Source organism: Marinomonas sp., assembly GCF_965225885.1.
In the GTDB taxonomy this organism is placed as follows: domain Bacteria; phylum Pseudomonadota; class Gammaproteobacteria; order Pseudomonadales; family Marinomonadaceae; genus Marinomonas.
Genome location: NZ_OZ245329.1, coordinates 1 through 57,671 on the forward strand (window position 1 = coordinate 1; position 57,671 = coordinate 57,671).

Below are 57,671 nucleotides of genomic sequence, written 5' to 3' on the forward strand. Positions count from 1 at the left end.
TACTAGGAGCAGCTCCTCTCAAATCTCAAACGTCCACGGCAGATAGGGACCGAACTGTCTCACGACGTTCTAAACCCAGCTCGCGTACCACTTTAAATGGCGAACAGCCATACCCTTGGGACCGGCTTCAGCCCCAGGATGTGATGAGCCGACATCGAGGTGCCAAACACCGCCGTCGATGTGAACTCTTGGGCGGTATCAGCCTGTTATCCCCGGAGTACCTTTTATCCGTTGAGCGATGGCCCTTCCATACAGAACCACCGGATCACTAAGACCTACTTTCGTACCTGCTCGACGTGTCTGTCTCGCAGTTAAGCGTGCTTTTGCCTTTACACTCTATGCATGATTTCCGACCATGCTGAGCACACCTTCGTGCTCCTCCGTTACTCTTTGGGAGGAGACCGCCCCAGTCAAACTACCCACCACACAGTGTCCTCGATCCCGATTAGGGACCTGAGTTAGAACCTCAAACATACCAGGGTGGTATTTCAAGAGTGGCTCCACGCAAACTAGCGTCTGCGCTTCAAAGCCTCCCACCTATCCTACACAAGTAGGTTCAAAGTTCACTGTGAAGCTATAGTAAAGGTTCACGGGGTCTTTCCGTCTAGCCGCGGATACACAGCATCTTCACTGCGATTTCAATTTCACTGAGTCTCGGGTGGAGACAGTGTGGCCATCGTTACGCCATTCGTGCAGGTCGGAACTTACCCGACAAGGAATTTCGCTACCTTAGGACCGTTATAGTTACGGCCGCCGTTTACTTGGGCTTCGATCAAGAGCTTCGCTTGCGCTAACCCCATCAATTAACCTTCAAGCACCGGGCAGGCGTCACACCCTATACGTCCACTTTCGTGTTTGCAGAGTGCTGTGTTTTTAATAAACAGTCGCAGCCACCTGGTATCTTCGACCGACTAGTGCTTACGGAGCAAGTCCTTCACACCGGCCGGCGTACCTTCTCCCGAAGTTACGGTACCATTTTGCCTAGTTCCTTCACCCGAGTTCTCTCAAGCGCCTTGGTATTCTCTACCTGACCACCTGTGTCGGTTTGGGGTACGGTCAATGTATATCTGAAGCTTAGAAGTTTTTCCTGGAAGCATGGCATCAACCACTTCACCCAAAAGAGGGTTCGTCATCAGTTCTCGGCATTCTCTCTTAAAGAGTGACCCGGATTTGCCTAAGTCACTTGCCTACCGCCTTAAACACAGACAACCATCGCTGTGCTGGCCTAGCCTTCTCCGTCTCTCCATCGCAATATACATCGGTACAGGAATATTAACCTGTTTCCCATCGACTACGCATTTCTGCCTCGCCTTAGGGGCCGACTCACCCTGCCCTGATTAACATGGGACAGGAAACCTTGGTCTTCCGGCGGGGGAGTTTTTCACTCCCCTTATCGTTACTCATGTCAACATTCGCACTTCTGATACCTCCAGCCTGCCTTACAGCTTGACCTTCAACGGCTTACAGAACGCTCCTCTACCATGCCTAATAAATTAAGCATCCGTAGCTTCGGTGTACAGTTTGAGCCCCGTTATATCTTCCGCGCAGGCCGACTCGACTAGTGAGCTATTACGCTTTCTTTAAAGGATGGCTGCTTCTAAGCCAACCTCCTAGCTGTCTAAGCCTTCCCACATCGTTTCCCACTTAACTGTAACTTTGGGACCTTAGCTGACGGTCTGGGTTGTTTCCCTTTCCACGACGGACGTTAGCACCCGCCGTGTGTCTCCCGTAATTGCACTCATTGGTATTCGGAGTTTGCATGGGGTTGGTAAGTCGGGATGACCCCCTAGCCCAAACAGTGCTCTACCCCCAATGGTGAGATACGAGGCGCTACCTAAATAGCTTTCGAGGAGAACCAGCTATCTCCGAGCTTGATTAGCCTTTCACTCCTATCCACAAGTCATCCCCAGCCTTTTCAACGGATGTGGGTTCGGTCCTCCAGTTGATGTTACTCAACCTTCAACCTGCTCATGGATAGATCGCCCGGTTTCGGGTCTATTCCCAGCAACTAAACGCCCTATTAAGACTCGGTTTCCCTACGGCTCCACTACATGCTTAACCTTGCTACTGAAAATAAGTCGTTGACCCATTATACAAAAGGTACGCAGTCACGGAACAAGTCCGCTCCCACTGCTTGTACGTACACGGTTTCAGGATCTATTTCACTCCCCTCACAGGGGTTCTTTTCGCCTTTCCCTCACGGTACTGGTTCACTATCGGTCAGTCAGGAGTATTTAGCCTTGGAGGATGGTCCCCCCATATTCAGACAGGATAACACGTGTCCCGTCCTACTCGTTTTCATGATTAGGGTGTTTTCGTATACGGGGCTATCACCCTCTATCGCGGCACTTTCCAGAGCCTTCTACTAACACCAAAACCACTTAAGGGCTAATCCCCTTTCGCTCGCCGCTACTTAGGGAATCTCGGTTGATTTCTTTTCCTCCGGGTACTTAGATGTTTCAGTTCCCCGGGTTCGCCTCCACACAGCTATGTATTCACTGTGGGATACTCTACAAGTAGAGTGGGTTTCCCCATTCGGACATGTTCGGATCAAAGCCTGTTTATCGACTCCCCGAACCTTTTCGCAGATTACCACGTCCTTCATCGCCTCTGACTGCCAAGGCATCCACCGTGCACGCTTGGTCACTTGACCATATAACCCAAAATAGTTTTTTACGATTCCAAAAGGAAAAGTAGAAACATAAATCAGATCACATACCAAAGGGCTTTTGTACCCCTCTGGATTTACGATAATAGAAGTCACTAAGTCGTTATCCTTAAAGAATAAGAGCAAGTGAACTTCCACCGGTTTAACGCTTGATTCATCGTTATTTCAAAATTCGAATTGTTAAAGAGCAAGTTTAGTGCAAAGCACTAAGTCAGAGACTAAACGCATCATCTAAGTGAGTGTTTAGTGTCTTGCTTAGAACTCTCTCTAAATCTTTCGCACAGAATGATCAGTAAATGGTGGAGCTATGCGGGATCGAACCGCAGACCTCCTGCGTGCAAAGCAGGCGCTCTCCCAGCTGAGCTATAGCCCCATTACTAACTAGATCGTATTTGGTGGGTCTGGGCCGATTTGAACGGAAAGACATCGACCTCACCACTCTTATTAAGAGAATGGAGTGACGCTCTAACCAACTTCGTTTCGACTTCAACCAAAGCCAATTCTTAAGAATTGGTGGGTCTGGGCCGATTTGAACGGCCGACCTCACCCTTATCAGGGGTGCGCTCTAACCAACTGAGCTACAGACCCAAATACTTTCTGTGCTTCTTATAAATTAGACATCAGATAATTTGTGTGAACGCTCACCAGAGGTTTCTATCGTTTAAGGAGGTGATCCAGCCCCAGGTTCCCCTAGGGCTACCTTGTTACGACTTCACCCCAGTCATTGACCACTCCGTGGTAACCGCCATCCCCGAAGGGTTAAGCTAGCTACTTCTGGAGCAATCAACTCCCATGGTGTGACGGGCGGTGTGTACAAGGCCCGGGAACGTATTCACCGTGGCATTCTGATCCACGATTACTAGCGATTCCGACTTCATGGAGTCGAGTTGCAGACTCCAATCCGGACTACGACGTACTTTCTGGGATTCGCTCACTATCGCTAGCTCGCAGCCCTCTGTATACGCCATTGTAGCACGTGTGTAGCCCTACTCGTAAGGGCCATGATGACTTGACGTCGTCCCCACCTTCCTCCGGTTTGTCACCGGCAGTCTCCTTAAAGTTCCCACCCGAAGTGCTGGCAAATAAGGATAAGGGTTGCGCTCGTTACGGGACTTAACCCAACATTTCACAACACGAGCTGACGACAGCCATGCAGCACCTGTCTCAGTGTTCCCGAAGGCACTCCAAAATCTCTTCTGGATTCACTGGATGTCAAGAGTAGGTAAGGTTCTTCGCGTTGCGTCGAATTAAACCACATGCTCCACCGCTTGTGCGGGCCCCCGTCAATTCATTTGAGTTTTAACCTTGCGGCCGTACTCCCCAGGCGGTCTACTTATTGCGTTAGCTGCGCCACTAAGTCATTACAACCCAACGGCTAGTAGACATCGTTTACGGCGTGGACTACCAGGGTATCTAATCCTGTTTGCTCCCCACGCTTTCGCACCTCAGTGTCAGTATTAGTCCAGGGTGTCGCCTTCGCCACTGATGTTCCTTCCTATATCTACGCATTTCACCGCTACACAGGAAATTCCACACCCCTCTACCATACTCTAGCCTGCCAGTATCGGGTGCCATTCCAAGGTTGAGCCCTGGGATTTCACATCCGACTTAACAAACCACCTACGCGCGCTTTACGCCCAGTAATTCCGATTAACGCTTGCACCCTCTGTATTACCGCGGCTGCTGGCACAGAGTTAGCCGGTGCTTCTTCTGGGGCTAACGTCAAGATAACTAGGTATTAACTAGCTACCCTTCCTCACCCCTGAAAGTGCTTTACAACCCTAAGGCCTTCTTCACACACGCGGCATGGCTGGATCAGGCTTGCGCCCATTGTCCAATATTCCCCACTGCTGCCTCCCGTAGGAGTCTGGGCCGTGTCTCAGTCCCAGTGTGACTGGCCATCCTCTCAGACCAGTTAAAGATCGTCGCCTTGGTAGGCCTTTACCCTACCAACTAGCTAATCTTACGCAGGCTCATCTAATAGCGGAAGGCTCCGAAGAGTCCCCTCCTTTCCCCCTTAGGGCGTATGCGGTATTAGCATGCGTTTCCACATGTTGTCCCCCTCTACTAGGCAGATTCCTACGCGTTACTCACCCGTCCGCCGCTCGTCAGCAGGAGCAAGCTCCCCTGTTACCGCTCGACTTGCATGTGTTAAGCCTGCCGCCAGCGTTCAATCTGAGCCATGATCAAACTCTTCAGTTTAATTTTTAAACTCATACTTAAAAGTAAAAGTTTGCCTGCTCAAAATCTATTACACTAACAATAACTTAATCATTTCATCACCCCGAAAGATAACAAAACAACATAAAGCGAATTGACGTGTTAGACGTTTCACAAGACTTCAATTTTTTTGATCAACTACATCTCGGTAAAACCGGTATGCGATGGTCTTCTGAAGCCTCCAGCGAGCGCCCACACAAATTATCTGATTATCTATTTTAAAGAGCGTCTGATACTTCGTTTAACTTACTTACCTCAGTAAGTGCAAACTCTTGTTTGCGTCGTTGTCCGTGTCAGTGGGTGCGTATAATACATCCCCAAAAATTCTGTGCAACCTCTTTTTTGAAATTCTTTTAATTAATTAAATTTTTCACTATTAACGTTCAAACATTAATCAAAAACAGCTTAACCTGCTTACTTATTAAACAGAAAACAAAGTACCTCACATTAAAAAGGCCTCTAATCTTACGATTAGAGGCCTTTTTAGATAGCAATTTAGACTAATAGATTAACCTAACCACTTTCTCGCATTTTGGAACAAACGCAACCATGGAGCTTGCTCTTGCCATTCGCTTGGGTGCCAGCTGTGCTGAACCGTACGATAAACACGTTCTGGATGAGGCATCATAATAGTCACACGACCATCTTCAGACGTTAACCCAGTGATACCTTGTGCAGAGCCATTCGGGTTGAATGGGTAACGCTCGGTTGCTTGTCCGTAGTTATCCACATAGCGCAATGCAATTTGGTTTGCTGTAGCAAGTGCAGCCATGTCTTGGTCATCACGGTATTCAGTAAGACCTTCACCATGCGCAACGACGATAGGCATACGAGAACCTTCCATACCAGCAAGCAAGATTGAGTTCGACTTCTGAACTTCCACTTGTACAAGGCGAGCCTCAAACTGAGAAGATTGGTTACGAACAAATTTCGGCCAATGTCCCGCACCAGGAATCAATTCGTGTAAATTCGACAACATCTGACAACCATTACACACACCTAGTGTGAACGTATCAGGACGGCTGAAGAAGGCTGCAAACTGTTCACGAGCCACTGGGTTGAAAAGGATAGATTTCGCCCAACCTTCACCAGCACCCAATACGTCACCGTATGAGAAACCACCACAAGCGACCAAACCACTAAATTGATCTAGCGTCGTACGACCAGACAAGATATCACTCATGTGAACATCTACTGGAATGAATCCCGCTTTATGGAAAGCAGCAGCCATTTCCACTTGACCGTTTACACCTTGTTCACGCAAGACGGCAATTTTAGGCTTAACACCAGAAGCGATAAATGCCGCTACGATGTCTTCATTTTGATCGAATTGAACATCAGCGGTTAAGCCTGGATCTTTCGCATCCAACAAACTGTCAAATTCTTGCTGCGCTGACTCTGGGTTATCGCGTAAAGCTTGAATGCGGTAACTTGTCTCAGACCAAACACGCTGCCAATTAATACGCGTCTCTTCTAGCAACGTTTCACCAGCAAAACAAACACGGATCGAATCATCACCGGACAATGTTGCAATCGGAGTCGTCGTCACACCAGCGCTTGCATAAGCAGAAATAACTTCCGTTACATCAGACTCATTAACCTGTATGACGGCACCCAACTCTTCACTGAATAATACAGGCGCCACTTGCATACGGTTAGTAATGGTTTCATCAAGATCAATATTCAGACCCAAATGACTCGCGAATGACATTTCGACCAAGGCTGCAAACGCACCACCATCAGAACGGTCATGGTAGGCTAACAATTTACCTTCAGCATTAAGCGCTTGCGTGGTATCAAAGAAGCCAGCCAAGGTCGCTGCATCATCAACATCTGGCGCTTGCTGACCCAGTTTATTGTAAACCTGAGCAATAACAGAACCGCCAAGACGATTTTTACCCGCACCCAAATCAACCAACAACAAACGCGTATCAGCTTTGTTTTGCAGCTCTGGCGTTAATGTTTTACGAACATCGGTTACCGGCGCAAACGCCGAGATCACCAAAGAAAGCGGAGAGGTAACGGCTTTCTCTTTGCCCTCTTCTTTCCATACGGTTTTCATCGACATAGAGTCTTTACCGACGGGAATAGCAATATCCAATGCTGGACACAATTCCATACCAACCGCTTTTACAGTTTGGTAAAGCTTTTCATCTTCGCCTTCGTGACCAGCCGCCGCCATCCAGTTCGCAGATAACTTAATGCTACTACGTTTGGTAATGTGTGCTGCTGCCAAGTTAGTCAGTGCTTCACCCACTGCCATACGACCAGACGCTGGCGCATCCAACAAGGCAACCGGTGTACGTTCCCCCATTGTCATGGCTTCACCGGTGTAGCTTTCTAAAGAGGACGTTGTTACCGCCACATCAGCTACTGGCACTTGCCATGGACCCACCATTTGATCACGAGCAACCATACCCGTAATCGAACGGTCACCAATGGTAATCAAGAAGTTTTTGCTCGCTACCGTTGGCAAACTCAAGACGCGATTTGCTGCATCAGCTAGATCCACATCAATCGCGGTAAAATCATCACCAGCAATAACCGCTTTGGTTGCTTCACGGTGCATCTTAGGTGGCTTGCCAAATAAAACAGACATAGGCAAATCAACAGGATTATTATCGAAATGCTCATCAGCAACTTGCAAATGCATTTCTTCTTTCGCTTCACCAACGATGGCAAAAGGACAACGCTCACGCTCACAAATCGCCGTAAATTCTGCAACACGATCTGGAGAAACAGCCATAACATAACGCTCTTGCGATTCGTTACACCAGATTTCTAGTGGAGACATACCAGGTTCGTCGTTTAGGACTTTACGCAAATCAAAGTTACCACCACGCTCGCCGTCTTTGACCAATTCAGGCAAGGCGTTAGACAAACCACCAGCGCCCACATCATGGATAAAACTGATTGGATTTTTATCACCCATTTGCCAGCAACGGTCGATCACTTCCTGACAACGACGTTCCATTTCTGGGTTACCACGTTGTACAGAAGCAAAATCAAGATCTTCGTTACCATCGGCAGATGCCATAGAAGACGCTGCGCCGCCGCCAAGACCGATCAACATAGCTGGTCCGCCAAGTACGATTAACTTAGCGCCAACTTTAATCTCTTGTTTTTCAACGTGCTCACGACGAATATTACCGATACCACCCGCCAACATGATTGGCTTGTGATAACCACGCACTTCTTCTTGAGACGCGCCTTGGATGGTTTGTTCGTAAGTACGGAAGTAACCCAATAGGTTTGGACGACCGAACTCATTGTTAAATGCAGCACCGCCGATAGGCCCTTCGATCATAATGTCCAAAGGCGTCACGATACGAGACGGTTTACCGTAATAGCTTTCCCATGGTTGTTCAAAACCTGGAATTTTAAGGTCGGATACAGTGTAACCGCTCAAACCTGCTTTTGGTTTAGAGCCAATACCTGTAGCGCCTTCATCACGAATCTCACCACCAGACCCCGTCGCTGCGCCAGGAAATGGTGAAATGGCCGTTGGATGGTTGTGGGTTTCTACCTTCATCAAAATATCGATGTGTTCATGACTGAAATCGTATTCACGAGTCTCAGCCGACGGGAAGAAACGACCACCAAAGTGGCCTTCCATCACAGCAGCGTTGTCTTTATAAGCAGACAAGGTGCCATGTGGGTTATGTTCGTGGGTGTTCTTGATCATTTTAAACAAAGAGCGTTCTTGCTCTTTGCCATCAATGGTCCAAGACGCATTAAAAATTTTGTGACGACAATGCTCTGAGTTTGCCTGAGCAAACATCATTAACTCTACATCAATTGGATTACGACCCAACTCAATGAAAGACTCAACAAGGTAATCAATTTCGTCATCCGCAAGGGCCAGACCGAGCGTTTGGTTTGCCTCAACCAACGCAGCTCGACCACCACCTAACACATCAACACTTGTCATTGGTGCCGGTTCTGCATGAGAGAACATGTCAGTCGCGTCGCTCAATGCCGGAAGCACGCTTTCTGTCATGCGGTCATGCAACATAGCAGACAACAAATCTAACTCTTCAAGCGCTAATGGCGTTGAGCTATGAATAAAGTATTCCACGCCACGTTCGACGCGAGATACGACCGCTAGGCCACAGTTATGAAGGATATCGGTTGCTTTCGATGACCAAGGTGAAATAGTGCCTAAACGAGGCACCACTAAAACACTTTGATCAGATGAACTGACTTGGGAGGATTTAGGACCGTAGGCCAAAGCGCGTTGTAGAACAGTTTCCTGTTCAGCGGTAAGCGTTTGATTATCAACCAGCTCCACAAAATGGAGAAATTGAGCATCAACATCTGTGACAGATGGGATAGATGCTTGCATATTGGCTAATAACTTTGCCTTGCGAAACGCCGATAGCGCTGCGGAACCATGCAGAGTTAGCATGTTGAGTATTGCCTCACTTGGTAGTTTTGGGGAAATGGTGCGGGTATTTTAAATCAATGAAGCAAATAGAGGCTAGCAGAGTATGAAATTTCTACACAAAATGACGGAATTAATCGCCTAAATTGACTTTTTTGCCTGTTCTTTGAGCTTCTTTTTTTGTTCACGGCGATATTGAAAAAACTGCGTGAGTTGAAGAGAAGCCGTTTCAGCCAATACACCAGACTCAACTTTCACCTTATGATTGAGAAACGGTGCCTCAAAAAACTGCCCCTGACTTTCAACAACGCCACTTTTAGGTTCTGTCGCCGCATAAACCACTCGATCAATACGTGAGTGAACCATAGCGCCCGCGCACATAGAGCAAGGTTCCAAGGTCACATACAAAGTCGCACCGGGCAGTCGATAGTTATTCATGGTTTTGCAGGCCATACGAATCGCCTGAATCTCAGCATGTGCTGTTGGATCACAAAGCGAGATCGGTGCATTGTAGCCTTCACCGATAATCTCATCATTGAGTACGACAATAGCGCCCACTGGGATTTCATTTTCAAATGCAGCCTTCGCAGCCAGCGCGATCGCGCGTTGCATCCACTCTTGATCTGTCATTATTGATCTACCTCAAGGCAGCTGTACTTTTTCTAAGACATAATCGCCTTTCATACTTAATACGCTCTACACTGAACCTTACTGTCAAAATAAACACGCTGAAATAGATATATGGAGACTGATTCATGCGCACCGTAGCCGACCTGATGATTACTAACTTAATAACATTAAAAGAAAATGATTCTTTAGCGAAAGCCAAAGCATTGATGCAAGAAAAAAACATTAGAAACATTCCCATCGTAAACGACGCAGGGGAATGCGTTGGCATGCTAACGCAACGAGAATATCTTCGTCATGCCTTCCACCTAGTTAGCCAGTTCGGCACCCAGCAAATATCTAAGAAAGAACAACAAACACCCATTGCTAACGCCATGAACAAGGACATACTAACCGTAAGCCCTGAGACAGATTTAGACATGGCTGCTGAGTTCTTTATCGAGAATAAATATGGCTGCCTACCAGTAGTAACGAAAGACAATAAGCTCGTCGGCATAATTACACCAGTCGATTTCGTCAAACTTGCGCACAAGATGCTAACTGAATCTAAATAAACTAAGCACTTTCAAGCCGTTGATTAGAACCAGAGGATGCACCTTGCGCCTCTTTTTCTAAACGAACTTCCATCGCTTGCAAGCCAAAATCAGTCTCAGATAAAAGAAAACTAACCGACTGCCCTTTTCTCAGGCTTTTGTGCCCATCACAAACAATCGACTTGTAATGCACGAACACATCAGTGTCTTCTTCTCTTTTGATAAAACCCACACCTTTGGCGTCGTTAAACCACTTCACTTTTCCAGTTAATCTTTCCATTACTATCTCGCCTCTTTTTTATTTTTATTAAGTAAGCGTAAGGTCAGAAGCCAATACAGACTTCCGACCTTATGTTTTTAAAACGCGTATTTACAAAGATTCAATACTGATCTTTTGCTCTTCCAACTTAGTCACTGCAAGCTGCAAGTCATCACACTTAGCGCGCTCTTTCTCAACCACTTCAACAGGCGCTTTCGCCACAAAACTGTCGTTGGAAAGCTTGCCTTGAATGCGTTGTAACTCTTTTGACGCTTTATCGATTTCTTTTTGCAGACGGGCTAGCTCAGCTTCTTTATCAATCAAGCCAGCCATTGGTACAAGTACTTCCATGTCACCAACTAACGCAGTTGCTGACATTGGCGCTTCATCGCCCGCATTCAACCAAGTGACAGACTCTAATTTAGCCAAAGTTTGCAAGAAAGTTAAGTTTGCATCTAAACGAGCCTGATCTTGCTCAGAACCATTACGGAACAAGATAGTAATCGGCTTAGAAGGAGAAATATTCATTTCACCACGAATATTACGAACCCCTTCAATAACGCCTTTTAACCATTCCACATCCGCTTCGGCTTGTGCGTCTTTTTTCGCATCATTAGCCATTGGGTATTCACCCATCATGACTGTTTCACCTTCGATCCCAGCAAGTGGAGCAACACGCTGCCAAATCTCTTCAGTCAAGAAAGGCATCATCGGATGGGCAAGGCGAAGAAAGGCTTCCAACACACGAACCAAGGTGCGACGAGTACCCGTCAATTGTGCAGCCGTCGCATTTTCATCCCAAAGCACAGGCTTAGACAATTCCAAATACCAATCACAGTATTCGTGCCACATAAATTCGTACAATGCTTGAGAAGCCAAGTCGAAACGATGCGTATCGAAAGCGCGGTTTACAGCGTCTTCCGCATGCTGCAAGCGAGAAATAATCCACTTGTCGGCAAGAGACAGTTCAACCTCAGCGCCATTCTGTCCACAGTCTTGATCTTCTGTGTTCATCAAGACATAACGCGTCGCGTTCCAAATCTTGTTACAGAAATTACGGTAACCTTCAAGACGATTAAGATCGAACTTGATGTCTCGGCCGCCAGACGCCAATGAACAAAGCGTAAAGCGCAGTGCATCAGTACCGTAGGCTTGAATGCCTTCTGGGTAGGTTTCACGAGTATTCTTTTCAACCTTTTCAGCCAAGCGTGGCTGCATCATGCCGTAAGTACGTTTTGCTACCAAAGACTCGATATCAATCCCATTGATCAAATCCAATGGATCGATAACATTGCCTTTGGATTTCGACATTTTATCGCCTCGCTCATCACGAATAAGCCCTGTGATATAAACGGTTTTGAAAGGTACTTTGTCGGTAAACTTCAATGTCATCATGATCATTCTGGCCACCCAGAAGAAAATGATATCAAAGCCGGTTACCAACACATCCGATTCACTAAACTCAGCAAAATCCTGTGTTTCTTCTGGCCAACCTTGTGTTGCAAAGGTCCAAAGCGCTGAAGAAAACCAAGTATCTAACACGTCTTCGTCTTGAGTCAGTTCAACATCAGCTGCTAGGCTGTATTTAGTGCGAACCTCTTCTTCATTTTTACCAACATAATGTTTGCCATCCGCATCGTACCAAGCAGGGATCTGATGCCCCCACCAAAGCTGACGAGAGATACACCAATCCTGAAGATCGCGCATCCACGCAAAGTAAGTATTTTCCCACTGCTTAGGCACAAATTGAATATCGCCATTTTCAACGGCTTCAATTGCAGGCTTGGCCAATGACTCAACCGCCACATACCACTGCTGGGTTAGGTAAGGCTCAATAACCGTATTACCACGTTCACCACGAGGCACCTTTAGCTTGTGATCGACGATTTTCTCAAGCAAGCCAAGCGCATCAAAATCCGCAACAACGGCTTTACGTGCATCAAAACGATCCATACCGTGATATTTTTCGGGCGCTACATCATTAATGGCCGCATCGTCGGTCAAAATATTGATCAATGGCATGTCGTGGCGTTTGCCTACTTCATAGTCATTGAAGTCATGGGCTGGCGTAATTTTCACACAACCCGTACCAAATTCTTTGTCTACATATTCGTCAGCAACGATTGGTATACGACGACCAACCAATGGCAATTCAACAAACTTGCCAACAAGATCGGTAAAACGCTCATCATCTGGCGCTACAGCAACAGCAGCGTCACCGAACATAGTTTCTGGGCGCGTCGTTGCTACAACAATGTGATCTTTGCCATCAGCTGTTTTCACGCCATCAGCAAGTGGGTAACGGAAGTACCACATGAAGCCATTTTCTTCTTCAGAAACCACTTCAAGATCAGAAATAGCAGTGTGTAAAACCGGATCCCAGTTTACGAGGCGCTGACCACGGTAAATAATACCTTCGTCAAACAAGCGAACAAACACTTCTTGAACCGCAGCAGACATGCCAGGATCCATAGTGAAGCGCTCTTTATCCCAAGCAACAGAGTCACCTAGAACACGCATTTGGTCAGAAATAGTGCCGCCAGACTGGCCTTTCCATTCCCAAACTTTTTCAAGAAACTTTTCACGGCCTAGCTCATGACGAGTCACATTCTGCGCGGCTAATTGGCGCTCAACCACCATTTGAGTTGCAATACCTGCATGGTCACAACCTGGCTGCCATAACGTACGGCTGCCTTTCATTCGCTCACGGCGAATCATCGCATCCATTAAGGTATGCTGAAACGCATGCCCCATGTGCAAACTACCGGTGACGTTTGGTGGTGGAATCATGATAGAGAATGGAGAACCGTTGCCTTGAGGGGAAAAATATCCGCCCTCTTCCCAACGTTTATAAATAGGCTGTTCAATACTCTGAGGTTGGTAGGTCTTTTCCATTATGATGTCTTAAGGCTCTTATGTAGCGATCAATTGTAAGTTGAGGAATTATAACGTGTCATAACAATATAAAGAATAACACGTGGGTAATTAAGCCATCTGCTAGCAGATTAGACAGCTATTAATTTGTATTACTCTTTTTGAGTTGCATTAGTATTTTGGAACGTCTCTGCCGCCCGCAATGCTTGCATCACTTCCGATACCAACTCTGGCAAACGTCTTTCGAGAACATCTGCAATGGTTTTAGCAATCAACTCTTGTGATAAAGCGGATTCAGTAACGACATCTTCCAGTGTAACCACCTCATCTAAAGACTGATCTGGCGATTCATCTGTAAAGTCGCTCTGAGAGGATTCCTGCGGAATACCGTCCTGAAGAATATCCTGCCCTTTAGGTTCGTCAAAAGACTGCGCCAGATGCGCTTCCTGACTAGCAGAAAGAGGCGTTTTCTCGGTGACAATATCCATCAAAATAGGAATGTCATCTTGATTCCGCAAGGCGGACATCAAAGTTTCTTCATCTGGCTCAAAAACACCATCATCATACTGAGTGGCTAAATCTGACATAGGAAAAACCAACATTAAGAAAGCAAAATACAAAAGTTAAGCAAAATTTCTCGATTAACTCGTCATTAGAAGCCCTCAACTTTCGCACTGAAAAACACAAAAGTCCACCCTATCCAAATGAAGATAATAGACTCAGCATAGACCAAACAAAAATAACACCTTGATCGGACTAATCTTTCCTCTTAAAAAAACGCACAAAAAAAAGCAGCAACCATTAATGATTACTGCTTTTAATCAACGCTGTACTTAAAAAAAACTCTGCACTAAAAAAACGAGCTACTTACGCTTTACCAAGCAAATAACGCGTCAACAAAGCAACTGGACGACCACTTGCTCCTTTACTTGCGCCACCAGCCCACGCGGTACCGGCAATATCCAAATGAGCCCAAGGATAAGAACCCGTAAAGCGAGATAAGAAACACGCTGCCGTGACAGAGCCCGCTTCTGGACCACCAATATTACCAATATCTGCAAAATTACTATCAAGCTGCTGTTGGTATTCTTCGTCTAGCGGCATTTGCCAAATTTTATCGGCGGAAACCTGACTAGCCGTTTTCAATTCTGATGCTAGATCATCACTGTTTGCGTACATACCAGAGTTAACACTGCCCAAAGCAACCACACAAGCGCCCGTTAGAGTAGCAATATCAACAACGGATTTCGGTTTGAAGCGCTCAATGTAAGTCAAAGCATCACAAAGCACTAAACGGCCTTCCGCGTCGGTATTCAAAATCTCTACCGTTTGACCTGACATGGTTTTCACAATATCACCAGGCTTAGTCGCACGACCACTTGGCATATTCTCAGCCGCAGCAATCACTGCAGTGAAGTTCAGTTTTGGTTTTAGCTCACAAATTGCTTTCATTGTGCCAAAAACGCTAGCAGCACCACACATGTCGTATTTCATCTCGTCCATTTTTGGACCAGGTTTCAAAGAAATACCACCAGTATCAAAGGTAATACCTTTACCTAGAAGAACATGAGGTGCTTCGCCCTCTTCTCCACCACGGTAGTTCATTACAATTAAATAACTTGGCTGATCACTACCATGACCTACGGACAACAAACAGTGCATGCCTAGTTCATCCATTTTACTTTCGTCTAGCAACTCAACGCCGATACTGTATTCTTCGCCTAGCTGCTGCGCTTTAGATGCTAAGTAACTTGGCGTGCAAACGTTGCCAGGAAGGTTTCCTAGTTGACGAGCAAAGGCAGAACCTTTCGCCGTAGCCGTACCAATTGCTAAAGCAGCCTCATCTGTACCCTCTAACAACAAAGACTCAACTTTTGTCGCTTTTTCGGCATCATCTTTTTTGAAGCCAAGGAAGTTGTAAAAGCCTTCATTCAACCACTGAGCAACCAAAGCCAGCACATCAGCCTGAGAACGGTTTTTCAACACTAAACCAGCACTTGCAACCGCAACCGATGCGAATGGCAAACCTTTAATTTGAGCTGCGACTGCTGCAATTACCTTGCGAGCTTGCATATCACTCAACTGCGCGTCTTTACCAATACCGACTAACAAAACCGCTTGAGCGAAGTCTTGCGATACTGCTGGCAACAATAATGTTTGTGCAACACCACCTTTGAACACACCCGTTTCACGCAACTGAGAAACTTGCCCATTGGCATTTTCATCAATCCAAGAAGTGGATTCAGGGAAGTCACCTTCACTAGGAACAAAAGCAACCAGCAAATCTGCTTGCACTGTAGATAAGCGATCAAATAACGCCATATTCATGAAAAAACCCTCAATAAAAATAACTTAGAGATATTTACACAAAACTGCGAGCGATAGAAAAACACACCAAAAGCCCCAAAAACATGCCACTTTATTGATAAAAAAGCGCACCTAGGGTCAATTTTTAACACTGCATTCACAAGCTCAATCGTTGTGTAAAATCCTCACTTTTAAAAAAAACTGGATAATATACTTCTTACCACGAGATAATGGGGGCTTTAGATGTGTAATCAACTCTACGCTTAAAAAGCAGAATCCATCCAGAGGTGACTTTGAGACTATTTAGATATTTAGCGAAAGAAGTGCTGGTGTCAACAGCTGGCGTCACGCTAATTTTGCTGCTCGTAATTTTAAGCGGCCGATTCTCTTTTTATTTGGGCCAAATTGCCGACGGCAATATGACCTTCAAATTCTTGTTTATTATTCTCGGCTACCACATTCCAAGTTTTGTTCAAATGATTTTGCCCTTAGCTTTTTTCCTATCACTCCTACTTGCGTTTGGGCGCCTCTACATAGAAAACGAAATGTCAGTGCTGTTTTCAAGCGGCATCAGTAAAATCAAACTTGCAGGCTACACATTAGGAATAGCTCTTATTGTTAGCGTCATCAGCGCTACACTTAATTTATGGTTAGCACCATTTAGTGAACATCGAGCAGCAGAAGCGTCACTAGCACAAGATCAACTTTCTGCCTTTGTTTTTTTGAAGCCAGGACGTTTTGAAGGTAACGGCCAACGCACAACCTATATCGATAGCTTTACACCAAAAGAAGGCTGGATGAATCAAGTCTTTCTTTCTGATGTGATTCGCAACAAAAACACCAGCATTCCAGTTCAAACTTTCGCTGCTTACGCGGAACAAATACGAGTTAGCGAGCAAGCAGGCAAAAACTATCTTGTCTTCAAAAATGGCACCCGCTACGAAGGCAAACCGGGCACAGCAAATTACCGAGTTACCCAATTCGATACCTATGCAGTTCGAATGGCCAATCAAGAGAAAGAGCTCACCAATGAATCTTATATACAACCCACGCTTTATCTAATTAAAAGCTCCGATCTATTAGATAAAGCTGAGCTACAATGGCGTATTTCACTGGTAATCATCATCCCTATTCTTGCCATTATCGGCCTATCGTTAAGTCAAGTGAATCCGCGACAAGGACGTTTCTTCAAAATGCTCCCAGCCATTCTTCTAATGATTTCCTATATCGCCATGCTTATTTGGGGCAGAACAGGTCTCGAAAAAGGAAATCTTCCTATTTCACTAGGTTTATGGTGGATACATGGTGTTTTTATACTGATAGCCGCCGCTTTATTCATTCAATTCAACCAAGTCTTTGAACGTCACAAAGCCCGACCGCCAATTGATACAGGCTCAGACGAGAATTCCCTATGAGTAAAATAGATAAATACATAGCCAGCAGTGTTCTATGGGCTTTTTTAATTGTCGCCGTTGTCTTGCTTGGGCTGGATTTTGCCTTGACCTTTATAGATCAGATCAAAAATGTCAACGACAACTATACCGTGCAACCTCTTCTGCAAGTGATCCTCTATCGTATGCCAGGAAAACTCGCTGAATACATTCCTGTTGCCTCACTAATAGGCACATTAATGGGACTAGGCACACTTGCGGCCACATCAGAATTAACTGTAATGCGAGCAGCAGGCATGCCCATTTGGCGCATCGGTGTTGCTGCAGGACAGCCAATATTGCTGGTTTCGCTAATAGGCATGGGGATTTCAGAATTCGTCGCACCCGTTGCACAACAGAAAGCCAACCTAATAGAAAAATTTCAAGACCAAGAAAGCAGCACCTTTTCTCTTACTGGAGGCGTGTGGTTAAAAGCAGAAAATAACTTTGTTTACATCGATGCCGCCGACGACACAGGAAAGCTGTATAACATACAAATTTTCTCACCTGATGGGCAAAAATTGAAATACATCAAAACAGCAACCAGCGCAGAACACATCAAAGATTCGCAATGGCAACTTAATAACGTAACAGAAACCAAATTTGCTGCCGATCATATTGAGAAAAAAACATTCGAGCATGCCGAGTGGAATGTCAGCATTAAACCTGAGCATTTATTTTTAGCATCACAAGAGCCAAACGCACTCTCGTTAAGTCAATTACACAGCTATCAATCCTACTTAAAACAGGAAAAACTTGACGGCTCTCAATACGAATTAGAGTTTTGGATTACCATATTACGTCCTGTCGCATCTTTAGCATTAATGCTGGTCGCACTATCGAGCGTTTTTGGGCCACTTAGGTCCTCCACCATGGGCGGTCGAATTTTTTCTGGCGTTATTATTGGCTTAGCATTTCAAAATGCACTTAACCTATTTGGTAGAATGAGCGTTGCAATAAACTTTCCACCCATTGTTGGAGTTAGCATTCCCATCGCTATTTGCTTAATTGCCGGAATCATATTAATAAGACGCAGGGGCTAGGCTCTGCGTCTACCTTAAAATAAAGAAATAACTTTTAAATCAACACCTCGTAACCACACCCTCAACTAATAAGAAGCCATGAAGCGAGCTATTCTTGCGAGCGCCTCTCGCAGCCTAGATTCATCACAAGTGTAGGCAAAACGCACATATTTATGCGAATCTTTGACACCAAAATCTGCCCCTGGCGTGAGTGCTACTTTTTCTTGCTCAAGCAATGCTAAACACCAAGCCATGGCATCCTGAGTTACACTCGATACATCAACGTAAATATAAAAAGCACCATGCGCTTGCGCAACCACAGGCAAACCAATCGCCTTCAAGCCTTCAAGCAAAACTAAGCGGCGAGCATCTAGTGTTTGGCGACGCACTTCACATTCCGCCAATACATCCGGTGAAAAAGCTCGTACGGCAGCATACTGAGAAACGCTCGACGCTGCGATAAACAAGTTTTGCGCCAGCTTTGTCGCACCTTCGATTGCCCATTCAGGCACAACTAACCAACCTAGTCGCCAACCTGTCATGGCGAAATATTTCGAGAAGCTATTCACCACGAAAATATCGTCTGCAATAGATAAGGCAGAAAAATCGTCACCTTCATAAACCAAACCTTGATAGATTTCATCCACTAATAAATGACCACCAAGTTTACTCACCTTTTTCCAAGCGTCTGATATATAAGACTTACTAAGTACCGCACCAGTAGGATTAGAAGGCGAGGCTAGCCAAAGCCCAGCCGTATTCCCCCCCCAATGAGCAGATAATGTATTCAAGTCCAGCTCAAAACCCTCTTCCGGTTTTGTTTCTACCAATTTTGCTTTCGCGCCAGCCTGAATCAAAAAATGACGATTGCATGGATAACATGGATCCGGCATCACCACTTCTTCGCCAGCATTCACCATCAGAGACGCCATTAACAGCAACGCCCCAGAGGCTCCAGGTGTAACAATAATCCGTTCTGGCGAAACAGTAACCTGATAGCGACTCAGATAATAATCACTAATCGCACGCTTAAGTTCAGGTAAGCCAGTGGCAGAGGTATAGCCAGTTTTACCTTCTTGAATAGCCGCCACACCCGCATTAGCAATCGCCTCTACTGCGACAAAATCCGGTTCACCAACTTCAAGATGAATAACATCTTCACCTTGAGATTGCAGTTGCTTGGCCCGAGCCAATATTTCCATCACTTGAAACGGTGCAATCTGACCAACTCTTGCCGCTAACTTGTGTTTTTCCATCCCGTTTTCTCTACCTTTATCGACCTGTTTCAAAAATATCGCGACAATTTGCGCAAAAAATGTGGTTAACCGTCACATTATCTGGTAAGTTTCCGCCCGAAAATAAATCACCTAATTTTATTGGTTACAGGCTACCACAATGGAAACCTGCGAAGTGAGGCAATGCGTATGCCAAATATGAACCCTGAATCATTAATGAAAGACTTCACTCCTTATGTTGCTAAGGATGGCGAAGAATACATGAACGAAAACCAGTTGGCGCACTTTAAAAGCATTCTACTCAACTGGAAGCAAAACCTTATGGAAGAGGTCGATCGTACCGTTCACCACCTTAAAGAAGAGGCCGTGAACTATGCAGATCCAAATGACCGAGCTAGCCAAGAAGAAGAGTTTAGCCTAGAACTTCGTGCGCGAGATCGCGAACGTAAACTGGTTAAAAAGATCTCTCAGACGATTGAATTGATCGAAGCTGATGATTACGGCTATTGCGAAGAGTGTGGCATCGAAATCGGCATTCGCCGCTTAGAAGCCCGCCCAACAGCCACTATGTGTATTGACTGCAAAACACTGGCTGAAATCAAAGAGAGACAAATCGGCGGCTAGCACTGCACATTAAAAAGCAGTGCTTAACAATAATGTCTAACCACGACTGTGCCGTTTCGCATCACTATCGTGGCCGTTTTGCGCCTTCGCCAACCGGCCCACTCCATTTTGGCTCGCTAGTTAGTGCATTAGCGAGCTATCTGGATGCAAAAAAACAGCAAGGCAGCTGGATCATTCGCATTGAAGATGTGGATGGAACACGCTGCAAGCCTAGCTTCTCAGAACAAATCACTCAAACCCTCAACAGCTATCAGCTTTTTTCCGACGAACCGATTCGAGTTCAAAGTCAACACATTGAAATTTACGAACAACAGTTGTCTGAACTAAAAAAACAGCAGGTCGTCTTTCCATGCAACTGCACTCGTCAGTCTCTCGCTCAATATAATGGTAGTCACCCACATGAATGCCAAAGCACGCGAAACAAGCCTCACTCGTGGCGATTAAAAACCAGCTCAGCGGTTTATCAATACCAAGATGAAATTCAAGGTACTCTGCTGTTCACAGAGGATCTAAAAAACAACTGCCCCGTTTTAAAAAGAAAAGACGGTTTCTTTTCTTACCAACTTGCAGTCGTGGTCGACGATCATTTACAAAACATTAGCCATTTGGTGAGAGGTGCCGATCTAATGGACACCACAGCACAACAACTTCATCTCTATGACCTATTTGGCTGGACTCCACCGAACATTTGCCACATTCCGCTTATCACCAATCATTCTGGCGATAAAATCAGCAAACAAAACCATGCCAAGCCTATTGAAAATGGCCACCTTCCAACACTATTGCGTGCACTTCACTATCTAAAAATTGATCTAGAGGCAACCTCTTCCATTGCTGAAGCGTTATCCCTAGCAATAGAAGCCTGGGATCCAAGCAAACTAAAAGGCATCAAAGACCTTCCCTTGGAAGAACAAGACCTGCATTTTATCTAAAGACTCTCGCAGTTTTTCATTTCAGTTAATGCCAATTAAATTCCCCTTGATTCTGAGATAAGCACTCTCGACCAACAAGCTCGCATGTGTATAATCGTTACACTAGTTACAAGAGGTGACACTTCATGCACAGCATTATGATCATTTGCCCAGACAACTCGCCACTCAAAGAATCAGAAAAGTGGTTATCTAGATATGGCTTTCAAGTAAACACCAGCAGCACATTCGAACAAGCCAACCGATACTATGAGCTGTCTGAATTTCACCTATTGCTTATCGATCAAGAAATCATCAACCACCTTAACGAGAGCAACACAGAACTACCTAACACACCACATCGAATAGTACTTGATGCAAAAGCCAGTTTAAGCACTGGAGTCAGCAGCATGGCGCAAGGGGCACTGTATTACCTGCCTCTACCAACCGACTCAGAAAGCCTACTGAAACATGTTGTGAATGCACTGGAACAAAAAGAACGACCAGCACCAAGCCCAGAGCCAACAGCCCAAGCGCACGTCACGAATACAGTAGAGGAATCCATCACTCTAGGCTCTGCTGGAAGCGGCATTATTGGCAAGTACCCACCAATGCAAGAACTCTTCAGCGATATGCGTAAAATTGCCGGAACCCATGCCACCGTTCTTATACGAGGCGAATCTGGGACAGGTAAAGAACTGGTTGCCAAAGCACTTCACAACCTAAGCCAGCGCCACAACCACCCAATCATCAGCGTAAACTGCGCAGCCATTCCAGAAAACCTAATAGAATCAGAGCTATTCGGGCATGAAAAAGGCGCATTTACTGGCGCCAACTCGTCCCATGACGGTCTGATTTATGCAGCCGACAAAGGCACATTATTTTTGGATGAAATTGGTGAACTGCCATTAGAAGCTCAAGCAAGACTATTGCGAGTATTACAAGAAGGTGAAATCCGCAAGGTAGGCGCAACTCAATCGACCAAAGTCAATATTCGATTAATTACTGCCACCCACAGAAATCTAATAGAGATGGTCAAGAACGGACTTTTTCGGGAGGATTTATACTATCGCCTATATGTGATGGAACTACTCCTACCACCGCTGAGAGACAGAGGTGACGACATATCGATGCTTGCACAGATTCTTCTTGAGAACGCCTGCAAAAAGCACAACAAGCCAGTCTACAACTACAACAGAACGTTCGACAAAGCCATTCGAGCGCATAACTGGCCAGGAAACGTACGAGAGCTAGAAAACGCCATCGAAAGAGCAGTCATTCTTAGCCCTCCAGGGAGAGTTGAAGCTGCCAATCTAAAACTTGCCAGCCAACAAACACAATCGAATGCTACGAATCTTTCTCGATCCACTGAATACGACTCAATGGCCGGCACGACACTAGACGACTACTTCAAACACTTCGTTCTTACGCACCAACACAAGATGACTGAGACGCATCTTGCACATTCTTTGGGCATATCAAGGAAAAGCTTGTGGGAAAGACGACAGAAATTAGCAATACCCAAAAAAGTAACATCTTAAAAGTAACACTTGCTACCAAAATACCCAAAAAATAAACACAATATTGTAAAGAAAGTGTACAAAAATACGCTAAAACTCAACAAAATCAGCACTTTATTATTTTTGGCACAACTAATGCCTTATATATGACACAACGATAAGAAGATTGACCAAGAATAAAAATAAGTTAATCGTCGTATGTAGGTTCTTAAAAATAAAAATAACAACTAGGAACACCGTGACCTCTTCAAATAAAAATAAAAATTTGAGGTCATGGATGGAAAATCGCTTTGGATAATTGATTTTTTTAGATATACAAGCCTTAGGGCAATGAAAACAATGCAATAATAAAAATAAAACCTGAGTAGAACTGCAGAAGCAGCACCCACTTTGTTTTCGGAACTAGTATCTTCATGTATCCAAAGCGATTATTTTATTTACTGATTAGTAAATATTCAATCGCTTCATTTATCTCTTCTATATCGACATACCCTTTTTGTTCAAACAATACCATTATCCGTGTAACTTTAACTCATCACGTGTAGAATGCCCTTTTCGTTAACTTTAAAATTTGTTGTCTAATGCTTACAGGATTAAAATCTCTGGTACGTAAAGCTACCTCACTGTTTGCCTCTCCAAAGGCACAGACTTACCCTATTATTATCCCTCGCAGCGATCACAGCTTATCTCGACAAGACTTAAGCCCAAATGCCGTCAAAGTATTATATCGCCTAAATAAAGCAGGCTATGACGCCTTTCTTGTTGGTGGCTGCGTTCGAGATCATCTTATTGGCATAGAACCAAAAGACTTTGACGTTGTTACTAACGCCACGCCCGAAGAAGTTCATAGCATATTCTCCAACTCCAGACTCATTGGTCGCCGATTCAAATTGGTCCATGTAACGTTTGGACGCGAAATCATCGAAGTCTCAACATTCAGAGCCAACTCAGCTCAAGAGGACAATGACGATGACGACACACAGAACACCTCGCTAAAAGGCAAAGACTCCGCACGATCCGCTCATGGCATCGTATTGCGCGATAACGTCTACGGCAACATCGAAGAAGACGCAGAACGTCGAGACTTCACTTTTAACGCCTTGTATTACAATGTTAAGGACTTCAGTATTCACGATTACTGTGGTGGCCTAAAAGACATTGAAAGCAAACAGATTCGCATGATTGGTGACGCTCGTCAGCGTTATCAAGAAGATCCAGTTCGCATGCTGCGCGCGATTCGCTTTGCCGGAAAATTAGGATTTGAACTAGAAGCCGAAACCGCTGCACCAATCAAAGAGATGGCGCACCTTTTGGATCACATTCCACCAGCACGTCTCTTTGAAGAAGTATTAAAACTGCTTGGCAGTGGCAATGGCATTGAGACATTCCACTTACTGCGCCAATACGGCTTGTTCCGTTATTTATTTCCAGACACCGATGCTTTACTGCAAAGCGGCTGGAAACGTAATGACATCGATCCAGAAGCCTTCATACTTCAAGGTCTAAAAAACACCGACGACCGCATTCAAAGCGGAAAAACCACCGCGCCATATTTCCTATACGCTGTACTGCTTTGGCCAAGCGTGGCACTGCGTCATGAAGAATTCCAAAACCAAGGCATGCCAGCAACACCCGCATTACATCAAGCGGCCAACATGGTATTAGACAACCAAGTCGCATCGACCGCTATTCCACGCCGATTCTCTACGCCAATGCGTGAAATCTGGGACATGCAGTACCGACTACCAAAACGCTACGGTAAACGCGCGTTTCTATTGCTTGAACATCCTCGCTTCCGTGCTGGTTTTGATTTCCTACTGATTCGTGAACTTAGCGGAACCAACTTAGATGGATTGGGCGATTGGTGGGAAAAATTCCAGCATGGCACAGAAAGCCAGCAGAGAGACCTCATTAAAAGCATCGACTCGTTCACTAAAGACAATGAAGGCCCTAAAAAACGCCGCCCACGTCGTCGTAGAAAGAGCAATGGCAATACCACTAACACAGCTCCACAAAGTGCAACATTTGACGAGTAAGAGGATGCGTCTTGATACACGCTTATATTGGCCTCGGCAGTAATCTCGAAAATCCAGTGGCGCAACTTGATCGCGCCATTGACGCCCTAAAGAAACACGACGATCTAAAAAATCTTCGTGTTTCTTCTATTTATGGCAGCAAACCCGTTGGCCCACAGGATCAACCGGACTACATTAACGCTGTTGCCAGTTTCGACACCGCTCTCCTCCCTATCGAATTACTCGATTTATTACAAAGCATCGAACAATCACAACGTCGAGTAAGAGAACGCCACTGGGGGCCGCGCACCCTAGACTTAGATCTGTTATTGTACGGACAGCAAACAATACAGTTACCAAGGCTAACCGTGCCACACCCCTTCATGCTAGAACGAGGGTTTGTTATAAAGCCGCTTAGCGACCTAGCGCCTAATATGCTCTTAGCAAATGGAAAAACCGTTACTGAGCAATTACAGCAACTTGATACCAGCGATTTGGTCTTTATCAAAGAAGAATAAATTATGTATTCAGATAACTCACAAAGAAAACTTACCAAACCAGTTACTTTATCCACGCTCAAAAAAATGAAAGCGGACAAAGAAAAAATCACCTGCCTAACAAGCTATGACGCATCGTTTACTAACGTCATGAATGTCGCGGGCGTTGAAACCATCTTGGTTGGGGATTCTCTAGGCATGGTCATACAAGGTCAAGACAGTACATTACCCGTTACCATCGAAGACATGTGCTACCACACCGCGGCAGTAAAACGAGGCAACACCAACGCCTTCATCCTCGCGGATATGTCTTTTATGAGTTACAGCAAGCCAGAACAAGCGCTCGATAACGCGGCAAAGCTAATGCAAGCAGGCGCCAACATGGTCAAACTAGAAGGTGGCAGCTGGTTAGCAGATACCGTGAAACTACTCAGCCAACGCGGCATTCCGGTTTGTGCACACTTAGGTCTGACACCACAGTCCGTGCATAAATTTGGTGGTTACAAAGTACAAGGCAAAAGCCAAGACGCTGCGGACTTATTACTGCAAGAGTCTCTTGATCTTGTCGCTGCCGGAGCCGACATTCTTCTGTACGAATGCATCCCAACAGAGCTCGGCAAAACACTGACAGAAGCCGTTTCTGTACCGACTATAGGCATTGGCGCTGGACAGCATACCGATGGCCAAGTTCTGGTCATGCACGACATGCTAGGCATCAACCTAGGCCATACACCTAAATTCGTTAAAAACTTTTTAACTGACGGTCGCAATGTAACGCAAGCCTTTGAAGCCTACGTACAAGAAGTTAAAGACGTCACATTTCCAGGACCTGAGCACGGATTCAAATCATGAAAACATTCCACACCGTGGCAGAGCTTCGTACCGCACTTAAAATAGAACGTTTGAAAGACAAAAGCATTGTGTTTGTCCCCACCATGGGCAACCTGCATGACGGCCACATGTCACTGATTCGCAAAGCAAAAGAAGAGGGTGAAATCATTGTCTCTTCTATCTTTGTTAACCCAATGCAATTTTCGGATCAGAGCGACTTAGAACGCTACCCAAAAACCTTAGAAGAAGACAAACGCGTTCTTGAAGCCAACGGCTGCAATTATCTGTTTGCACCAGATGCACTAGAAATGTACCCAGACGGCAAACGTAGCCAAACACAAATCGAAGTGGTCGGCATTTCTGACATTCTTTGTGGCGCTTCTCGCCCAGGTCATTTTGTTGGCGTTTCCACAGTCGTGACAAAATTATTTAATATTGTTCAACCAGACTGTGCCATATTTGGTAACAAAGATTTTCAACAACTTAAAGTCATTCAAGACATGGTACGTGACCTAAGCTCTAACGTACGTATTATAGGTGTTGATACCGCACGCAACGAAGATGGCCTTGCCATGAGTTCGCGCAATGGTTACTTAACAGAAGAAGAAAGACGCATCGCTCCAACAATTTATCAAACCTTGTTATGGGCAAAAGAAGCGCTAATTGAAAACCGTGCGAGTCACGAGGACATTTGCGAACAAGCTCAGCAGAAGCTTGAAGCGACTGGTTTCCGTCGTGATTATTTCGAAATCCGCGCACAAGAAAATTTACAAACACCATCAGAAGAAGAGAAGCGCCTCGTCATATTGACGGCGGCATATCTAGGTAAAGCACGCTTAATTGATAACCTGCGTGTAGAACTAGATTCACTTTCAACAAACTAGGAGAGACCTTTAGCACGATGTCACGAGCAAAACCAAGACGAGGCAAAAACAGACGAGAAAGTGGAGTTTATGGGTTATAAATGAGCATTTCGAGTCTGTTTTTAACAAAGTATTGGTGAGCGCAGTAGTCGTGAAAGGTCTCTAGGGAGATTATAATGAGCTCACCCACCGAATTAACTACTTGGCAGAAACTAACAGAGCACAAACAAGAAATGGCATCTGTTAGCATGAAAAGCCTGTTTGAAGCAGACCCCAAACGTGCCGAGAAATACACCACTCAAGCGGCAGGTTGGACATTGGATTACGCAAAAAACCGCGCCAATGAAAAAACTCTTGGACTACTAACAGACTTAGTAAAAGAAGCGGGCTTAGAAAAAGCAATTAAAGGCATGTTCAGCGGTGCGCACATCAACAACACCGAAGATCGCTCTGTATTGCACATCGCCCTACGTGCTAGCCAAGCACAAGATTCCCTTATGGTTGATGGTGTTAACGTACTAGAAGAAGTTCGCAGCACTCTTAAGCAAATGGAAAAATTTGTTGCACAACTACACAGCGGTGAATGGAAAGGCTACACAGGCAAACGTATTACCGACGTTATTTCTATCGGTATCGGTGGTTCTTACCTTGGGCCAAAAGTTGTCGCTGAAGCCTTAACGCCGTACGAAAAAGACGGCATTAAAGTCCATTTTGTGGCGAACATCGATGGTTCAGACATCACTGGCAAACTGAATCTAGTGAACCCTGAAACCACCGTTTTTGTGATCTCATCTAAAACCTTCGGTACTTTAGAAACCTTGTCTAACGCTAACGCAGCGCGTGATTGGTTCCTAAGCAACGGTGGCTCACAAAGCGACGTCAGCAAACACTTTGCCGCTGTTAGCTCGAACGTGAAAAAAGCCGTCGACTTCGGCATGGCGGAAGAAAACATCTTCCCGATGTGGGATTGGGTTGGCGGACGTTATTCACTTTGGTCTGCGATTGGCTTACCTGTAGCGATTGCTGTTGGTATGGACAACTTCTACGCATTGCTAGACGGCGCTCATCAAATGGACGAGCACTTTCGCACCGCCCCATTTGAAGAAAACCTACCGGTTATAATGGGCGCGCTTGGCGTGTGGTACATCAACTTCCACAACGCACAAACTCACGCCTTGATTCCTTACGATCATTACCTACGCGCCATGCCTGCTCACATCCAGCAGCTCGACATGGAAAGTAACGGCAAATCGACGCTATTGAATGGTGACGGTGTAGAAACTGACACAGGGCCAATCATCTGGGGCGGCGCTGGCACCAACGGCCAACACGCTTACCATCAGTTGTTGCATCAAGGTACACGCCTTGTGCCTGTGGACTTTATCGCACCATTGGCGTCTCACAACCCTATTGGCGAACACCACGCACAATTGTTTGCTAACTGCTTAAGTCAGTCTCAAGCCTTGATGGTCGGTAAGACCCTTGAGCAAGCGCAACAAGAACTTCGTGATGCGGGTGCAACTGCAGAACAAGTCGCCAAGATTGCACCGCACAAAGTGATCAAAGGCAACCGTCCAAGCAACACCCTACTGACCGATAAAATGACACCAGCCACCGTTGGTGCATTGATTGCCCTTTACGAGCACCGTACTTTTGTACAAGGCACCATCTGGGGCATCAACTCATTCGACCAATGGGGCGTGGAACTAGGCAAAGTATTGGGCACCGACATCTACAACCGCCTTGTTAGCGACAGCGACAACAGCACACTGGATGCTTCAACCCAAGCTTTGATTAAAGCGTTCAAGAAAGCTCAATCTTAACCGTTTAGCTTTTTATACAGCGTTACTAAAAACACCAGCTGAGGCTGGTGTTTTTGTTTACCTTAAAAACAGAACAAATCGTAGGGCACCATAAGCGACAGCGTAATGTGCCGCTGAAAGCGAAGCTTTCATGTAAGTCGCGGCTTCAGCCCAGCACAGACTTTTGTACATGACACCAAGCCAAGCGGCGTTTCTCTCTCGCTTTTAAATTCTAGGTAAGACCGCCTACCTCATCGAAATGCCGCTTGCTTTTTCAAGAACTCCGGTTTCAAACAGCATATATTCAAACTAGCTTTGCAATTTTTCAATCAAATACCTTAAATACTTAATCCAATTGTGACACCAATCCCATATCATCATTAACATCTTCAGCTGACACTCCAAAACCTTTCATTTGCTGAATAGCTTCGTAAGCAGCTAAATCAAAATTTTGATAGGATGTAATTTCAGAAGTAGGAATAAGTATAATAAATTCACCAATATCAAGATTCACATTAGGATCAAGAAAATAACTCTCATAATCATTTGTTATAAGAAGCTCTAAACTATCTTTATCACGAAAGCCACTCCTGATCGGAATTATACCAACATGCTCAAGATTTCCATGTAGTACGTTATTACCCCCAACACAAAATCCAATGTACACTTTTCTGGAGGATAAAGTGATGCATACAACCTGCGAGTCTTCATCGTTATTGACAAATGATAACGTTGCTTTGGTTACAAATAACTCAAGTGGGTTTTCCCGCACAACATGTAGCAACATGTTTAATTTGCGCACTTGGTTTACATCATATTTTCTCGACTTAACCCAAGCAATTACATAAGAAAAAAATATAGTAAACGCAGCCCAAACTAAAAGCTTAAGGTCGCTGTGAGAAAAAGGTATTTGCCTAAAGTCAGGTTGATACGTTAATCCTGTTGTTCTTTTTAGCACGTAACCCAAGACACCAGTAAAGTCTATTACGATACAGATGATTGCTGAAACAATAGCTAACTCAAACCCCCGCCTAGCAACCTGAAAGTAAAGATCCCAACCTTCAGACTTAGCCATTTTGTATCTAGAAGGCAAATGCTTACTTGAATAGATATAACCAGATGTAAGAATAACAATCAATAAAACGGCAAACATTAAGCCTCTTCATGCTTTTTAGCAGACTGCCGTTGCTTTTCTAACAGGCTTCTCTGACGCTCTCTTTTTGAGCGAATTCTACGTAGTTGATTCAAAAACTCATCTTTAAAATTTTCATCATCAACATTAACTGTCAAAACCCCATTTTTAGAAACATGATACGCTTCGCCAACTTCACTATTGTAGTTCACTAGATCTGAACTTTTCTTGATATCTGTCATACGATTTCCCCCCCAACTCATACCAAACAGTACCATGCAAGTTTAGCTCAATATACATCTTAAATGTAAAATTGCTTAATCCTTAGGCAATAAGCTACTTTACAATTTATAAACTAAAAATATTGATGACTCAGTCCATCCGAAATATATTTATTAAAATTTTCACCCCATACCTCGCGTTCCTGCCACCACCTCCCAAGCGGTACAAACATTCTTTCTCAACCAAGTCACTAAGGTCACGAGTGGCGGTGGCTTTGGAGCTGCTGGTTATGCTCATGTATTTTTTAGCGCTTAGTCCACCTTCGAAGCCATCTGATCCTGCATTAAAGAGTTTGTTAAGCACTTTCTTTTGGCGTTCGTTCAGTTCGGTGTGTTGATGTTTTTCCCAGAATTTGGCTTTCTTCAATACAAAATCGACTTTCTGAGCCGCTTCTTGCTGCGCTAATAGAACGGAGTCGACAAACCATTTTACCCAATCGGTAATATCCAAACTGAGTTGGCTGGCTTTGTTCAGTCCATTGTAATAGGCGTTTTTGTCTTTCTCTATAATGGTCGACAAGCTGAGTAATGGCGGTCGGTTAAGGTCTTGGGCTAATGCCATTTCGGCAATTGCTCGCCCTACTCGGCCATTACCATCGTCAAATGGGTGGATGGTTTCAAACCATAAGTGTGCAATAGCTGAGCGAATTGGGCCAGAAAGAACAATATCTCGCTCTGTTTTTAATGGGTTAGAGCGATTAAACCAATCTAGAAATCGGTTTATTTCTGCGTCGATTTGATGCGCTGGCGGCGCTTCGTAATGGACTTTTTCATAGCCAATTGGGCCTGAGACGATTTGCATAGGTTCTGTGGAATCTCGCCATTGGCCAACGTTGAGGTTACGAGACAGCAGACTATTTTCTTGCTGCGGAAGGACTAATTGATGCCAATGAAACAAAGTGGCTTTTGTAAGTTCGCCAGCGAAGCTATTACGTACGTCGACCATCAAGGCGGCCATACCTTCTGCACGTGGATCGGCGACTCGCGTTGGTGGATTACTCAAGCCAAAAAAATTTTTTATGGAGGAGCGCACGTCTTCTCGATCCAAACGCTCGCCTTCTATCTGGCTGGTGTTGATGGCTTCGCTAACCATGAGGTCGATATAGGCATCGTACTGCAAAGTATTTTCAAGCTGACTCATTCCGCCAGACAAACGACCAGCCTCTAAAGCATACTGATACAAAGCGTCTCGGCATTGAGTTTCGTCAAAGGTAAAGTTTGGCCAATCAGGATGTTGCCAGCTATATTTCATAGTATGAGCCGATTAAGTGAATTATTCGGCTCAGGATAACATTATATTGTGAGCCGAATAAATCGTTTATTCGGCTCACGGTTTTTTATTTAGTCGCCAACGGAAATTATCAAGATACAAATACCATCCTTTCAGTGCTATTCTTTCGCTTAATCGAGGAGGACATAAAATGACTCAAGTAAACAGAAACATCGTTGAAGATGCGTTATCACTCTCAACGAGCGAGCGGGTAGAGCTTGTCGAAAAGCTACTTGAAAGCTTAGATACACCGAATGCTGAGCTAAACGCTATTTGGGCACGAGAGGCAGATGCTCGCATTGAAGCGTATGAAAAAAAACAGCTAACCTCTAAGCCCTTGTCTGAAGTGCTAAGTAAATATAAATGAACGTAGAATTTTTAGACATCGCCGAAAGGGAACTCGATGATGCCTTCAAATACTATGATGGTATTTATAAAGGCCTAGGATTGAGATTCATTGCTGAACTAGAGTCGTCGATAGAACGAATTAAATTACACCCAGCTGCTTAGCAAAAAGCTAGCGCATTCACGCATAAGTGCTTACTTAACCGATTCCTTTATTCAATTATTTATCAAATTAAAGGCGACTTGTTACTGGTCGTTGCTATTACCTCTAGCCACCAAAGACCTAACTACTGGGCTAATCGAACGAGTAGCTAGAACGAAAACAAAAACTCAATAGTGATATCTTAACTGAGCGATCAAAATTGCATCATCTTGATATTTATAAACAATTCGGTGTTCATCATTGATGCGGCGAGACCAATAACCAGCAAGGCCATGTTTTAAAGGTTCTGGTTTACCAATTCCTTCATAAGGCTCTCGCTGAATATCTTTAATCAGTAAGTTTATCCGCTTTAATACTTTCTTATCTGTGCTCTGCCAGTAAAGATACTGATCCCACGCAGCGGTTGAAAAAGTGAGTCTCACTCGATTAACTCTCTTTCAACACCCTTACCCGCTTCCAGTTCAGCAATAGACTCCAACAAGACTCTGGCATTCGCTGGCGAACGCAGCAAGTAGGTAGTTTCTTGCATGGACTCGTAATCTTCCAAAGACATCATCACAACTGGGCTTTCGCTTTTGCGCGTGATGATCACTGGAGAATGATCATCACAGACCTTAGCCATTGTCTTAGCAAGATTAGCTCGAGCGGCGGTATAACTGATAGCATCCATCATTTATTTCCTGTACTTAATTCTGTACCAATGAGTATAAAGTAAACACCTAAAATAAATCAACAACTCACCCGTAGACCATGATCAGTGGAAGCATCCTAATCATCTATACCTCACACTCCCGCCGCCTTCCAAGCTGTACAAACACTCTTTTTCAACCAAGTTGTGACAGTGGCTTTGGTAACTGTTTATTACTTCCCCTATTCAGCTCAAACAATGAATCAATCGTTATTGAACTGAATATATTGCCCCGGTGTCACGCCCATTACACGACGAAACATGGCAATAAAGGCGCTGACATTTTCATAGCCCAAGGTGAACGAAATATTGGTTACAGGTACGTTGTCGGCCAACATTTCGATGGCGCTCAATACCCTTGCTCGTTGCCGCCATTCAGAAAAACCCAGCCCTGTTTGCTCGTTAAAACGTCGTGCTAGGGTTCTCGAAGACAAACCTATCGTTCTCGCCCATTCCTCTAAACTTCGATTATCAGCAAGGTTCGATAGTAACCCATCGGTCATCTTTTTAAGCGATGGCAAGTTAGGCTGCATCAAGCCTAGCAAAGTTTCTTGCAAGCTCAAGATTTCATCAAACAGCACTTCGGATAAACGGTTTTTCACGGCTTGAGATGTATCGTCTGGCCAACAGGCTGCTCGATGAACCAGTTCTTTTAGTAGCTGTGTTGTTTGAAAGGTTTTTGGTGAGCTATCAAGCAACTGACTTCTCTTTGGATCAAGGTACACACTCCAGCCTCTAAAAGGACCATGGGATTTCGCGCCATGAAATGTATTCGGTGGAATCCACACGGCATGGGTTGCAGGAACAATCCACCAACCAGATTCTGTTTGTACCGACAAAAGCCCTTCTAAACTACCAACCAACTGACCAAATGCGTGTCGATGCGGTTCCGTTTCTCTTATTTGGTTTTCGACTAGTTCCACTGACAAGATTAAGTCAGCATCAGATTGGTGAATAATATCCGCAAACGACAGGGAGCTTTTCATTTTGGCAATTTCTCGGTATTAATTGTCTTAATCAATGGAGTATAGCCAAAATTCCAGCACTATACTGAACCCTCATTCATCAATATAAGAGGTTTCATCATGACATCCATTATCAAACCAGAAGACATTTTGCCCGAAGATGTTAACCAAGCTAATCTTGAAGGCATTCACATTCGCAAAGGGACAGTAGCCGCATTTTTGCTAAATGCTAAACTCTGGCAAGACCCAACCACCACCGAGGAAGAAAAAGCGAAACTCTTCGAGGCCATTAAAGAGACGCTTCCCTCTCTGCGAGTATTAGGCATGTTTGAGGTGTTCCAGTTTCAAAATAAGACGCTTCAAACTTTAAGTGAAGAACTATAGTTTATCGGTTTAGCTTAAACTTTAGTTTTTTTATCAAATTAGAGGCGACTTGTTACTAGTCGTTGCTATCGCCTCTAATCATCAAAGACCTAACTACTGGCCAATCGAAAAATTAGCTAAGAAACCGCCTTCACCAACCATGCTTTCATCTCTTCTAAGTCGTTTTTATGGTCTGGAAAATTCTCAATAACCGAGTCGATACATGCCGCAATGGCGTCTGGTCGGTAGGTCACGCCAATAAGTTTTTCTGCAAGCTGTTCGATTGGGTCGGGGAATAAGCTATCTGTGAAGGTTCTCGCAGCAGCAATTTCTGCATTTTTCAAATCAAGATGCAGCTCTACTCCACCCCACTTGAAGAGCTCGTCTAGCGTGTGGGTAAATTGCGGTGATTTACCAAAGTTCCAATCCCAGCTTTGTTGCTGAGCAAATTTTTCCACAAAGCCAGGTAAGTCAGGCAAGGCTTCTGGAGAAATTTCCTCTATGACTGGCGCAGTCTCGCCAAAGTATTCGCAAAACGCTTCGACAATGGCGTCACACACTAGCCGATGGTCAATAGCCGGATACAAGCTGTTTAGGTTGGTGACTCGTGAACGCACTGAGGTGATGCCTTTCGACTGGAGCTTTTTCACATCTGGGTTTAGGTAATTCGCTAGACGACTTAAATCTGCATGTAACAATAAAGTACCATGGTGAAAACCGCGGTCTTTGGTTTCTTTGTAGGCGGAGCCAGAGAATTTACGCATCTCTTCACCTTCGCCCACCACTAAGTCATTTCGGCCATTGGCGTAACCTTCAATACCTAGCTTCTTCAAGCCTTGCAAAACAATCTCGGTGGAGACTTCTTTGTTGTACTCAGGCTTGCCCGCCATGAAGGTAAAGTTGCTATTGCCCAAATCATGGAAGACCGCACCGCCCCCGCTTTGGCGACGAGCAAGGTGAATCTTATCTTGCTCCATCTTGTTGATATTGCATTCTTTCCACGGGTTCTGAGAGCGGCCAATCACCACTGTTTCAGCATTTCGCCATAAAAACAGTACGCGCTGATCCGCTGACATAGAGCGAAAAATACAATCTTCCACTGCGAGGTTAAAATGAGGGTTATTAGAATGGGAGATTAGAATTCGGCTAGCCATGGCATTTTCTCGTATTACAAAAGGAATAAGCTTAAAAATCAGCTACCTTTATAACGTTTTCGCAGACATAAAAAAACCACGATGCTTTCACATCATGGTTTTTAGAGAGAAGTATCTAACACCTATTTATAGGTATTCAACTTTCTCGATTTCATAAACCACTTCACCACTAGGAACTTGAATGGCAACTTCGTCGCCTTCTTCTTTCCCAATAATGGCTTTCGCGATTGGTGAAGCGTAAGAGATTTTCTTCACTTTCACATCAGCTTCATCATCACCAACAATTTTGTAAGTAACTGTCTCTTCGGTATCAACATTAAACAGTGTTACTGTTGTACCAAAAATCACTTTGCCAGTTACTGGCAACGCTTTAACGTCAATCACTTGTGAATCTGCAAGTTTGCCTTCGATCTCTTTAATTCGACCTTCGGCAAAACCCTGCTCTTCACGAGCGGCGTGATACTCTGCGTTTTCTTTTAAGTCGCCATGCTCACGCGCGGTTGCGATATCCGCAATCACGCGAGGACGGACGACAGTTTTCAAGTGATTAAGCTCTTCTCTAAGACGAGCTTCACCTTCTACTGTCATTGGTACTTTTTTCATTATTTCCCCAAGTGCAAATCTTGCAGTCTTCTAACTTTCGTTTCACCTGTTAGGCTAATCGCCATACTCGTTGCTTCAGCACCAGCCAATGTCGTAGTGTAACAAACCTTACGCTGTAAAGCTGTACGACGAATAACAGAAGAATCGGCAATCGCTTGCGTACCAGACGTAGTGTTGATGATGTAATCAATTTCGCCATTTTTCATCATATCAACGATATGTGGACGACCTTCATTCACCTTATTCACTTTACGAACTTCAACGCCGCGCTCAGTTAGGTATTTCGCTGTCCCTTCGGTACCAACAAGATCAAAGCCTAGTTCAGCCAAGCGACGAGCGACGTCTACCGCACCTTCTTTGTCCATATCGCGAACACTGATGAAAGCACGACCTGAAGTAGGTAATACCGTACCACCGCCCAGCGCTGCTTTACCAAAGGCTTCTGCGAAAGTATCGCCTACGCCCATGACTTCGCCCGTAGACTTCATTTCAGGCCCAAGAATCGGATCGACACCTTGGAACTTGTTGAATGGGAAAACGGCTTCTTTCACACTGTAGTAAGAAGGAATGATTTCTTTGGTGAAACCAAGCTCTTCCAGTGTTTTACCCGCCATAACCAAGGCAGCAACTTGCGCCAAAGAACGACCGATACACTTAGAAACGAAAGGCACAGTACGTGATGCACGAGGATTCACCTCGATCACATAAATTTCACCATCCTGAACCGCAAGCTGAGTATTCATCAAACCAACAACGCCAAGCTCTAGCGCCATGTTGGTGATCATCTCACGAATGTCATCTTGCACTTCTTTTGACAAAGAGTATGGAGGCAAAGAACACGCAGAGTCACCAGAGTGAACGCCCGCTTGTTCGATATGCTGCATGATGCCGCCGATAACCACTTGATTGCCATCGCTAATACAGTCGATATCGATCTCAATCGCCGCATTCAAGAAGTGATCTAGCAAGACCGGGCTGTCGTTAGACACTTTCACAGCGCTGGTCATGTAACGCATCAATTCTTTTTCGTTATAAACAATTTCCATCGCACGGCCACCCAATACATAGGATGGACGAACTACAAGCGGGTAGCCGATGTCTGCGGCTTTCGCTGCGGCTTGTTCAACACTGCGCACTGTCGCGTTATGAGGCTGCTTGTAACCCAAACGCTGAATCATGCTTTGGAAACGTTCACGATCTTCTGCACGGTCAATAGACTCAGGCGTTGTACCAATGATTGGCACACCTTCGTTTTGCAAAGCACGAGCGATTTTCAGCGGCGTTTGTCCACCGAATTGAACGATCACGCCTTTTGGTTTTTCTTTGCGCACGATTTCTAACACGTCTTCAAGCGTGACTGGCTCGAAGTACAAACGGTCAGACGTATCGTAATCAGTCGATACAGTTTCAGGGTTACAGTTCACCATAATGGTTTCGTAACCGTCTTCACGTAGACCTAGTGCGGCATGTACACAGCAGTAGTCAAACTCGATACCTTGACCGATACGGTTTGGACCACCACCAAGGATGATGATTTTATCGCGATCCGTTGGCGCGGCTTCACATTCATCTTCGTACGTTGAGTACATGTAAGCTGTATCAGTCGCAAACTCAGCAGAACAAGTATCAACACGCTTGTAAACTGGATGAACATTCATCAAGTAACGACGCTCACGCATAGACTTCTCAGTCACGCTTAACAAGCTCGCAAGGCGCGCATCAGAGAAACCTTTACGCTTCAGACGACGAATCACGTCGTACGTCATGTCGATCAGACCTTTGTCTGCTAATGCGGCTTCTTCTTTAATCAAGTCTTCGATTTGCACCAAGAACCAATGATCAACACCCGTTGCTTCGTACACTTCATCAACCGTCATACCAGAACGGAAGGCATCGCCGATATACCAAATACGGTCAGAACCAGGAGACTGAAGCTCGTAAGCCAATTTCTCTTTGCTGTTTTCTTCAGCAAAATCCAACTGAGGATTGAAACCGTCAGAACCCACTTCCAAACCGCGCAATGCTTTTTGCAAAGACTCTTGGAAAGTACGGCCAATCGCCATAACTTCACCAACTGACTTCATTTGCGTGGTTAGATGATCATTCGCTGTCGGGAATTTTTCGAACGTAAAACGAGGAATCTTAGTAACAACGTAGTCAATTGCAGGCTCGAAGCTCGCTGGCGTTTGACCACCAGTAATATCGTTTTGCAACTCATCAAGCGTGTAACCAATCGCCAATTTTGCAGCGATTTTCGCAATTGGGAAACCTGTCGCTTTCGATGCCAAAGCAGACGAACGAGATACACGAGGATTCATCTCGATAACAACAAGACGACCTGTTTTTGGATCCATACCGAACTGTACGTTGGAACCACCGGTTTCTACGCCGATCTCACGCAATACCGCCAAAGAAGCGTTACGCATGATTTGATATTCTTTATCCGTCAAAGTTTGTGCTGGCGCAACAGTGATAGAGTCACCAGTGTGAACACCCATAGCGTCGAAGTTTTCAATCGCACAAACAATGATGCAGTTGTCTTTTTTGTCGCGAACAACTTCCATTTCGTACTCTTTCCAACCGATCAAAGATTCATCGATTAGCAATTCGTTGGTTGGAGACAAGTCCAAACCGCGAGTACAGATTTCGTCGAACTCTTCCATGTTGTAGGCGATACCGCCGCCGGTACCACCCATAGTGAAAGAAGGACGAATGATACAAGGGAAGCCTACTTCAGCTTGAACTTTAAGCGCTTCTTCCATGTTGTGGGCAATACCCGCACGTGGACATTCAAGACCAATTGCGCGCATCGCTTTATCAAAACGACTACGATCTTCTGCTTTGTCGATAGCATCTGCTGTCGCACCAATCATCTCAACATTGTATTTTTCTAGCACACCGTGACGCTCAAGATCCAACGCACAGTTCAATGCTGTTTGGCCACCCATAGTCGGTAAAACTGCATCTGGGCGCTCTTTTTCAATGATTTTTTCTACTGTTTTCCATTCAACTGGTTCGATGTAAGTCGCATCAGCCATCACTGGGTCAGTCATGATAGTCGCTGGATTTGAGTTCACCAGAATAACGCGAATGCCTTCTTCACGAAGCGCTTTACACGCTTGCGCACCAGAATAGTCAAACTCACAAGCCTGACCGATAACAATAGGGCCTGCACCTAAAATTAAGACGCTTTTTATGTCAGTACGTTTTGGCATAATATTTCGCTCCGCTCCTACTTTTAGGCTTTAGTGGCTTTGATGTTTTCAATGAACTGATCGAACAACGGCGCAACATCGTGTGGCCCCGGGCTCGCTTCAGGGTGACCTTGGAAGCTGAATGCACTCTTATCTGTACGTGCGATGCCTTGCAAAGAGCCATCGAACAAAGATTTGTGAGTCATCACAAGGTTAGCTGGCAAGGTGTCTTCGTCTACCGCAAAACCGTGGTTTTGGCTGGTGATCATCACAGTGCCTTTTTCAATAGCTTGTACCGGATGGTTTGCACCGTGGTGACCAAACTTCATTTTTTTGGTTTTCGCACCAGAAGCCAAAGCCAAAAGCTGATGACCAAGACAGATACCAAAGACAGGAATATCTGTTTCTAGGATCTCTTTAATGGCTTGAATCGCGTAGTCACATGGCTCTGGGTCACCAGGTCCATTGGATAGGAATACGCCATCTGGATTCAGCGCCAAAACGTCACTTGCTGGAGTTTTTGCTGGCACAACGGTTAAACGGCAACCGCGCTCAACCAACATACGAAGAATGTTACGTTTCACACCGAAGTCATAAGCAACCACGTGGAAGTCGAAAGATGCTGGCGTCGTGTGACCTTTCACAAGATCCCAAGTAGACTCAGTCCACTCGTACGATTTTTCTACCGTTACTTCTTTCGCTAGATCCATGCCTTTCAAGCCTGGGAAAGCTTTGGCAGCAGCAACCGCAGCCGCTTCATCTAGGTTTTCACCTGCCATGATGCAACCTGCTTGTGCGCCTTTTTCACGTAGAATACGTGTCAATTTACGCGTATCGATGTCGGCAATACCCACCACGCCTTTGCGCTTCAAGTAAGAATCTAGAGATTCTTGTGAACGCCAGCTGCTAGCAACCAAAGGAAGATCACGAATGATCAAACCTTCACACCATACTTTATCGGATTCTTCATCTTCAGAGTTAACGCCAGTATTCCCGATGTGGGGATAGGTCAAGGTGACCATTTGTCGAGCATAGGAAGGATCAGTAAGAATTTCTTGATAACCGGTCATTGAGGTGTTGAATACTACCTCGGCCGTTGAGGAGCCATCTGCTCCGATCGACACCCCTTTAAAAATCGTGCCGTCTTCCAGAGCCAGAATCGCTGATGTTGCCAAAGGAACCTCCCATTTAGAGACTATCAGGTTGCAAAAAAGCGAGATAAACCGGCGGCTCATATCGCTTTTAAGAAATTGCGTTTTTGCCGTTCATCCATTGATGGATAACCAATGGATCTCGCGTTCAAAAAATCTGCCTAATTCTACTCTTATACGACTTTTGCGTCCACCGAATTGCCGAGAAAACAGGCAAAAACACAGGATTTGAGTGTATTTTTTCTTGACTTATTAGTCAGGAATAAGGATTGCGCAAATTAACCTTTTAGCACAACAATCCATCAGCCACATTTTTGGCTGCATCGTAACCATTTAAGTTACCCAATACAGTTAATGCAAAAATCATCGCTGTGGCAGGCCCTTTGCCTGTCAAAATATTATCATCCATCACCACAGGCTCATTGGCCATGTACTCAGCGCCAACTAACCCATCTTCAAAACCTGGATAACACGTTGCTTGTTTATCCACCACAAAGCCATGAGTACCAAACACTACCGCCGGTGACGCACAGATCGCTGCTAATAAAGCATCTTGGATGTCATGTTTTTCCAGTATTTCGATTAGTAACTCACAGTCACGCAAATACTCAGCACCTGGCATTCCACCAGCCAATACAACGGCATCAAAGATTTGCTCGCCAACTTCAGTTAATAAAACATCGGCTTCTAGTTTCGTGCCGTGCGCCATAACAACCTGTTTAGTCTCGTGAATACTCGCCACAGTGACTTCCACACCACCACGTCGCAACACATCGATAATCGTAATGGCTTCAATATCTTCATTGCCGTTAGCAATAGGAACTAATACCTTGCTCATACTTTACCTCTTTCAAATACATTAATTCATCAAGACTTCTATACGACTACTGCGTTTAAAAACCTTTCTATTTTCAGTGTAAACAAACAAGCTGCTTCGTGACCTTGCTCTGTTTGCCCTTTTTTTTCTATTTGATAGTAATTTTTGCGACGGCCAACCAATTCGAATCCTAACGATTCGTACAGGGAAATGGCGCCTAGATTCGACTCACGCACTTCCAACAACAGCTCACTAACATCTTGCTGCGCGACCGCTTCTAACCAAACCATCATCAACTGTCTAGCTAGCCCCTGTCTACGGACAGAGGTATCAATCACAATTAATTCTAATTCGGATTGATCAAGCACCATCGAGGCAGTTAACCAACCAACGATGGATTTTTGCGTCGCATCACCTAATTCAACAACCCAATTTTTGCGAGTTTGTAACGCTTCAGCGACCAAATTTTCGCCCCAAGGGTGAGGATTAGACACGGCATCGAGTTGGATAATACACGGCAAGTCTGACTCGGTCGCCAGACGAATAGAAACAGAAGGAATCATAAAATTGCACGCCTCATTAAAGGCAAAAAGATTAACGGAAAAAGCTGGATTGCATCACTTGCCACGCCTCTTTGCGCAGTTCAGGAATACGATACAATTCAGACAAACTTACGATGTGCGCAGTAGGATATTGTTTTAACGGGCTTTCAGGCGGTAAATCTTCCACCAGCTGCGTGATTTGTGCGCCAGCCAGCACTAGCCATGGAGTTTCAGGAAAGTCTTTTACCAAACGACCAACATAGCTTTCTAACGCGCCAAACAACCAATCGGTACGATTCAAAAAGTACGGATTACGCAATTGTCCCGGCCAAGTAAACGCACTGCCCTGCCATTCATCAATAGGCTGTTTCAAGAGCGCTTGCCCCATTTTTAATGCCAGACGCTCGATATCTTCGGCTTGGGAAAATACCTGCGGCACATCGCTTAGAATCAAAAGTTTATTAGACAAAGCATAAGCGTGAATATTCAGTCGCGTAATTTGGGTGTTCAGCGTTGGATCTGGCTCAACCGCAATATCGACAGCCAATTCTTCAATTGGCTGCAAATCTTCGACGATAATTTCCGGCCCTGCATTTAACTGCTCACGAAGATGATGAACCAAAGGCTCTTTTTCTTCTGGTGATAATTTAGGCATTGGAGCTGGCGCAGGCTCGGCGGATCTAAACCCAGCGGAAGGCTGATCACCATAAGAGTCCGTAAAAGAAGAATTAGAAGGAGTTGCCACATCAATCGGCCAAGGCTGTACCGGCATAAAAACCGTACCCGACACACTGTCCGTGGCAGACTCATTATTCTCAATAGACAACCAGGACACCACGCCCATCTCTGCTAAGCAGTGAGTTTGGAAAGCCTGTTGAGGTGGTAATTCGCGGGACATAGTAACCTTAATCGCAGTCTAAAAAATCCACATTCATCGATTTGAATATTGGTAAGCAAATATACTCGCTTACGCCAACAGATGCCACTTGATGGCCTGAAGCTTGCTAGAGATCTTTGCAGGATGGCTGTGTATAATCGCAACCAATTTTGCTCACACTCCCAAAAGGTATGAAAACATGATGTCTTTGTTATCTCGTTTGAACATGTTGTCTCGTTTGATAGTTATCGCTGCCGTTTCGATCAGCAGCTTCAGCTTCGCCGACAGCTTGCCAGACCTTAAAGGTCGCACTATTTTAGCCGTCACCGAAAATGCCTACACACCACTTAACTTTGTCGACCCAGCAACAGGAGAAGGCATTGGTTGGGAATACGATGCCATGAACGAAATTGGCAAACGCCTAAACGCCAAAATTGAATGGCACCTAAGCAGCTGGGACACCATGATTCAAGCCGTCAAACAAGGCCAATACGACGTCGGCATGGACGGCATTACCATTAATGAAGAACGTGCCGCGCAAATCGACTTCACCATTCCTTACATGACCTCTCAGCAATTCATGTTAGTGCGCGCCGATGAAGATCGTTTTAACGATGCAGAATCCTTTGCCGCCAACCCAGATCTACAATTTGGCGCACAAGCTGGCACCACCAACTTTTATGTGGCCGTTTATGACGTTCTTGATGGCGATGAAAACAATCCTCGCATCACCTTATTGGACACCTTTGGCGCGTCAGTCCAAGCGCTTAAATCTAGCGATGTCGACAGTGTGCTAATGGATGCCGCGTCTGCTCGCGGTTATATCGGTGCCAATCCTGGCGCATTCAAAATTGTTGGCGGCCCGTTGGGCTCTGAAGATTTTGGCTTCATTTTGGCTAAAGGCTCAGACCTTGTTAAACCGATCAATGCAGCAATCGAAAGCATGAAAAAAGACGGCACCTTAGAAGCCCTGAATAAAAAATGGTTCTTCGACTTTAATCAGTAAGAAGTACAGCCAATAAGCGCGATTTAACACACAACAGCAACGGATCTTATACTTTTATAGCGATCCGTTTTTTATTGTTAACCACCACGGAACGGTCTTGCTATGAATGTATTATGCCCTTTAAGAAATCCCTAGAACGCACGCCGTGGTGGCTCGTCACCATCATCATTATCGCTCTGGTTTTGTTATGGAACATGATTTCCGACCAAAGCTACCAACGCATCGCAGGCGCACTAAGCGAAGGGTTACTGACCACAATCGGCGTAACCTTCACCGCTTTTATACTAGCAAGTTTTCTTGGGTTATTAATCGCACTGGCAGGATTTTCGCGTTATCGCCTTCTTCGTGAATGTGCCCGTTTTTATGTAGAAATCTTCCGCGGTATTCCAGTGCTCGTTCTACTGTTTTACATTGCCTTTGTCGGCGCTCCGGAAATGGTCAAACTCTACAATTGGGCATTACAGATGCCGATTGAAGCGGGCTGGATAGAAAAAGCCCGCACAAGAGATTTCTCCCTTCTGTGGCGCGCCATTATCGCCCTAGCCATCAGCTACAGCGCCTTCATTGCCGAAGTGTTCCGCGCAGGGATTCAAGAAGTGGGCAAAGGACAAATAGAAGCCGCAAAAGCATTGGGCTTATCGAACTGGCACCGCTTCCGCCTTATCACCCTACCCCAAGCCATGCGCAAAATCTTACCTCCCCTTGGCAACGACCTCGTCGCCATGATCAAAGACTCTGCACTCGTTTCAGTACTCGGCGTACAAGACATCACCCAACTCGGCAAAGTATTCAGCTCCTCCACCTTCCAATTCTTCGAAACCTACAACGTCGTCGCCTTCATGTACCTTATTCTCACACTCAGCTTATCGCTGATGATACGAGCTTTTGAAAGTCATCTGAGACGCAATGATCATCATTGATTAGAATGAAAAAAAACCAACGCTAAGTTGGCTTTTGAATGCTGTACATGAAAACAAAAATAACTCCGCCGCCAATAACCCAAACACTCGAGCGAATAACATTTCGACGAGGGAGGCGGTAGTTTCGAGAAGAAATGTTATTCGATCGATGAGAAGCGACGCAGTATAAGAGACAAAAGTAACCCCATCCTAACCTTCCCCTTGGAAGACAAAAGGGGAAGGAACTAAGAGCTAAAAAACAAATTCGATCAAAGCTTGTAGGACGACAAAAGACATAATGCCTGCTAGCACATCGTCCAGCATGATACCGAAGCCGCCGTGAACGTTTTTATCAACCCAAGAGATCGGCCAAGGTTTCAAGATATCGAATAGGCGAAACAACACAAAGCCCAGCACGATATAAAACCAACCAGCAGGCGCCAGCCACATGGTAATCCAGAACCCAACAAATTCGTCCCAGACGATACCAGCATGGTCATGCACACCCATGTCTTTTGAGGTTTTACCGCATAGATAAATCCCCACTAACGATGTCACCACCAGCACAATAAAGTACGCCGTTGCGCTCAAATCTTGTAGGAACCAAATAAACAAAGGCACTGCAGCCAATGTTCCAAAGGTTCCCGGCGCTTTTGGCGCGGCACCAGAGCCAAGACCAAACGCCAAAAAATGTATCGGATTACGCCATACCGACGCTGGGGCAGAATTCACCATGAAACCATCACCTAAAATTAAAAGTTAAAAATGCTTTGTGGGCGCAGTAATCGCCCCTAAAAATGTTGCCAGCCTGATATCTCACCCTCATAACCTTGGATACTAAAACCTTCCGCGACAATCTCACCTACCTTGGTACAAGGTAAGCTAAGGGTTTGAGCGATCAAGGCAATTTCGTCTGCTTGCTCTTTCGATGCGGTAAAACATAACTCGTAATCATCACCACCGGTTAGCGCCAACGCCAGCGCAGATTCAGGCTGCCAACGACTTAACTCAGCGGAAATCGGCACTCGACTCGCATCGATAATTGCCCCGACATCAGACGCTTTAAGTATATGCTGGATATCTTGAGCAAGGCCATCGGAAATATCCATCATGGCATGCACCACACGCTTCAGCGCCATGCCGACAATCAGCCTAGGCTGCGGTCGCCAATAACGATCATAGAAGTAATCAAAACGCTCACTCGATACCTGCAACTCACCCGTGACAATCGGCACAGCGGCCGCGGCATCGCCTAGCAAACCGGTGACATAAATATCATCACCGACCTTTGCCCCACTGCGCTTTACCGCCATGTCGGCTTCCACATAACCATGTACTTGTAGCGTAATGGTCAACGGACCTTTGGTGGTATCACCGCCAACCAACGCCAAACCAATAGGCTCGGCCAGTTCTGCCATGCCTTGCGCCAATCCAGCCAACCATTGCGGATCAGATTCAGGTATCGTCAGCCCCAAGGTGAAAAACGCCGGTTTCGCGCCCATCGCGGCCAAGTCACTGACGCAGCTTGCCACCGCGCGATAGCCAATATCCACAGGATCGGCATCGAAAGGGAAGTGTCGACCTTCGACCAAGGTATCCATAGAAAACACCAAACTCTGAGCTTGCGGCACTTGCACCTGAGCACAATCATCACCAATGCCCAACAAAAGATCCCCGCGCCCCTGTGTACTCGCCATCACAGACGCTTGAAAGATGTTTTGTATCAACTCGAATTCTTTCAACAGAAGATCCTTGCCTATCTCAATTAAAGGTCAACCAAAGGCGTTTGCCTATCTATCAAGGCAAGCCTGTTTAATGGCAAAGAGGATACCGTATTGTCGGTAGGATGTCAGAATAGCTAAGTACTTTAGATCGATAAAATAATCTAAAAATACAGCTGGAAAAATAAATTTCATCATGAAAAAAGATCTGCCAGATTGGATCTAGCAGACCTTATAGAGAAGCTTTTTTACTCCCGATTAGAGAGTAACTAAAACGCAGATGCTAATTTGCTGATGCTGTTTTATATACCTGACTCTCAGACATATCAGAATAACGCTCCCTTGCCTTCGCCAAAGGCGCAATGACGCAAAGCAAGGTAAGTAAAGCAGTTATGGCAATGGCGATCGCAGACAACTGATATCCGCCTATTGCGATCAAAGTGCCTGAAATAGAAGGCCCAATAGCCACACCCAACGTCAAAAAGCTACCACTAGCGGCAGCAACACGACCACCTTTATCTAACGATGCTGCTAACGCTGTCATATAAGCAAGCGTATAGAAATACACTGCAGCATTAATCAACACGGCAATGGTATACATCATTTTAGATTCAGCACCCAACACATAACCAAGAGTGACCAATCCCGTCGCTACAATACCTATAATTACAGGAAGACGAATCCCAAAGCGTTTACCTATTATAGAAGCCAATAACGGTCCAGCAAGGCCAATGAATGCCTGTAATGAAAAGAGCAAACCCAATGTTGGGCCATCGTAACCTACTTTCGTCCCGACCTGCTCAACAAATGCCCAACCCATCGTATCGCGCGCTGAAAAAAGGAACATGGCAATCAACATTAAAACACCAACCCCAGAGAAAATTTTAATATCAATCACTGGATGCTGAGTATCATGATGTTCACTTGTCAAATTGGCTTTTTGAGGCATTTTAAGCACTAAAAGCAACATTACACTCATGGTAATAGCGATTGTGTAATATAATCCAGCCAAACCATTACTCTCCATTACATCGGCAAAAACCAACATAACAACGATCATCATCCCGACAAACAACACATTCATGTGACCTGCTACTTGATCAGGGTTTTTAGCTGATGATACACAAGCGTTTCCGCATGCCAAGCAAAGGCCAGCACCAATACCTGCAATACAACGAAAAACCGTGAGAACCTCAACACTTGCCGCACTGGCAGAAAAAATATTGGCAGCAATAGCAGTGACACTACCAATAATGGCAATTGTCCTACGAGGCGCAGTAGCCATAAAAGGAGCAACGATTAAAGAAGCTATCATAGTAAAAGCAAATTCAGCGGACACAATGTAACCCGCTGTTGCTTCATTAACATTAAAGCCATTAATCACGGCACTAATTAAAAATGGCAAGGCTAAAAGAGATAACAAACCAATACCATAAGCGGATGCAAAAGCAGACAGTACAAGACCCCAGCTTTCAGGTAAATGTTTACTAAATTTATTCATTGTTCGTTCCTCAATGATTTTATAATCGTTTTTTGTGATATTCGTTTTGCAAGGTGTAAAGATTGAATTCAACCTTCACACCTTGCAAAAGCAATAAGGGCGATTTTTATTACTTAATTAAGTTGTAAGCCCCCTTTATTTTATTACCAACCACCTTCTGCTCTGCGGTTTTGAGCTTTTTCACCACCAAGATCAAAATTGATTAGCTTACTTTCCGTGAAAGTATCCATAAACCATTTAGATAACTCACGACCAACGCCACTATTTCCAGTACCACCAAAAGGAGCTAACTGATCCCAGTAGTTACTTGTTTCATTTACATTAACTGTACCGTGTGGAAGCGCCTCTGATACTCTCCATGCGGTGGCTAAGTCTCTTGTCCATAAAGAAGCAATCAAACCAAGTCCAGAAGAATTACCAATTTCAATTGCCTCTTCTACTGACTTAATTTTGATAATTGGAGCCACAGGCCCAAACGTTTCTTCTTGGACAATTTCCATATCTAAAGTAACGTCGGTGAGAATAGTCGCAGGATAATAAAGACCATCACGCGGACCAACTTGGACAATTTTGGCGCCTTTTGACACAGCATCGTCAACATGGCGAACCGTACGATCTAGTGTCGTTGCATTACACAAAGGCCCCATTTGTGTTGTTTCTAGTGATGGATCGCCAATATTTAATTGCTCTGTACGAGCAATGAATTTTTCAACAAATTCATCATATATCTCCTCATGAACAAGAAGACGCTCAGCGGATGTACAAACTTGCCCAGAGTAATAAAAGCAGCCGTTTAGTGCCCCTTCAACAGCGGCATCAATATCCGCATCTGGTAGGATAATAAAGGGACCGTCTCCACCTAACTCTAACAACTGAGGCTTAAGAACAGACTTAATTGCAATTTGACGTCCTGTTGCTGTTGAACCAGTAAAGAACACACCTTTCATTTCCGGATTATCAACCAGAGCCGCACCGACATCACCGTGCCCCTGAACAACATTGATAACACCCGGTGGTAAGCCAGCTTCAGCAAAAATGTCAGCAACCATTGCACATGATAAAGCAGCGTATTCCGAAGGTTTCCACACAACAGTATTCCCAGCAGCGACGGCATGAGCTAATGCAATACATGAAATATCAACGGGGAAATTATAAGGTGTGATAACAGCAACAACACCAAGAGGGCGAAAGGATTGTACTAGGCGCTTGTTGTTAGTTTGCTCTTGCGTCGAAGGAAACGTCATCCCTCTATGACGAAGCATTTCTTCAGCCGCTTTCCCCCATGAAGGTGCGGCATATTCATAGACTTCCTCTCTCGCATCCGTAATCGTTTTACCAATTTCAGCACAAATGCTCTGAGAAATTTCTTCTGCTCGTTCCAACATAAGCTGCTGAATACGTCGTAAAATTTTCGCTTTTACCACTACGGGAGTTTTTGCCCAGTTAGCATGAGCAGCTTTGGCTGAGGCCATCGCCCGATCAGCATCAGAAGGAGAGCATTTGCCAATTTGATATAAAGCCTTGCCTGAATGTGGTGATACAACATCAAAAGTGCCAGCTGAGCCAGAAGCCCACTCACCATCTATCAGCAAACCTCTTTTTAAAATAATTGAAGAATCTATACGGCTGTTCATTTCATTATCCTTTTGTGTGTTTTTATACAAACGTATAAACGCAAAGGATGTACCAACTAATAGAAAAAAATATTTTCAATTAAAATCAAAAGGTTACAAATATAATAAAAAGTAGGAAAGATAACGTGCAAATAAAAAGACAGGTAAAGTGATGATTTTATACATACAGCGATGCATATTAGTGATGATTAATCGCATCACCTTCAATGAAAACACCAAAATAAGGTAATACATCAAAAAGGAATACGATTAAACCAAGAATAGAAATAATAATATGATTGGCAATGGAAAACGTTGATTTAAAACAAAGGATCTATACAAAACAATCAGTCAACAAAGAGCAGGACTAAGACTTACCTGCGTTTTTTGTTTTTCGAACAATAGTACCTATATCAACACCTAACGCTAACGCCGCTTTTCTCTTAGAACCATGTTTAGCGATAGCATTACTAATAATATGATGTTCAAACTGTTTTACTTGATCCTTCAACTTCATCAAGCCCCCCTCCTCACCAACTGCAATAGAAACAGTTTCATTTGCTACAGGAGAGCTCATCGGCAAAATGTCATTCACAATGCCAACAAGATCCTCGCTCTCATCTACAAAAATTGAAAGCTGCTGAATAATATTAAATAGCTCTCTTATGTTCCCTGGATACGAATAATGTTGAATTCTTTGCATCACCCATCTCTCTAAAACCAGAGGAATCTTACGACGAAGATTAACTCGATCCACAAAGCTACGCGTTAAATAATCTAAGAGTTCAGGCATATCTCGAAGCGAAGGTACATCCAAAGAAACCACCGACAACCTATAATATAAATCTGCTCGAAATGTCCCCTCCATAACCATCTGATATAAGTTCCGATTTGTTGCCGAGATCACACGAACAGTCACACTTCTACGCACTCCCCCAATAGGTTGAACAATACCATCCTCTAGAAAACTAAGTAGCTTTGCTTGAACAGTCAGGGGCATTTCACCGACTTCATCTAAAAAAAGGGTTCCTTCTTCTGCCTGTTCAATCAACCCTTTACGGCCATTACTATCTGCCCCTGTAAAAGCACCTCTTCCATAGCCAAATAACTCGGATTCAAAAAGATTTTCTGGAATAGAAGCACAATTCACCGACATGAATGGATCACCAGAACCGGCGACAAAATTATGCAGATGCCTTGCTAACTCTGTCTTACCGACACCGGACTCGCCTGTAATTAAAATCCGAATTCCTTGAGAAACCGCACGCTCCCCTCTTTTCAAAATACGCTCAAGGTCCGAGCTCAACGCTCGTTGTACTTCAAAATCAATTCGAATTTCGGCTTCTGCCAACACACCAAATGATTTTGACCTCTTATTCGACTTCGCTTTAGGTTGATCTGCACGATGAACACCAAATAATTGAATCAAAACCAAATCTTTATTCTGCTCAATCAACACTCGCGATGTCGAGTAGGACGCCATTCCATCAGGACAACCCTCACTAAAGGTTTCTGATAGCGCTCTTTTACTATTTAAACAGCGATTGATTTGGTTCTTTAAACTGGCGGGGGCGTGCCACAAGGTAAAAACGCTATACCCTAAAATTCGATCTAAAGGCTTATCATAAAAATTGGCCACTGCTGTATTTGCAGCGACAATATTTCCATTACTAGACACAGCTAAAATAGGATCAGATATAGAATCCAATACGCCCTTCAAGAAGCCAATTTGCTCACGAAGTTCCTGTTCTCGACGCTGCTGTTTGGAGATATTTCGAACCATTCCAAACATTCGAATAAGGAAGCCGCCACGAATATGGGCACGAACATCATTTTCGACATGTATTTCTTCGCCGTCATAACGAGTATCTAATGCTGAGACCTGATTAACATGAAAATCATTTTTGATTAATAGACGAACAAAATCTCGATTTCGTTCGTTACAGGGAAAAATTTCACTGACTTGGCATTGGTTAAAATCTTGATCCAATGGGAAGCGATACAACATAGCCATCGCTTTATTACAAAAGCGCCAATACGGACTATTTTCAAATACCTGTCGAACCACTTCCTGTTTAGGTACATTGAGATTCACCGGTGTTGTGAACTCCATACTCCAACAAGCTTCAGAAGAAGCCTCTAATATACCAAGAAGCGTACTTGCATCCTCAACAGCATCATTAAGTTCTGATGAATAGGTTTTTACCGGGTACTCATTAACATCACTCACTTAAAACACCACTGACTATCAAGACAAGAGCATTTCAATATAAAGTAAATCTCCGTTTCATAGCAACCAAGGAAAGGCCACTTGAAGAAATCACTAGACCCAGAAACAAAACAAGGCAGACCGCTTGTCGCAGATCTGCCTTGTTTTGTTTAATAAGTCGTCGACTAAAAGTCGCCGTATTACTCGTCTTCTGAGCGTTTTGCGCGCTGCTTTGGTGTTGGAATCACTTCTAGATAAAAAGTCTTCCAATGCTGGCTTTGCGCCGAGCTAATATTGGTATTGATATCACCTTCGTGAATTGTTCTTGCTTTATCTGCTGTTTGACCAAACTTGCAGTTAAATCCCCAAAAATCCGCGCCTTCAGGCAAGGCTTTATTGCGCTCCGCTTTGATGTATTGCTTAACTTCGTTTTTCGCTTCTTCAACGAGACGCTGATATGGTTTTTTGGGATGAGATAAAACAAAGTTCTTTTTCATTATGATCCTAAAAGTATTGAGTAAGGCAGCGTAACAACCACCTTGATACCGCCTATGATAGCGGGTTAAGAATAAACCAGCCATCAATAAGAGCAATGTTTCGAAACAAATCGTTATTTGGTGGCTTTAGCCAAGGCTGAACATGGAGACATAAAAAAGCCCCGCTATTAACAAGTAATAACGGGGCTCTTAGGTATCTTTTAGTAATAGGTTTTATTACTTGTTCGACTCTTTATTCGCTTCTCGACGAGCGGCGATTTCTTCGCGGCGCACACGTTGTGCTAGTTTGTCTAGAATGCCGTTTACATATTTATGGCTTTCTGTCGCGCCGAAGCCTTTTGCTAGCTCTACGCTTTCGTTGATCGCAACACGGTATGGCACGTCTAAACGTTGAGACAATTCAAATGCACCGATGCGCATAACGGCCAATTCGATTGGGTCTAGTTCGCTTAATGGACGATCTAGTAATTCTTCAAACAAAGCGTCCAGTTTTTTCGCGCTGGCAGTTACGCCTTGTAGCAATTCGCGGAAGTAGACTTTATCGCAAGAATCCATATCACGGTCTTGATCTATAGCGAATTGAGTTTCTATCTCGCTAACGGCAGTTTTGTTCATCTGCCATTGATAGACAGCTTGTAATGCCAAACGACGTGAAGCACTGCGCAATTGCGAACGTGAAGGCTTTTTATCCTTACGTTTTGGTGCTGGAGTTTGGTCGTTTGTTGTTTCCACTTCGCTCATTTTTTGCCTCAATTGTCCAGACTACGTTGCCTTATGGGCTGACGCTTTGGTCTGTTTTAAAGTACCCTTGGTTGTTAAAGAGCTTTATTAGCTACTGCCTTTAGACAGCATCTGAGTCATATCGACCAAAGGTACGAATATACGGGTTGTCTTGGGCGGCGATTATAGCAACATTTATTCTAGGTTTCTCGGCAAAGTTGGCGAAATATCAGCAAGAAAAAACGATTTTCAGGCTTTTCTTAAAAAAAGCCTGAAAAAGCAATGACTCAGCTTTTGGCTATTCGTCAAAATCGCCTTCAAAATCTTCATCGAGGTATTTTGGTATATAGACCAAACGCACATCTTGCCCAACTTGGCGAACCGATTTAAGTGTCAGATCAATCGCTTCGTCCATTGCCTCTAAAGGCAATTTAAATAATGGACGGGCACTGGAACCCAGTAATTTCGGTGCCATGTAAACCACGATTTCGTCGATCAGACCCGCTTCTAAAAAACCACCAGCCAATTCTGCGCCAGCTTCTAATAAAACTTCGTTAATGCCAGCATCAGCAAGCTGCTCCATCGCATCTAATAAATCAAGTCGACCATCTTCGCCACGTGGAGCAAAGCGAACAGTTACGCCTTTTTTAGTGAGCACTTCTAAATGCTCAGGTTCGACCTCTTCTTCTACCGAAAACACCCACGCTTGATTGGCTGGATAAAGAATTTTCGCTTCTGGAAGAATCGACAAAGCCGTGTCCATTACCACACGAATCGGCTGACGCACGCTTTTCGGATCGGCTTCTTGGTCATCGTTGTCAATGCGAACCGTCATGCTTGGGTTGTCTGCCAACACCGAGCCAATACCAGTGACAATGGCGTCGCTTTGCGCTCGTAAACGTTGCACATCAAAACGCGCCGCTGAGTCAGTAATCCATTGGCTTTCGCCAGATTCCATTGCCGTGCGGCCGTCCATGCTCATGGCAAGTTTCACTCGCACATAAGGGAGGCCTTCGCGCATACGTTTGATAAAACCGGGATTAAGCCCTTCGCAGTCCAATTCCAACACAGGACCGATGATTTCAATGCCGGCTTTTCTGATTTTCGCCAAACCATTACCAGACACTTCAGGATTAGGATCTTGCATGCCGTATACAACACGCGCGACGCCAGCTTTAATCAAGGCATCAGCACAAGGCGGTGTTTTACCTTGATGACTGCAAGGTTCCAAAGTCACATAAGCAGTTGCGCCGACGGCGTCTTGTTTCGCATCCGCCAATGCATTCACTTCCGCGTGGCCTTCTCCGGCTTTTACATGAAAACCTTGGCCGATGATTTGCTGATCTTTGACCAACACACAACCAACACGTGGGTTTGGGTGAGTGGTGTAGCGGCCTTTTTTCGCTAGTTGAATGGCTTTCGCCATCCAGTATTCGTGGTTATACACTGTCATGCTTCGTCTTCTTTTTTCAATTCTGGAGCGGTTTTTTTCGATTCTGGGATAGCAACGCTGTGACTTTCTAGGCGATCTATCGCCTCTCGGAATTCGCTAATGTCTTTAAAGCTGCGATAAACAGAAGCGAAACGCACGTATGCCACTTGATCAAGGCGCTGTAATTCTTCCATCACAGCTTCGCCCGTCCAACGAGACGGTAATTCACGCTCGCCAGTGGCTTGCATTTTTTCTTTGATTCGGGAGATTGCGGTTTCTACGGCTTCAATGCTGACGGGACGTTTCTCAATGGCTTTGATAATGCCATTACGTAATTTGTCCTCATCGAAGGCTTCTCGGCTGCCATCGCTTTTAATCAGCTTAGGCATTTGCAATTCGGCCACTTCAAAGGTGGTAAAGCGCTCTTGGCAATGACTGCAGGTACGACGGCGGCGAACTTGTGCGCCTTCAGAAACCAATCGAGAATCCACTACTTTAGTATCTTGAGTTCCACAAAAAGGGCATCGCATGGTGCTTCCAATATCGCTAATTTGGTGTAAGAATGCCTGAAATTAGGCCATCGTTTGATGGGTGAAATCATACCAACCCCGCCATAATATAGCTACCAAGCTACTGTGTGCGCTTTTATCATTCTTCTACATTAGAGAATGGATAAATTTATAAGGATTTATATGCCGTTCGCAGAATTATCAGGCTTGGTTGCCGCCTTGTGTTGGACCATTTCGAGCCTGATGGCGCCAAACTTAATTCAACGTTTTGGCACCATGCGCTTTAATACCTTTCGTATTGTGATTGCCAGCTCCATTCTGTTAGCGATTTGCTTAATCACCCAACGATTCAATGCAACCTTGTGGCAACATGCCGAGATAGTCATGCTGTCTGGTCTGTTAGGGATTTTTATTGGCGATACCATGTTGTTTACCGCCGTGCATCGCCTTGGCCCTCGACGCACTGGGGTGCTTTTTGCCACCAACGCGCCTATGTCGATTCTATTAGGTTGGTTATTTTTAGGGGAAAACCTTTCTTTTAGTCAGCTATTTGCCTGCGGCTTGGTATTGATTGGTGTGGTGATTGCCATACTGTTTGGTCGCAGAAATAGTCTTCATGCTTGGGAACAAACCAAAGGCAAATTAAGTATCGGGATTTTGCTCGCACTCGGCGCGGCACTTGGTCAAGCCAGCGGTGCTCTGCTTAGCAAGCCTGCTTTGCTTGACGGTGCCGACCCAATTGCGGTGTCTGCGTTACGCGTCGGAACTGGCGCTCTCGCTCTGGTTCTGGCTTATGGTTTGTTTTATCGACACAAACAACCTGCTGACGCGATTCCCTTTGCTCAACTAACTCGTGTTGATTTCATGGGCATCGCTACCCTCGCCACCATTGGTATGGTTATCGGCATGAGCGTCCTAGTTTGGGGCGTCGGCAACGCTAACGTGGGTATTGTCACTACTCTATCAGCCGTTGTTCCCGTGCTAATTTTACCGGGTTTGTGGATTACCACAGGTCAACGCCCTGCCTTTGGCGCTTGGATAGGGGCTATTTTCGTTGTGGCTGGTGCGGCTCTTCTCATTCTATTCAATCACTAAAACCTCACCTTATTTACTCCTTTCGTAATTAAATAAAATTTAACTTGAAATAGAAAAGCTATAAGACATAAGATTCAGCTTAGTGTAATTTTATGTAAAAAAAGAAAGGAAATAGGATCAAGTGATTATATTGAGATACATAGGGATGATGGCTCTAATACTTCATTCCTTTCATGCAATAAGCGCTGAAACCATTAGAGTTAACAAGGTGGTGGGCGAAAAAGAAGAGCTGATGTTCAGTGTATTGAAGCTCGTTATGAGTAAAGTAGACCCTGATATCACCTTCACTCAAAACGACCAAGAACTAAACACAGCACGAGCTATTGGCGCCGTCGAATCAAAAAAAATTGATGTTATGTGGGGGGGCTCTACCTCCACTTACGAAGACAAAATGCTGCCAGTTAGAATCCCTGCTCTAAAAGGCTTGCTCGGACATCGAATCTTTATTATTCGTGCTAGTGACCAAGAAAAATTCGACAAAATTAACTCTCTAGAAGATTTAAAGAAATTCGATGCAGGCTTAGGCAAGCTTTGGGGCGATACAAAGGTCATGAAGTTAGCCAACATTCCGACCGTCACTACGATGAAATACCCCAACTTATTTTTAATGCTCGAAGGTGGCCGCTTCGATTACTTCCCCAGAGCACTTCATGAACCTTGGGTAGAAGTAAAATCACGTCCAGAGTTGAACTTAGCCATTGAAAAACATCTCATGCTGATTTATCCCTTCGCCCAATATTTTTATGTCGAAAAATCTAACAAAACGCTGCACGACAAGATTTATAAAGGTTTTGAAATGGCTATCGCGGACGGCAGCTATGACAAACTGTTCTTTAATCACCCGATGATTAAAGATGTTTTAGAGCAGGCAAACCTGAAGCAACGAACCGTCATTCGTATAAAAAATGCCACCATGCATCCAGACACAGCCTTTGACCGCAAAGAATTTTGGTTGGATTTAGACAACCTTTAATTTAAGAAAGCGAAATAACGACATATTTCTTATACCCAAAGCAACGATACGAGATAGAAATGAATTCAATCAAACAGAAATCCATGTTTTTTCTTTCTTCCGCCTCATTAATAGTGATGGTGATTATTTTCTCAATCAGCTACATGCTGGCTAAAAATCATTTTGATGATGCATTAAACAAGCAAATAAAAGGCCTGAACAACACCTTATCTATTGCGCTGCAAGAGCCTATTTTCTCTTATGACTCAGGTCTTATTGAAAACATTATGTCTTCATTCATGAACCTGCCCTTTGTTGATAGCATCAAAGCATACGATCAAAGGGATAAGTTACTTGGAAAGGTACACGACGAAGAAAGCAAAAAAGCCAACTCACAAGACTTACGCATTGATACGATAGATATCGTCTGGAGTGACAAAAGTGTCATTGGTCACCTTGAAGTGACCTACAGAATGGACAGTAACGCAGAACTGTTGTCGTCTATTAGAATTATGTTCCTGTTAATCGGTGTCATTTTGCTATTGGTTTTGCAAATAACCAACTGGTTCGTCTTAACTCGCTATGTTGTGAACCCTATTAAGGTCGTTGCCAATGCTATGGCAGAAATCGCGCAAGGTGGCGGTGATTTAACAAGACGACTAAATATTCAAAGCAAAGATGAAGTGGGTGTACTTGCTCTCGGTTTTGATACTTTCATTTCCAATCTTCACACCTTGGTTCAAAAAATTGTTAACTCGAATAACGAACTGTCGAACTGCTCTCAAAGCATAAAATCCAATGCAAATGAAAACGTCAAATCTACAGAACAACAATTACTAGAAATTGAACAAGTCGCCACTGCACTTAATGAGATGTCATCTGCAACTCAAGAAGTGGCTAGAAACGCCAACGAAACAGCAAATAAGACCCAACGCTGTAATGAGCTAGCGGTGAAAGGCAACAGCATTGTCAAAAACACCATCAATGATATTCACAACTTGGGTAAAGAGATTCATTCAACCTCAGTGAAAATCATTGAATTAAAAGATCAAAGTGCGCAAATCAACACAGTATTGGATGTCATCAAGGGTGTTGCTGAACAGACGAATTTGCTGGCGCTTAATGCCGCAATAGAAGCCGCACGCGCCGGTGAGCAAGGCCGAGGTTTTGCAGTGGTTGCTGATGAAGTCCGATCTTTAGCCCAACGAACTCAAGATTCCACCTCAGAAATCGAAGGCATTATTCATAGTTTGCAAACGGCTTCTGAAGACGCTAACAAACTCATGCAATCCACTAGTACAACGCTACAAAAAACCATTGATGAATCCAGCGGAGCCATCACAGCACTTGATG

General features: G+C 44.6%; 48 protein-coding genes, 2 tRNA genes and 2 rRNA genes (1 of these 52 running past the window's edge). 19 read left to right on the forward strand and 33 right to left on the reverse strand.

Annotated features, from left to right (window positions below; translation table 11 throughout):
* The 6 genes from ACO05V_RS00005 to tadA form a co-directional block, all read right to left on the reverse strand.
* A 23S ribosomal RNA gene (locus ACO05V_RS00005) occupies positions 1-2,653 on the reverse strand; the annotation flags it as partial.
* 312 nt (positions 2,654-2,965) lie between these two features.
* Positions 2,966-3,041: transfer RNA gene (locus ACO05V_RS00010), tRNA-Ala, on the reverse strand.
* A gap of 138 nt (positions 3,042-3,179) precedes the next feature.
* Positions 3,180-3,256: transfer RNA gene (locus ACO05V_RS00015), tRNA-Ile, on the reverse strand.
* A 74-nt stretch (positions 3,257-3,330) separates the two neighbouring features.
* Positions 3,331-4,870, reverse strand: a 16S ribosomal RNA gene (locus tag ACO05V_RS00020).
* Between the two features lie 526 nt (positions 4,871-5,396).
* Complete coding sequence (purL, locus tag ACO05V_RS00025; RefSeq protein ID WP_421846304.1) at positions 5,397-9,296, reverse strand: phosphoribosylformylglycinamidine synthase; 3,900 nt, start codon at positions 9,294-9,296, stop codon at positions 5,397-5,399.
* Between the two features lie 117 nt (positions 9,297-9,413).
* The gene (gene tadA / locus ACO05V_RS00030; RefSeq protein ID WP_421846306.1) at positions 9,414-9,902 is read right to left on the reverse strand and encodes a tRNA adenosine(34) deaminase TadA; all 489 of its coding nucleotides are present in this window, start codon (positions 9,900-9,902) and stop codon (positions 9,414-9,416) included.
* A 125-nt stretch (positions 9,903-10,027) separates the two neighbouring features.
* Here tadA and ACO05V_RS00035 point away from each other — a divergent pair, with 125 nt between their 5' ends.
* Positions 10,028-10,453: a CBS domain-containing protein gene (locus ACO05V_RS00035; protein ID WP_421846308.1), complete on the forward strand. Its 426-nt coding sequence runs from the start codon at positions 10,028-10,030 to the stop codon at positions 10,451-10,453.
* 1 nt (position 10,454) lies between these two features.
* Here ACO05V_RS00035 and ACO05V_RS00040 read toward each other — a convergent pair whose 3' ends face one another.
* The 4 genes from ACO05V_RS00040 to ACO05V_RS00055 form a co-directional block, all read right to left on the reverse strand.
* Complete coding sequence (locus tag ACO05V_RS00040) at positions 10,455-10,712, reverse strand: cold-shock protein (protein WP_421846310.1); 258 nt, start codon at positions 10,710-10,712, stop codon at positions 10,455-10,457.
* A gap of 90 nt (positions 10,713-10,802) precedes the next feature.
* Positions 10,803-13,586 carry a valine--tRNA ligase gene (locus ACO05V_RS00045; RefSeq protein WP_421846312.1) on the reverse strand — a complete coding sequence of 928 codons (2,784 nt, stop codon included), beginning with the start codon at positions 13,584-13,586 and terminating at the stop codon, positions 10,803-10,805.
* A 131-nt stretch (positions 13,587-13,717) separates the two neighbouring features.
* The gene (locus ACO05V_RS00050; RefSeq protein ID WP_421846314.1) at positions 13,718-14,152 is read right to left on the reverse strand and encodes a hypothetical protein; all 435 of its coding nucleotides are present in this window, start codon (positions 14,150-14,152) and stop codon (positions 13,718-13,720) included.
* Between the two features lie 280 nt (positions 14,153-14,432).
* A complete protein-coding gene (locus ACO05V_RS00055) occupies positions 14,433-15,893 on the reverse strand; it encodes a leucyl aminopeptidase (RefSeq protein ID WP_421846316.1) in 1,461 nt (486 codons plus the stop codon).
* Positions 15,894-16,159: 266 nt separating this feature from the next.
* On the opposite strand from ACO05V_RS00055, the gene lptF reads away from it, so the two are divergent.
* Together lptF and lptG are read left to right on the forward strand one after the other, a co-directional pair.
* Complete coding sequence (gene lptF, locus ACO05V_RS00060) at positions 16,160-17,287, forward strand: LPS export ABC transporter permease LptF (protein ID WP_421846318.1); 1,128 nt, start codon at positions 16,160-16,162, stop codon at positions 17,285-17,287.
* Positions 17,284-18,345, forward strand: a complete 1,062-nt coding sequence (gene lptG / locus ACO05V_RS00065) for an LPS export ABC transporter permease LptG (protein WP_421846320.1) — start codon at positions 17,284-17,286, stop codon at positions 18,343-18,345. The genes lptF and lptG overlap by 4 nt, the downstream gene beginning before the upstream one ends.
* A gap of 65 nt (positions 18,346-18,410) precedes the next feature.
* On the opposite strand, the gene ACO05V_RS00070 is transcribed toward lptG, so the two are convergent.
* Positions 18,411-19,580 (reverse strand): aminotransferase class I/II-fold pyridoxal phosphate-dependent enzyme, encoded by a 1,170-nt coding sequence (locus tag ACO05V_RS00070; protein WP_421846322.1) that lies wholly within the window; start codon positions 19,578-19,580, stop codon positions 18,411-18,413.
* Positions 19,581-19,748: 168 nt separating this feature from the next.
* Here ACO05V_RS00070 and dksA point away from each other — a divergent pair, with 168 nt between their 5' ends.
* The 8 genes from dksA (at position 19,749) to pgi (ending at position 28,640) form a co-directional block, all read left to right on the forward strand.
* The gene (gene dksA / locus ACO05V_RS00075) at positions 19,749-20,183 is read left to right on the forward strand and encodes an RNA polymerase-binding protein DksA (RefSeq protein ID WP_421846324.1); all 435 of its coding nucleotides are present in this window, start codon (positions 19,749-19,751) and stop codon (positions 20,181-20,183) included.
* 32 nt (positions 20,184-20,215) lie between these two features.
* A complete protein-coding gene (gene gluQRS, locus ACO05V_RS00080; protein ID WP_421846326.1) occupies positions 20,216-21,115 on the forward strand; it encodes a tRNA glutamyl-Q(34) synthetase GluQRS in 900 nt (299 codons plus the stop codon).
* A gap of 125 nt (positions 21,116-21,240) precedes the next feature.
* Positions 21,241-22,632: a sigma-54-dependent transcriptional regulator gene (locus ACO05V_RS00085; protein WP_421846328.1), complete on the forward strand. Its 1,392-nt coding sequence runs from the start codon at positions 21,241-21,243 to the stop codon at positions 22,630-22,632.
* 560 nt (positions 22,633-23,192) lie between these two features.
* Positions 23,193-24,647, forward strand: a complete 1,455-nt coding sequence (gene pcnB / locus ACO05V_RS00090; protein ID WP_421846330.1) for a polynucleotide adenylyltransferase PcnB — start codon at positions 23,193-23,195, stop codon at positions 24,645-24,647.
* Positions 24,648-24,661: 14 nt separating this feature from the next.
* Positions 24,662-25,144, forward strand: a complete 483-nt coding sequence (folK, locus tag ACO05V_RS00095; RefSeq protein ID WP_421856831.1) for a 2-amino-4-hydroxy-6-hydroxymethyldihydropteridine diphosphokinase — start codon at positions 24,662-24,664, stop codon at positions 25,142-25,144.
* A 3-nt stretch (positions 25,145-25,147) separates the two neighbouring features.
* On the forward strand, positions 25,148-25,975 hold the full coding sequence (gene panB / locus ACO05V_RS00100) for a 3-methyl-2-oxobutanoate hydroxymethyltransferase (protein ID WP_421846332.1): 828 nt from the start codon (positions 25,148-25,150) through the stop codon (positions 25,973-25,975).
* Positions 25,972-26,838 carry a pantoate--beta-alanine ligase gene (gene panC, locus ACO05V_RS00105; RefSeq protein WP_421846334.1) on the forward strand — a complete coding sequence of 289 codons (867 nt, stop codon included), beginning with the start codon at positions 25,972-25,974 and terminating at the stop codon, positions 26,836-26,838. Before panB ends, panC begins: the two co-directional genes overlap by 4 nt.
* A gap of 155 nt (positions 26,839-26,993) precedes the next feature.
* Positions 26,994-28,640 (forward strand): glucose-6-phosphate isomerase, encoded by a 1,647-nt coding sequence (pgi, locus tag ACO05V_RS00110; RefSeq protein WP_421846336.1) that lies wholly within the window; start codon positions 26,994-26,996, stop codon positions 28,638-28,640.
* Between the two features lie 325 nt (positions 28,641-28,965).
* Here the strand turns inward: pgi and ACO05V_RS00115 are convergent, their stop codons facing one another.
* From ACO05V_RS00115 to ACO05V_RS00125, 3 genes are all read right to left on the reverse strand, one after another.
* Positions 28,966-29,772: a hypothetical protein gene (locus ACO05V_RS00115; protein WP_421846338.1), complete on the reverse strand. Its 807-nt coding sequence runs from the start codon at positions 29,770-29,772 to the stop codon at positions 28,966-28,968.
* Positions 29,772-29,993 carry a hypothetical protein gene (locus tag ACO05V_RS00120; protein WP_421846340.1) on the reverse strand — a complete coding sequence of 74 codons (222 nt, stop codon included), beginning with the start codon at positions 29,991-29,993 and terminating at the stop codon, positions 29,772-29,774. The genes ACO05V_RS00115 and ACO05V_RS00120 overlap by 1 nt, the downstream gene beginning before the upstream one ends.
* A gap of 130 nt (positions 29,994-30,123) precedes the next feature.
* Positions 30,124-31,284 carry a Fic family protein gene (locus tag ACO05V_RS00125; protein WP_421846342.1) on the reverse strand — a complete coding sequence of 387 codons (1,161 nt, stop codon included), beginning with the start codon at positions 31,282-31,284 and terminating at the stop codon, positions 30,124-30,126.
* A 169-nt stretch (positions 31,285-31,453) separates the two neighbouring features.
* On the opposite strand from ACO05V_RS00125, the gene ACO05V_RS00130 reads away from it, so the two are divergent.
* Together ACO05V_RS00130 and ACO05V_RS00135 are read left to right on the forward strand one after the other, a co-directional pair.
* Complete coding sequence (locus ACO05V_RS00130; protein ID WP_421846344.1) at positions 31,454-31,669, forward strand: addiction module protein; 216 nt, start codon at positions 31,454-31,456, stop codon at positions 31,667-31,669.
* A complete protein-coding gene (locus tag ACO05V_RS00135; protein WP_421846346.1) occupies positions 31,666-31,812 on the forward strand; it encodes a hypothetical protein in 147 nt (48 codons plus the stop codon). Before ACO05V_RS00130 ends, ACO05V_RS00135 begins: the two co-directional genes overlap by 4 nt.
* Positions 31,813-31,977: 165 nt before the next feature.
* Here the strand turns inward: ACO05V_RS00135 and ACO05V_RS00140 are convergent, their stop codons facing one another.
* The 3 genes from ACO05V_RS00140 to ACO05V_RS00150 form a co-directional block, all read right to left on the reverse strand.
* Complete coding sequence (locus ACO05V_RS00140; RefSeq protein ID WP_111606818.1) at positions 31,978-32,232, reverse strand: Txe/YoeB family addiction module toxin; 255 nt, start codon at positions 32,230-32,232, stop codon at positions 31,978-31,980.
* Positions 32,229-32,480: a type II toxin-antitoxin system Phd/YefM family antitoxin gene (locus ACO05V_RS00145; protein ID WP_421856834.1), complete on the reverse strand. Its 252-nt coding sequence runs from the start codon at positions 32,478-32,480 to the stop codon at positions 32,229-32,231. The genes ACO05V_RS00140 and ACO05V_RS00145 overlap by 4 nt, the downstream gene beginning before the upstream one ends.
* Before the next feature lie 221 nt (positions 32,481-32,701).
* The gene (locus ACO05V_RS00150) at positions 32,702-33,484 is read right to left on the reverse strand and encodes an AraC family transcriptional regulator (protein WP_421846348.1); all 783 of its coding nucleotides are present in this window, start codon (positions 33,482-33,484) and stop codon (positions 32,702-32,704) included.
* Between the two features lie 99 nt (positions 33,485-33,583).
* Here ACO05V_RS00150 and ACO05V_RS00155 point away from each other — a divergent pair, with 99 nt between their 5' ends.
* Positions 33,584-33,847 (forward strand): hypothetical protein, encoded by a 264-nt coding sequence (locus ACO05V_RS00155; protein ID WP_421846350.1) that lies wholly within the window; start codon positions 33,584-33,586, stop codon positions 33,845-33,847.
* A 116-nt stretch (positions 33,848-33,963) separates the two neighbouring features.
* Here the strand turns inward: ACO05V_RS00155 and ACO05V_RS00160 are convergent, their stop codons facing one another.
* The 7 genes from ACO05V_RS00160 to ACO05V_RS00190 form a co-directional block, all read right to left on the reverse strand.
* Entirely contained in the window at positions 33,964-34,980 is a 1,017-nt protein-coding gene (locus tag ACO05V_RS00160; protein WP_421846352.1) for a lipoate--protein ligase, read from the reverse strand.
* A gap of 126 nt (positions 34,981-35,106) precedes the next feature.
* The gene (gene greA / locus ACO05V_RS00165) at positions 35,107-35,583 is read right to left on the reverse strand and encodes a transcription elongation factor GreA (protein ID WP_212916687.1); all 477 of its coding nucleotides are present in this window, start codon (positions 35,581-35,583) and stop codon (positions 35,107-35,109) included.
* Positions 35,583-38,798, reverse strand: coding sequence for a carbamoyl-phosphate synthase large subunit (gene carB / locus ACO05V_RS00170; protein WP_421846354.1), 3,216 nt, complete (start codon positions 38,796-38,798; stop codon positions 35,583-35,585). Before carB ends, greA begins: the two co-directional genes overlap by 1 nt.
* A 23-nt stretch (positions 38,799-38,821) precedes the next feature.
* Positions 38,822-39,952 (reverse strand): glutamine-hydrolyzing carbamoyl-phosphate synthase small subunit, encoded by a 1,131-nt coding sequence (carA, locus tag ACO05V_RS00175; protein ID WP_421846356.1) that lies wholly within the window; start codon positions 39,950-39,952, stop codon positions 38,822-38,824.
* A gap of 262 nt (positions 39,953-40,214) precedes the next feature.
* Positions 40,215-40,766 carry a DJ-1 family glyoxalase III gene (locus ACO05V_RS00180; protein WP_421846358.1) on the reverse strand — a complete coding sequence of 184 codons (552 nt, stop codon included), beginning with the start codon at positions 40,764-40,766 and terminating at the stop codon, positions 40,215-40,217.
* A 38-nt stretch (positions 40,767-40,804) separates the two neighbouring features.
* Positions 40,805-41,308, reverse strand: a complete 504-nt coding sequence (locus ACO05V_RS00185; RefSeq protein WP_421846360.1) for a GNAT family N-acetyltransferase — start codon at positions 41,306-41,308, stop codon at positions 40,805-40,807.
* Positions 41,309-41,339: 31 nt separating this feature from the next.
* A complete protein-coding gene (locus ACO05V_RS00190) occupies positions 41,340-42,185 on the reverse strand; it encodes a hypothetical protein (RefSeq protein ID WP_421846362.1) in 846 nt (281 codons plus the stop codon).
* Positions 42,186-42,363: 178 nt separating this feature from the next.
* Between ACO05V_RS00190 and ACO05V_RS00195 the strand changes: the two genes are divergently transcribed.
* Positions 42,364-43,170 (forward strand): transporter substrate-binding domain-containing protein, encoded by an 807-nt coding sequence (locus tag ACO05V_RS00195; protein ID WP_421846364.1) that lies wholly within the window; start codon positions 42,364-42,366, stop codon positions 43,168-43,170.
* Between the two features lie 113 nt (positions 43,171-43,283).
* Positions 43,284-44,090, forward strand: coding sequence for an amino acid ABC transporter permease (locus ACO05V_RS00200; RefSeq protein WP_421846366.1), 807 nt, complete (start codon positions 43,284-43,286; stop codon positions 44,088-44,090).
* Positions 44,091-44,321: 231 nt separating this feature from the next.
* Here the strand turns inward: ACO05V_RS00200 and ACO05V_RS00205 are convergent, their stop codons facing one another.
* From ACO05V_RS00205 to nrdR, 9 genes are all read right to left on the reverse strand, one after another.
* Positions 44,322-44,804: a phosphatidylglycerophosphatase A gene (locus tag ACO05V_RS00205; protein WP_421846368.1), complete on the reverse strand. Its 483-nt coding sequence runs from the start codon at positions 44,802-44,804 to the stop codon at positions 44,322-44,324.
* A 56-nt stretch (positions 44,805-44,860) separates the two neighbouring features.
* Positions 44,861-45,811 carry a thiamine-phosphate kinase gene (gene thiL, locus ACO05V_RS00210; RefSeq protein WP_421846370.1) on the reverse strand — a complete coding sequence of 317 codons (951 nt, stop codon included), beginning with the start codon at positions 45,809-45,811 and terminating at the stop codon, positions 44,861-44,863.
* A 262-nt stretch (positions 45,812-46,073) separates the two neighbouring features.
* On the reverse strand, positions 46,074-47,291 hold the full coding sequence (locus tag ACO05V_RS00215) for an MFS transporter (RefSeq protein ID WP_421846372.1): 1,218 nt from the start codon (positions 47,289-47,291) through the stop codon (positions 46,074-46,076).
* Between the two features lie 143 nt (positions 47,292-47,434).
* Positions 47,435-48,925 (reverse strand): aldehyde dehydrogenase family protein, encoded by a 1,491-nt coding sequence (locus ACO05V_RS00220; RefSeq protein WP_421846374.1) that lies wholly within the window; start codon positions 48,923-48,925, stop codon positions 47,435-47,437.
* Positions 48,926-49,271: 346 nt separating this feature from the next.
* On the reverse strand, positions 49,272-51,134 hold the full coding sequence (locus ACO05V_RS00225) for a sigma 54-interacting transcriptional regulator (protein ID WP_421846376.1): 1,863 nt from the start codon (positions 51,132-51,134) through the stop codon (positions 49,272-49,274).
* Positions 51,135-51,313: 179 nt separating this feature from the next.
* On the reverse strand, positions 51,314-51,610 hold the full coding sequence (locus ACO05V_RS00230; protein WP_421846378.1) for a DUF6172 family protein: 297 nt from the start codon (positions 51,608-51,610) through the stop codon (positions 51,314-51,316).
* Positions 51,611-51,826: 216 nt separating this feature from the next.
* Entirely contained in the window at positions 51,827-52,351 is a 525-nt protein-coding gene (gene nusB / locus ACO05V_RS00235; RefSeq protein ID WP_421846380.1) for a transcription antitermination factor NusB, read from the reverse strand.
* 277 nt (positions 52,352-52,628) lie between these two features.
* The gene (gene ribD, locus ACO05V_RS00240; RefSeq protein WP_421846382.1) at positions 52,629-53,783 is read right to left on the reverse strand and encodes a bifunctional diaminohydroxyphosphoribosylaminopyrimidine deaminase/5-amino-6-(5-phosphoribosylamino)uracil reductase RibD; all 1,155 of its coding nucleotides are present in this window, start codon (positions 53,781-53,783) and stop codon (positions 52,629-52,631) included.
* Positions 53,780-54,292 (reverse strand): transcriptional regulator NrdR, encoded by a 513-nt coding sequence (gene nrdR / locus ACO05V_RS00245; RefSeq protein WP_421846384.1) that lies wholly within the window; start codon positions 54,290-54,292, stop codon positions 53,780-53,782. Before nrdR ends, ribD begins: the two co-directional genes overlap by 4 nt.
* A 162-nt stretch (positions 54,293-54,454) precedes the next feature.
* Here nrdR and ACO05V_RS00250 point away from each other — a divergent pair, with 162 nt between their 5' ends.
* From ACO05V_RS00250 to ACO05V_RS00260, 3 genes are all read left to right on the forward strand, one after another.
* Positions 54,455-55,366, forward strand: coding sequence for a DMT family transporter (locus ACO05V_RS00250; protein WP_421846386.1), 912 nt, complete (start codon positions 54,455-54,457; stop codon positions 55,364-55,366).
* A gap of 145 nt (positions 55,367-55,511) precedes the next feature.
* Complete coding sequence (locus ACO05V_RS00255) at positions 55,512-56,339, forward strand: hypothetical protein (protein WP_421846388.1); 828 nt, start codon at positions 55,512-55,514, stop codon at positions 56,337-56,339.
* A gap of 59 nt (positions 56,340-56,398) precedes the next feature.
* Positions 56,399-57,671, forward strand: partial view of a methyl-accepting chemotaxis protein gene (locus ACO05V_RS00260; protein WP_421846390.1) — the 5' portion only. It continues 224 nt past the right edge of the window; 1,273 of the gene's 1,497 nt are visible here — the first part of the coding sequence; its start codon is at positions 56,399-56,401; its stop codon lies beyond the right edge, outside the window.

Coding starts and splice junctions, on each gene's coding strand:
- ACO05V_RS00195 (WP_421846364.1), top strand. CDS start 42,364: ATGATGTCTTTGTTATCTCGTTTGAACATGTTGTCTCGTTTGATAGTT.
- ACO05V_RS00055 (WP_421846316.1), bottom strand. CDS start 15,893: ATGAATATGGCGTTATTTGATCGCTTATCTACAGTGCAAGCAGATTTG.
- ACO05V_RS00130 (WP_421846344.1), top strand. CDS start 31,454: ATGACTCAAGTAAACAGAAACATCGTTGAAGATGCGTTATCACTCTCA.
- ACO05V_RS00180 (WP_421846358.1), bottom strand. CDS start 40,766: ATGAGCAAGGTATTAGTTCCTATTGCTAACGGCAATGAAGATATTGAA.
- gluQRS (WP_421846326.1), top strand. CDS start 20,216: ATGTCTAACCACGACTGTGCCGTTTCGCATCACTATCGTGGCCGTTTT.
- ACO05V_RS00155 (WP_421846350.1), top strand. CDS start 33,584: ATGACATCCATTATCAAACCAGAAGACATTTTGCCCGAAGATGTTAAC.
- pgi (WP_421846336.1), top strand. CDS start 26,994: ATGAGCTCACCCACCGAATTAACTACTTGGCAGAAACTAACAGAGCAC.
- ACO05V_RS00205 (WP_421846368.1), bottom strand. CDS start 44,804: ATGGTGAATTCTGCCCCAGCGTCGGTATGGCGTAATCCGATACATTTT.
- ACO05V_RS00125 (WP_421846342.1), bottom strand. CDS start 31,284: ATGAAATATAGCTGGCAACATCCTGATTGGCCAAACTTTACCTTTGAC.
- ACO05V_RS00150 (WP_421846348.1), bottom strand. CDS start 33,484: ATGAAAAGCTCCCTGTCGTTTGCGGATATTATTCACCAATCTGATGCT.
- pcnB (WP_421846330.1), top strand. CDS start 23,193: ATGCTTACAGGATTAAAATCTCTGGTACGTAAAGCTACCTCACTGTTT.
- ACO05V_RS00255 (WP_421846388.1), top strand. CDS start 55,512: ATGATGGCTCTAATACTTCATTCCTTTCATGCAATAAGCGCTGAAACC.
- ACO05V_RS00120 (WP_421846340.1), bottom strand. CDS start 29,993: ATGACAGATATCAAGAAAAGTTCAGATCTAGTGAACTACAATAGTGAA.
- ACO05V_RS00045 (WP_421846312.1), bottom strand. CDS start 13,586: ATGGAAAAGACCTACCAACCTCAGAGTATTGAACAGCCTATTTATAAA.
- ACO05V_RS00230 (WP_421846378.1), bottom strand. CDS start 51,610: ATGAAAAAGAACTTTGTTTTATCTCATCCCAAAAAACCATATCAGCGT.
- ACO05V_RS00220 (WP_421846374.1), bottom strand. CDS start 48,925: ATGAACAGCCGTATAGATTCTTCAATTATTTTAAAAAGAGGTTTGCTG.
- ACO05V_RS00145 (WP_421856834.1), bottom strand. CDS start 32,480: ATGGATGCTATCAGTTATACCGCCGCTCGAGCTAATCTTGCTAAGACA.
- ACO05V_RS00040 (WP_421846310.1), bottom strand. CDS start 10,712: ATGGAAAGATTAACTGGAAAAGTGAAGTGGTTTAACGACGCCAAAGGT.
- tadA (WP_421846306.1), bottom strand. CDS start 9,902: ATGACAGATCAAGAGTGGATGCAACGCGCGATCGCGCTGGCTGCGAAG.
- ACO05V_RS00160 (WP_421846352.1), bottom strand. CDS start 34,980: ATGGCTAGCCGAATTCTAATCTCCCATTCTAATAACCCTCATTTTAAC.
- ACO05V_RS00135 (WP_421846346.1), top strand. CDS start 31,666: ATGAACGTAGAATTTTTAGACATCGCCGAAAGGGAACTCGATGATGCC.
- nusB (WP_421846380.1), bottom strand. CDS start 52,351: ATGAGCGAAGTGGAAACAACAAACGACCAAACTCCAGCACCAAAACGT.
- panC (WP_421846334.1), top strand. CDS start 25,972: ATGAAAACATTCCACACCGTGGCAGAGCTTCGTACCGCACTTAAAATA.
- greA (WP_212916687.1), bottom strand. CDS start 35,583: ATGAAAAAAGTACCAATGACAGTAGAAGGTGAAGCTCGTCTTAGAGAA.
- panB (WP_421846332.1), top strand. CDS start 25,148: ATGTATTCAGATAACTCACAAAGAAAACTTACCAAACCAGTTACTTTA.
- ACO05V_RS00050 (WP_421846314.1), bottom strand. CDS start 14,152: ATGTCAGATTTAGCCACTCAGTATGATGATGGTGTTTTTGAGCCAGAT.
- nrdR (WP_421846384.1), bottom strand. CDS start 54,292: ATGCGATGCCCTTTTTGTGGAACTCAAGATACTAAAGTAGTGGATTCT.
- ribD (WP_421846382.1), bottom strand. CDS start 53,783: ATGACAGTGTATAACCACGAATACTGGATGGCGAAAGCCATTCAACTA.
- ACO05V_RS00115 (WP_421846338.1), bottom strand. CDS start 29,772: ATGTTTGCCGTTTTATTGATTGTTATTCTTACATCTGGTTATATCTAT.
- ACO05V_RS00215 (WP_421846372.1), bottom strand. CDS start 47,291: ATGAATAAATTTAGTAAACATTTACCTGAAAGCTGGGGTCTTGTACTG.
- carB (WP_421846354.1), bottom strand. CDS start 38,798: ATGCCAAAACGTACTGACATAAAAAGCGTCTTAATTTTAGGTGCAGGC.
- ACO05V_RS00035 (WP_421846308.1), top strand. CDS start 10,028: ATGCGCACCGTAGCCGACCTGATGATTACTAACTTAATAACATTAAAA.
- ACO05V_RS00085 (WP_421846328.1), top strand. CDS start 21,241: ATGCACAGCATTATGATCATTTGCCCAGACAACTCGCCACTCAAAGAA.
- ACO05V_RS00250 (WP_421846386.1), top strand. CDS start 54,455: ATGCCGTTCGCAGAATTATCAGGCTTGGTTGCCGCCTTGTGTTGGACC.
- lptG (WP_421846320.1), top strand. CDS start 17,284: ATGAGTAAAATAGATAAATACATAGCCAGCAGTGTTCTATGGGCTTTT.
- ACO05V_RS00200 (WP_421846366.1), top strand. CDS start 43,284: ATGCCCTTTAAGAAATCCCTAGAACGCACGCCGTGGTGGCTCGTCACC.
- dksA (WP_421846324.1), top strand. CDS start 19,749: ATGCCAAATATGAACCCTGAATCATTAATGAAAGACTTCACTCCTTAT.
- ACO05V_RS00185 (WP_421846360.1), bottom strand. CDS start 41,308: ATGATTCCTTCTGTTTCTATTCGTCTGGCGACCGAGTCAGACTTGCCG.
- ACO05V_RS00070 (WP_421846322.1), bottom strand. CDS start 19,580: ATGGAAAAACACAAGTTAGCGGCAAGAGTTGGTCAGATTGCACCGTTT.
- purL (WP_421846304.1), bottom strand. CDS start 9,296: ATGCTAACTCTGCATGGTTCCGCAGCGCTATCGGCGTTTCGCAAGGCA.
- ACO05V_RS00190 (WP_421846362.1), bottom strand. CDS start 42,185: ATGTCCCGCGAATTACCACCTCAACAGGCTTTCCAAACTCACTGCTTA.